The organism is Brevibacillus porteri (assembly GCF_003013475.1).
Lineage (GTDB): Bacteria > Bacillota > Bacilli > Brevibacillales > Brevibacillaceae > Brevibacillus > Brevibacillus porteri.
Genome location: NZ_PXZO01000036.1, coordinates 1 through 54,117 on the forward strand (window position 1 = coordinate 1; position 54,117 = coordinate 54,117).

The 54,117-nt window shown below is 48.4% G+C and carries 62 protein-coding genes, 1 other RNA gene, 1 pseudogene and 3 riboswitches; of the genes and pseudogenes, 12 read left to right on the forward strand and 52 right to left on the reverse strand.

Annotated features, from left to right (window positions below):
* Positions 1-45: 45 nt before the first annotated feature.
* The 7 genes from recG to C7R92_RS18125 all read right to left on the reverse strand — a co-directional run bounded on the left by recG (position 46) and on the right by C7R92_RS18125 (position 7,377).
* Positions 46-2,100: an ATP-dependent DNA helicase RecG gene (recG, locus tag C7R92_RS18095; RefSeq protein ID WP_017249445.1), complete on the reverse strand. Its 2,055-nt coding sequence runs from the start codon at positions 2,098-2,100 to the stop codon at positions 46-48.
* 1 nt (position 2,101) lies between these two features.
* Positions 2,102-2,986: an L-serine ammonia-lyase, iron-sulfur-dependent, subunit alpha gene (gene sdaAA / locus C7R92_RS18100; protein WP_106835214.1), complete on the reverse strand. Its 885-nt coding sequence runs from the start codon at positions 2,984-2,986 to the stop codon at positions 2,102-2,104.
* A 38-nt stretch (positions 2,987-3,024) separates the two neighbouring features.
* Positions 3,025-3,690 (reverse strand): L-serine ammonia-lyase, iron-sulfur-dependent subunit beta, encoded by a 666-nt coding sequence (gene sdaAB / locus C7R92_RS18105; protein ID WP_017249447.1) that lies wholly within the window; start codon positions 3,688-3,690, stop codon positions 3,025-3,027.
* A 164-nt stretch (positions 3,691-3,854) separates the two neighbouring features.
* On the reverse strand, positions 3,855-4,307 hold the full coding sequence (locus C7R92_RS18110) for a hypothetical protein (RefSeq protein ID WP_244195773.1): 453 nt from the start codon (positions 4,305-4,307) through the stop codon (positions 3,855-3,857).
* 79 nt (positions 4,308-4,386) lie between these two features.
* Entirely contained in the window at positions 4,387-5,244 is an 858-nt protein-coding gene (locus tag C7R92_RS18115) for a DegV family protein (RefSeq protein WP_069849460.1), read from the reverse strand.
* A 47-nt stretch (positions 5,245-5,291) separates the two neighbouring features.
* The gene (locus C7R92_RS18120; protein ID WP_106835216.1) at positions 5,292-6,998 is read right to left on the reverse strand and encodes a DAK2 domain-containing protein; all 1,707 of its coding nucleotides are present in this window, start codon (positions 6,996-6,998) and stop codon (positions 5,292-5,294) included.
* A gap of 13 nt (positions 6,999-7,011) precedes the next feature.
* Positions 7,012-7,377, reverse strand: coding sequence for an Asp23/Gls24 family envelope stress response protein (locus tag C7R92_RS18125; RefSeq protein WP_007728362.1), 366 nt, complete (start codon positions 7,375-7,377; stop codon positions 7,012-7,014).
* Positions 7,378-7,625: 248 nt separating this feature from the next.
* Between C7R92_RS18125 and rpmB the strand changes: the two genes are divergently transcribed.
* Positions 7,626-7,814: a 50S ribosomal protein L28 gene (gene rpmB, locus C7R92_RS18130; RefSeq protein ID WP_005831020.1), complete on the forward strand. Its 189-nt coding sequence runs from the start codon at positions 7,626-7,628 to the stop codon at positions 7,812-7,814.
* 98 nt (positions 7,815-7,912) lie between these two features.
* Here the strand turns inward: rpmB and spoVM are convergent, their stop codons facing one another.
* The 6 genes from spoVM to C7R92_RS18155 all read right to left on the reverse strand — a co-directional run bounded on the left by spoVM (position 7,913) and on the right by C7R92_RS18155 (position 11,306).
* On the reverse strand, positions 7,913-7,996 hold the full coding sequence (gene spoVM / locus C7R92_RS18135) for a stage V sporulation protein SpoVM (RefSeq protein ID WP_005831022.1): 84 nt from the start codon (positions 7,994-7,996) through the stop codon (positions 7,913-7,915).
* Between the two features lie 23 nt (positions 7,997-8,019).
* Positions 8,020-8,193 (reverse strand): hypothetical protein, encoded by a 174-nt coding sequence (locus tag C7R92_RS32370; RefSeq protein WP_007728365.1) that lies wholly within the window; start codon positions 8,191-8,193, stop codon positions 8,020-8,022.
* Positions 8,194-8,382: 189 nt separating this feature from the next.
* Positions 8,383-8,943, reverse strand: a complete 561-nt coding sequence (gene thiT, locus C7R92_RS18140; protein ID WP_017249451.1) for an energy-coupled thiamine transporter ThiT — start codon at positions 8,941-8,943, stop codon at positions 8,383-8,385.
* A 128-nt stretch (positions 8,944-9,071) separates the two neighbouring features.
* Positions 9,072-9,794: an amino acid ABC transporter ATP-binding protein gene (locus tag C7R92_RS18145; protein WP_069849464.1), complete on the reverse strand. Its 723-nt coding sequence runs from the start codon at positions 9,792-9,794 to the stop codon at positions 9,072-9,074.
* Entirely contained in the window at positions 9,787-10,446 is a 660-nt protein-coding gene (locus tag C7R92_RS18150) for an amino acid ABC transporter permease (protein ID WP_069849708.1), read from the reverse strand. The genes C7R92_RS18145 and C7R92_RS18150 overlap by 8 nt, the downstream gene beginning before the upstream one ends.
* 53 nt (positions 10,447-10,499) lie before the next feature.
* Positions 10,500-11,306 carry a transporter substrate-binding domain-containing protein gene (locus C7R92_RS18155; RefSeq protein WP_069849466.1) on the reverse strand — a complete coding sequence of 269 codons (807 nt, stop codon included), beginning with the start codon at positions 11,304-11,306 and terminating at the stop codon, positions 10,500-10,502.
* Between the two features lie 243 nt (positions 11,307-11,549).
* Between C7R92_RS18155 and C7R92_RS18160 the strand changes: the two genes are divergently transcribed.
* Together C7R92_RS18160 and C7R92_RS18165 are read left to right on the forward strand one after the other, a co-directional pair.
* A complete protein-coding gene (locus C7R92_RS18160) occupies positions 11,550-12,683 on the forward strand; it encodes a M20 family metallopeptidase (protein WP_106835217.1) in 1,134 nt (377 codons plus the stop codon).
* Between the two features lie 128 nt (positions 12,684-12,811).
* Positions 12,812-13,234 (forward strand): RDD family protein, encoded by a 423-nt coding sequence (locus tag C7R92_RS18165; RefSeq protein WP_106835218.1) that lies wholly within the window; start codon positions 12,812-12,814, stop codon positions 13,232-13,234.
* Positions 13,235-13,426: 192 nt separating this feature from the next.
* Here C7R92_RS18165 and C7R92_RS18170 read toward each other — a convergent pair whose 3' ends face one another.
* The 15 genes from C7R92_RS18170 to C7R92_RS18240 form a co-directional block, all read right to left on the reverse strand.
* Positions 13,427-13,891 carry a protease complex subunit PrcB family protein gene (locus C7R92_RS18170; RefSeq protein ID WP_106835219.1) on the reverse strand — a complete coding sequence of 155 codons (465 nt, stop codon included), beginning with the start codon at positions 13,889-13,891 and terminating at the stop codon, positions 13,427-13,429.
* A 384-nt stretch (positions 13,892-14,275) separates the two neighbouring features.
* On the reverse strand, positions 14,276-14,926 hold the full coding sequence (gene rpe / locus C7R92_RS18175; protein ID WP_106653322.1) for a ribulose-phosphate 3-epimerase: 651 nt from the start codon (positions 14,924-14,926) through the stop codon (positions 14,276-14,278).
* Positions 14,920-15,810: a ribosome small subunit-dependent GTPase A gene (gene rsgA, locus C7R92_RS18180; protein WP_069849475.1), complete on the reverse strand. Its 891-nt coding sequence runs from the start codon at positions 15,808-15,810 to the stop codon at positions 14,920-14,922. The genes rpe and rsgA overlap by 7 nt, the downstream gene beginning before the upstream one ends.
* Before the next feature lie 18 nt (positions 15,811-15,828).
* Positions 15,829-17,814 (reverse strand): Stk1 family PASTA domain-containing Ser/Thr kinase, encoded by a 1,986-nt coding sequence (gene pknB, locus C7R92_RS18185; RefSeq protein ID WP_106835220.1) that lies wholly within the window; start codon positions 17,812-17,814, stop codon positions 15,829-15,831.
* Positions 17,815-17,819: 5 nt separating this feature from the next.
* The gene (locus tag C7R92_RS18190) at positions 17,820-18,575 is read right to left on the reverse strand and encodes a Stp1/IreP family PP2C-type Ser/Thr phosphatase (protein WP_069849479.1); all 756 of its coding nucleotides are present in this window, start codon (positions 18,573-18,575) and stop codon (positions 17,820-17,822) included.
* A gap of 4 nt (positions 18,576-18,579) precedes the next feature.
* Complete coding sequence (gene rlmN, locus C7R92_RS18195; RefSeq protein WP_069849481.1) at positions 18,580-19,650, reverse strand: dual-specificity RNA methyltransferase RlmN; 1,071 nt, start codon at positions 19,648-19,650, stop codon at positions 18,580-18,582.
* 211 nt (positions 19,651-19,861) lie between these two features.
* Complete coding sequence (rsmB, locus tag C7R92_RS18200; protein ID WP_106835221.1) at positions 19,862-21,208, reverse strand: 16S rRNA (cytosine(967)-C(5))-methyltransferase RsmB; 1,347 nt, start codon at positions 21,206-21,208, stop codon at positions 19,862-19,864.
* Positions 21,209-21,211: 3 nt separating this feature from the next.
* A complete protein-coding gene (gene fmt, locus C7R92_RS18205; protein ID WP_017249464.1) occupies positions 21,212-22,162 on the reverse strand; it encodes a methionyl-tRNA formyltransferase in 951 nt (316 codons plus the stop codon).
* A gap of 4 nt (positions 22,163-22,166) precedes the next feature.
* The gene (gene def, locus C7R92_RS18210; RefSeq protein WP_007728382.1) at positions 22,167-22,643 is read right to left on the reverse strand and encodes a peptide deformylase; all 477 of its coding nucleotides are present in this window, start codon (positions 22,641-22,643) and stop codon (positions 22,167-22,169) included.
* Between the two features lie 16 nt (positions 22,644-22,659).
* Positions 22,660-25,095: a primosomal protein N' gene (gene priA / locus C7R92_RS18215; protein ID WP_106835222.1), complete on the reverse strand. Its 2,436-nt coding sequence runs from the start codon at positions 25,093-25,095 to the stop codon at positions 22,660-22,662.
* On the reverse strand, positions 25,092-26,339 hold the full coding sequence (coaBC, locus tag C7R92_RS18220; protein WP_106835223.1) for a bifunctional phosphopantothenoylcysteine decarboxylase/phosphopantothenate--cysteine ligase CoaBC: 1,248 nt from the start codon (positions 26,337-26,339) through the stop codon (positions 25,092-25,094). Before coaBC ends, priA begins: the two co-directional genes overlap by 4 nt.
* A gap of 75 nt (positions 26,340-26,414) precedes the next feature.
* Positions 26,415-26,621 (reverse strand): DNA-directed RNA polymerase subunit omega, encoded by a 207-nt coding sequence (gene rpoZ / locus C7R92_RS18225; RefSeq protein ID WP_016742004.1) that lies wholly within the window; start codon positions 26,619-26,621, stop codon positions 26,415-26,417.
* Between the two features lie 4 nt (positions 26,622-26,625).
* Entirely contained in the window at positions 26,626-27,246 is a 621-nt protein-coding gene (gmk, locus tag C7R92_RS18230; protein WP_106835224.1) for a guanylate kinase, read from the reverse strand.
* Positions 27,247-27,262: 16 nt separating this feature from the next.
* Positions 27,263-27,523, reverse strand: coding sequence for an extracellular matrix/biofilm regulator RemA (gene remA / locus C7R92_RS18235; protein ID WP_015891999.1), 261 nt, complete (start codon positions 27,521-27,523; stop codon positions 27,263-27,265).
* Positions 27,524-27,547: 24 nt separating this feature from the next.
* Positions 27,548-28,432 carry a YicC/YloC family endoribonuclease gene (locus C7R92_RS18240; RefSeq protein ID WP_069849491.1) on the reverse strand — a complete coding sequence of 295 codons (885 nt, stop codon included), beginning with the start codon at positions 28,430-28,432 and terminating at the stop codon, positions 27,548-27,550.
* Positions 28,433-28,610: 178 nt separating this feature from the next.
* On the opposite strand from C7R92_RS18240, the gene C7R92_RS18245 reads away from it, so the two are divergent.
* The 3 genes from C7R92_RS18245 to C7R92_RS18255 are packed head-to-tail and all read left to right on the forward strand — an operon-like array spanning position 28,611 to position 31,213.
* Positions 28,611-30,350: an Rqc2 family fibronectin-binding protein gene (locus C7R92_RS18245; RefSeq protein ID WP_069849492.1), complete on the forward strand. Its 1,740-nt coding sequence runs from the start codon at positions 28,611-28,613 to the stop codon at positions 30,348-30,350.
* 36 nt (positions 30,351-30,386) lie between these two features.
* A complete protein-coding gene (locus tag C7R92_RS18250; RefSeq protein WP_007728396.1) occupies positions 30,387-30,728 on the forward strand; it encodes a DUF2512 family protein in 342 nt (113 codons plus the stop codon).
* Positions 30,729-30,760: 32 nt separating this feature from the next.
* Positions 30,761-31,213, forward strand: coding sequence for a hypothetical protein (locus tag C7R92_RS18255; RefSeq protein ID WP_106835225.1), 453 nt, complete (start codon positions 30,761-30,763; stop codon positions 31,211-31,213).
* 87 nt (positions 31,214-31,300) lie between these two features.
* Here C7R92_RS18255 and ssrS read toward each other — a convergent pair.
* Positions 31,301-31,491, reverse strand: a non-coding RNA gene (gene ssrS / locus C7R92_RS18260) — 6S RNA.
* A 164-nt stretch (positions 31,492-31,655) separates the two neighbouring features.
* On the opposite strand from ssrS, the gene C7R92_RS18265 reads away from it, so the two are divergent.
* Positions 31,656-32,081, forward strand: a complete 426-nt coding sequence (locus C7R92_RS18265; RefSeq protein WP_106835226.1) for a Gmad2 immunoglobulin-like domain-containing protein — start codon at positions 31,656-31,658, stop codon at positions 32,079-32,081.
* Between the two features lie 7 nt (positions 32,082-32,088).
* On the opposite strand, the gene C7R92_RS18270 is transcribed toward C7R92_RS18265, so the two are convergent.
* The 5 genes from C7R92_RS18270 to C7R92_RS18290 form a co-directional block, all read right to left on the reverse strand.
* Positions 32,089-32,859: an enoyl-CoA hydratase/isomerase family protein gene (locus tag C7R92_RS18270; protein ID WP_106835227.1), complete on the reverse strand. Its 771-nt coding sequence runs from the start codon at positions 32,857-32,859 to the stop codon at positions 32,089-32,091.
* A gap of 18 nt (positions 32,860-32,877) precedes the next feature.
* Entirely contained in the window at positions 32,878-34,053 is a 1,176-nt protein-coding gene (locus C7R92_RS18275; protein ID WP_106835228.1) for a CaiB/BaiF CoA transferase family protein, read from the reverse strand.
* Positions 34,054-34,184: 131 nt separating this feature from the next.
* Positions 34,185-34,535 carry a DUF4870 domain-containing protein gene (locus C7R92_RS18280; protein ID WP_017249475.1) on the reverse strand — a complete coding sequence of 117 codons (351 nt, stop codon included), beginning with the start codon at positions 34,533-34,535 and terminating at the stop codon, positions 34,185-34,187.
* Positions 34,536-34,631: 96 nt separating this feature from the next.
* Positions 34,632-34,895, reverse strand: a complete 264-nt coding sequence (locus C7R92_RS18285; RefSeq protein ID WP_106835229.1) for a hypothetical protein — start codon at positions 34,893-34,895, stop codon at positions 34,632-34,634.
* A gap of 127 nt (positions 34,896-35,022) precedes the next feature.
* Positions 35,023-35,955: a GntR family transcriptional regulator gene (locus C7R92_RS18290; protein WP_106835230.1), complete on the reverse strand. Its 933-nt coding sequence runs from the start codon at positions 35,953-35,955 to the stop codon at positions 35,023-35,025.
* A gap of 136 nt (positions 35,956-36,091) precedes the next feature.
* Between C7R92_RS18290 and C7R92_RS18295 the strand changes: the two genes are divergently transcribed.
* Positions 36,092-36,262, forward strand: coding sequence for a YjzC family protein (locus C7R92_RS18295; RefSeq protein ID WP_017249478.1), 171 nt, complete (start codon positions 36,092-36,094; stop codon positions 36,260-36,262).
* A gap of 51 nt (positions 36,263-36,313) precedes the next feature.
* Here the strand turns inward: C7R92_RS18295 and C7R92_RS18300 are convergent, their stop codons facing one another.
* Entirely contained in the window at positions 36,314-36,559 is a 246-nt protein-coding gene (locus C7R92_RS18300) for a hypothetical protein (RefSeq protein WP_106835231.1), read from the reverse strand.
* A gap of 91 nt (positions 36,560-36,650) precedes the next feature.
* On the opposite strand from C7R92_RS18300, the gene C7R92_RS18305 reads away from it, so the two are divergent.
* Positions 36,651-37,184 carry a DUF309 domain-containing protein gene (locus tag C7R92_RS18305; protein ID WP_106835232.1) on the forward strand — a complete coding sequence of 178 codons (534 nt, stop codon included), beginning with the start codon at positions 36,651-36,653 and terminating at the stop codon, positions 37,182-37,184.
* Here C7R92_RS18305 and C7R92_RS18310 read toward each other — a convergent pair.
* Positions 37,181-37,732 carry an RNA 2'-phosphotransferase gene (locus C7R92_RS18310; RefSeq protein ID WP_069849506.1) on the reverse strand — a complete coding sequence of 184 codons (552 nt, stop codon included), beginning with the start codon at positions 37,730-37,732 and terminating at the stop codon, positions 37,181-37,183. The two genes, C7R92_RS18305 and C7R92_RS18310, sit on opposite strands and share 4 nt — an antisense overlap.
* A gap of 21 nt (positions 37,733-37,753) precedes the next feature.
* On the reverse strand, positions 37,754-38,434 hold the full coding sequence (locus C7R92_RS18315; protein ID WP_069849508.1) for a CPBP family intramembrane glutamic endopeptidase: 681 nt from the start codon (positions 38,432-38,434) through the stop codon (positions 37,754-37,756).
* A 194-nt stretch (positions 38,435-38,628) separates the two neighbouring features.
* Between C7R92_RS18315 and C7R92_RS18320 the strand changes: the two genes are divergently transcribed.
* Positions 38,629-39,828, forward strand: coding sequence for an MFS transporter (locus C7R92_RS18320; RefSeq protein ID WP_106835233.1), 1,200 nt, complete (start codon positions 38,629-38,631; stop codon positions 39,826-39,828).
* A 96-nt stretch (positions 39,829-39,924) separates the two neighbouring features.
* Positions 39,925-40,404, forward strand: a complete 480-nt coding sequence (locus C7R92_RS18325; RefSeq protein ID WP_106835234.1) for a CcdC family protein — start codon at positions 39,925-39,927, stop codon at positions 40,402-40,404.
* Between the two features lie 114 nt (positions 40,405-40,518).
* Here C7R92_RS18325 and C7R92_RS18330 read toward each other — a convergent pair whose 3' ends face one another.
* Positions 40,519-41,334 (reverse strand): VOC family protein, encoded by an 816-nt coding sequence (locus C7R92_RS18330; RefSeq protein WP_106835235.1) that lies wholly within the window; start codon positions 41,332-41,334, stop codon positions 40,519-40,521.
* A gap of 77 nt (positions 41,335-41,411) precedes the next feature.
* Here C7R92_RS18330 and C7R92_RS18335 point away from each other — a divergent pair, with 77 nt between their 5' ends.
* A complete protein-coding gene (locus C7R92_RS18335; protein WP_106835236.1) occupies positions 41,412-42,581 on the forward strand; it encodes a CapA family protein in 1,170 nt (389 codons plus the stop codon).
* Between the two features lie 62 nt (positions 42,582-42,643).
* Here C7R92_RS18335 and C7R92_RS18340 read toward each other — a convergent pair whose 3' ends face one another.
* The 14 genes and pseudogenes from C7R92_RS18340 to C7R92_RS18400 all read right to left on the reverse strand — a co-directional run.
* The gene (locus C7R92_RS18340; protein WP_106835237.1) at positions 42,644-43,909 is read right to left on the reverse strand and encodes a homoserine dehydrogenase; all 1,266 of its coding nucleotides are present in this window, start codon (positions 43,907-43,909) and stop codon (positions 42,644-42,646) included.
* Positions 43,910-43,995: 86 nt separating this feature from the next.
* Positions 43,996-44,107, reverse strand: a riboswitch (SAM riboswitch).
* A gap of 65 nt (positions 44,108-44,172) precedes the next feature.
* Positions 44,173-44,279, reverse strand: a riboswitch (SAM riboswitch).
* A 94-nt stretch (positions 44,280-44,373) separates the two neighbouring features.
* A complete protein-coding gene (locus C7R92_RS33165) occupies positions 44,374-44,508 on the reverse strand; it encodes a hypothetical protein (RefSeq protein ID WP_017249489.1) in 135 nt (44 codons plus the stop codon).
* Positions 44,509-44,667: 159 nt separating this feature from the next.
* A riboswitch (cobalamin riboswitch) is annotated at positions 44,668-44,872 on the reverse strand.
* A gap of 33 nt (positions 44,873-44,905) precedes the next feature.
* Positions 44,906-45,395 (reverse strand): annotated as a pseudogene (locus C7R92_RS18345) (methylated-DNA--[protein]-cysteine S-methyltransferase).
* Between the two features lie 7 nt (positions 45,396-45,402).
* Complete coding sequence (locus C7R92_RS18350) at positions 45,403-45,918, reverse strand: DinB family protein (RefSeq protein WP_106835238.1); 516 nt, start codon at positions 45,916-45,918, stop codon at positions 45,403-45,405.
* A gap of 44 nt (positions 45,919-45,962) precedes the next feature.
* Positions 45,963-46,586, reverse strand: coding sequence for a cyclase family protein (locus C7R92_RS18355; RefSeq protein WP_106835239.1), 624 nt, complete (start codon positions 46,584-46,586; stop codon positions 45,963-45,965).
* A gap of 21 nt (positions 46,587-46,607) precedes the next feature.
* Positions 46,608-47,597 (reverse strand): Gfo/Idh/MocA family protein, encoded by a 990-nt coding sequence (locus C7R92_RS18360; protein WP_017249494.1) that lies wholly within the window; start codon positions 47,595-47,597, stop codon positions 46,608-46,610.
* A gap of 25 nt (positions 47,598-47,622) precedes the next feature.
* Positions 47,623-49,122, reverse strand: coding sequence for a glucose-6-phosphate dehydrogenase (gene zwf / locus C7R92_RS18365; protein ID WP_106835240.1), 1,500 nt, complete (start codon positions 49,120-49,122; stop codon positions 47,623-47,625).
* A gap of 97 nt (positions 49,123-49,219) precedes the next feature.
* Positions 49,220-49,840, reverse strand: coding sequence for an arylformamidase (gene kynB, locus C7R92_RS18370; protein ID WP_106835241.1), 621 nt, complete (start codon positions 49,838-49,840; stop codon positions 49,220-49,222).
* A 139-nt stretch (positions 49,841-49,979) separates the two neighbouring features.
* Complete coding sequence (locus C7R92_RS18375; RefSeq protein ID WP_069849532.1) at positions 49,980-51,155, reverse strand: ATP-binding protein; 1,176 nt, start codon at positions 51,153-51,155, stop codon at positions 49,980-49,982.
* Positions 51,156-51,344: 189 nt separating this feature from the next.
* The gene (locus C7R92_RS18380) at positions 51,345-51,869 is read right to left on the reverse strand and encodes a phage tail protein (RefSeq protein ID WP_106835242.1); all 525 of its coding nucleotides are present in this window, start codon (positions 51,867-51,869) and stop codon (positions 51,345-51,347) included.
* Between the two features lie 15 nt (positions 51,870-51,884).
* Positions 51,885-52,394 carry a phage tail protein gene (locus C7R92_RS18385; protein WP_069849536.1) on the reverse strand — a complete coding sequence of 170 codons (510 nt, stop codon included), beginning with the start codon at positions 52,392-52,394 and terminating at the stop codon, positions 51,885-51,887.
* 27 nt (positions 52,395-52,421) lie between these two features.
* Positions 52,422-52,937, reverse strand: coding sequence for a phage tail protein (locus C7R92_RS18390; protein WP_106835243.1), 516 nt, complete (start codon positions 52,935-52,937; stop codon positions 52,422-52,424).
* A gap of 54 nt (positions 52,938-52,991) precedes the next feature.
* Positions 52,992-53,468: a GNAT family N-acetyltransferase gene (locus tag C7R92_RS18395; protein WP_106835244.1), complete on the reverse strand. Its 477-nt coding sequence runs from the start codon at positions 53,466-53,468 to the stop codon at positions 52,992-52,994.
* A 271-nt stretch (positions 53,469-53,739) separates the two neighbouring features.
* Positions 53,740-54,117: hypothetical protein (locus C7R92_RS18400; protein WP_208636218.1), on the reverse strand; the 378-nt coding region annotated here is incomplete at its 5' end.

Here is a 54,117-nt window from a genome sequence, read left to right on the forward strand (position 1 = left end):
TATTCTAAGGGGTGCACTTCACTTGAAGTGGGAAGGCTTCCTTTCCTAATCGAAGACGACACCGTCCAGCACGCCCTCATTCTTTAAATAGTCACGCAGCCAATGATACTTTTCGTCGCGCCAGAAAGAGTCCTCTGCTACCAGCTTGACAGTCTCCTGTCTAGCTACCTCCAGCGCTTTGTAATCACTTAATAAATCAGCGACTTTAAACTCCGGCAAGCCGCTCTGCTTTGTCCCGAAAAAATCACCCGGTCCGCGCAATTCTAAATCGCGCTGCGATAGCTCAAATCCATCCGTCGTCTCGCACATGACACGCATCCGCTCTTTTCCAATCTCGGATTTCGGATCGGCGATCAACACACAATACGACTGTTCAGAGCCACGTCCTACCCGCCCACGCAACTGGTGAAGCTGAGCAAGACCAAACCGCTCCGCATCATAAATGACCATATAGGTGGCATTCGGCACATTCACACCGACCTCTACGACCGTTGTACTGACCAGGACAGCATGCTCTGCCGCCAGAAAGGCTTGCATGACTGCATCCTTTTCCTTCGCTGGCAGTCGCCCATGCATCAGACCTACGCCGAATTCTGGGAAAATGTGTGTGAGCTGAGCATGTACATCAATCGCATTTTGCACATCGAGCTTTTCCGACTCCTCAATGAGCGGACAAATCACATACGCTTGTCGTCCTTTGCGCAGTTCATCCCGCATTTGCTCCAACACAGCCGGAAACTGATCGTGCTTTTTCCATGTCGTCTCAATCGGTTTGCGCCCCGCAGGCATTTGATCAATCGTCGAGACGTCCATGTCGCCAAATGCCGTAATTGCTAGTGTTCTCGGAATTGGTGTTGCAGTCATAAACAAGACATCAGGTGACAAGCCTTTATTCCGTAAAATTCGCCGTTGCTCCACGCCGAATCGGTGCTGCTCGTCCGTAATCACGAGACCTAGACGGGAGAAAAAGACATCCTCTTGAATGAGCGCATGGGTACCAACCACGACATCGATTAACCCCATTTGCAGAGAGCCGATGACTTCACGTCTACGTTTCGCCGTCAGCGAGCCAGACAAGAGCGCGACCTGAATGCCATAATCGGACAAAAGCTTCGTCAACGACTGCACATGCTGCTCGGCGAGAATCTCCGTCGGTACCATCAGCGCTCCCTGATAACCTGCTTTCACCGCAGCAATCAGCGCGATAGCAGCTACGACCGTTTTTCCCGAGCCTACGTCCCCTTGCAGCAGCCGATTCATCGCATGAGGTGCCCGCATGTCGTCCAATATTTCTTTTACCACTCTTTTCTGCGCATCCGTCAGCGGGAACGGTAGACCTTTGACAAATTCCCGTACCTCTTCCATCGGAATCGTCAAAGCAACGCCTTCCGTTTGCTGTCGATTAATCTTGCGCAGTGTTTGCATCTTCAGCTGGAATAAGAAAAGCTCCTCGAACATAATCCGTCGCCGCGCTTGACGACCATCTTCCGCATTTTCCGGAAAATGAATCGAATGAAAGGCATGCATCCGCGGCATCAGTCGGTAGCGCTCCACAATATCCGCAGGTAGGATCTCAGGAATCTCCTTGCCGTATTGACGCAACGCCAGTTGAATGGTTTTGCGCAGCAGTGTATGCGTCACATCGCCACCAAGTGGATAGACAGGGGCGAGCTCGCCTCGTTTTGTCGCACGTTCGGAGTCTACTTCTGTCATTTCGCTCACAGTGATTTGTAGCTTGTGCTTGTCCCATTTTCCTGTGACGAGTATTTCCTTGCCGGGCGACAGCCTGCTTTTGACAAACGTCTGATTGAACCAGACAGCCGTCACCACGACACGATCCATGACAACCTTGACCGAAAGTCGTGATTTTCTTTTTCCATAAAAACGAACAGAGGGTTCGCCGTACACCGTACCTGCCAGCGTGACCCTCTCTCCGTCTTTTACTTCTGTCAAATCGCGCACACGGTAATCTTCATAGCGAGACGGGAAATACTCCAGCAAATCACCAATGCTGTTGATTCCCAGTCCTGCAAATGCCTTCGCCCGCTCTTCCCCTACCCCGTGCAAAAGGGAGACGGGCGATTGATATCCACCAGCCATCTTACTTCTCCATCCGTACGCCGAACACTTTGGCTTCGATCATGCGGCCCGTTTGCGTGGCAGCAAGACCACCCTGTGCCGTTTCCTTCAGAGTAGTCGGCATGGCGCAACCGATTCGGTACATGGCATCGATGACTTCATCTGTCGGGATTACGCTCTTGATGCCTGCCATTGCCATATCTGCGGCTACCGTGGCAATCGCTGCTCCCATCGCATTTCGTTTGACACATGGTACTTCAACCAGTCCGGCTACGGGGTCACAGACCAGACCGAGCATATTTTTCAATGCGATCGCCACTGCTTGGGCAGATTCCTCAGGCGTACCGCCAGCCATTTCTACAATCGCCGCAGCAGCCATAGCCGTTGCAGAGCCCACCTCTGCCTGGCAACCACCTGCAGCACCCGAAATGAATGCGTTATTGGCAATGCAATACCCGATAGCGCCTGCTGTGAACAAATAATTGACCATATCCTCACGGGTCGGCTGCAGCTTGTCAGATACGGCAAACAACGTCCCTGGTACAATGCCGCATGCTCCTGCTGTCGGTGTTGCGACAATCGTACCCATTGCAGCATTTACTTCGTTAACCGCCACAGACATCGAAACGGCATTCAAAAGTGTGGGTCCAGACAAAAACGTCTTGGTCTCCATATATGTTTGCAGCTTCTTCGCATCGCCGCCCGTCAACCCGCTATGCGAGCGAATATCTTCAGTAAGCCCGCGACGCACTGCTTTTTCCATCACATCGAGGTTGGCGTACATATCTTGCATAATGGCATCCCGACTACGCTGGGAAACTTCCATTTCTGCTTCAATCATCACCTCGGAGATCTTCTTCCCCTGGGATTCGGCCAACTCAACTAGTTCAGCCACATTACGAAACATCTGGTTGTTCACTCCTCTAATCCTGCTCGTCCTTTTGCTTAGTTCAATGCGAGCAGGGATACGTCAAAGATATGGGGGATTTGACGGATTTCCTCTAGGACTTCCGGGGAGATCGTCGAATCCGTTTCGATTGCCATCAAAGCACGCGAACCGCGTGTGTGTCGAGACACTTCCATGAGCCCCACATTAATGTTGTGCTGGGTCAGCACCTTTGCCACAGCCGCAATCATCCCAAAGCGATCCTCATGCAAGACCAAGAGCGTCGGTGTATCGAAGCCCAACTGAAAGGAAAACCCGTTCACTTCCAACACTTCGATCTTTCCGCCACCAATGGAAACACCAACGATTTCAATCTGTTGCTCATCATCAGACAGCTTGATCCGCGCGGTGTTCGGGTGCTCTGTCAAAACGTCAGAAGTGGTCAACTCCACTTCCATGCCAGCTTTTTCTGCAATCACCAACGAATTTTTCAGACGCAAATCCGACGTGTCAAAGTCAAGAATTCCTGCAACGGTCGCCACATCAGAACCATGTCCTTGATACGTTTTTGCAAATGAGCCGTAAAAAACAATTTCTGCTCGCAAAGGCATTCTGCCAAACAGCTTGCGAGCCACACGACCGATACGGGCTGCACCCGCCGTATGGGAGCTAGATGGCCCAACCATGATTGGACCGATAATATCAAATACGCTTTTGTACTTCAACCGGTTCTCCTCCTGAATCACAAGGGGTGGGGCAAGATTCACTTTCATTGTATCCTACAGCCTTTGAAAGCGCTACAGAGGAAACTGTACGTAAAGCAATCATAACCGATTTATGTTGACAACATGCGGTCAAATCAGGCTATATGAAAAAACTCCCTCTGAAATTATTTCTTTGGAAGTGAAATTAGGAATACCTTTACGGGATCTAGTTCTCGATCGAAATCTGCAAATCCATCATGATACGAAAAATGAAGAAACTCGTTAATGATTAGTTCAAGCTGATCAATGATTTCAATCTTTCCGCTAAAGGGGAGTCTTTCATGAACCTGAGAGATAAGATTAAATTTTAGTCGCGAAGCCTGCCAATCGAACCAAACATATAACAGCATTCCATGATCACTATTTGATTTTAAAATTTGCTGTTTTCTATTCTCTATTACTTTATGGAAAAAGTTCATAAAATCAGAAACTGTGAATTGACTAGCTAACTGCTTACTTAAAGAAATAGACCACATATTAGCAGAAATTTCTTTATTCAAATCATCTTTATGACCGCCAATAAATAGAGAGTCATACACAATATCCTCCAACTCGATAAGGAAATCATCCTTATTCACCAGAACCTCCCCCTTGTTTTTCACGTATAAAAAAGAAGCCCCCTACCTCAGGGAAGCTCCTCTCCATATCATATATGCCTTACTTATCTTTTACCATGACGATCCCAAGTAGACCTGGACCTGTATGCGTACCGATCACGGGACCAATCTGTTCCAACCAAGAGTCCGTTACCGAAAACTCTTGCTTGAGTCGCTCCAAGAGCTCAGCCGCTTGATCTGGAACACTGCTGTGCAGCACAGCGATTTTCACAGGCTCGCCTTTCGCATACTCTTGCAAAGCTTCAAATACGCGATTCAGAGCTTTCTTCGTCCCTCGTACCTTGTCAAAAGCAGACACGTACCCAGCAGTATCCAGTGTCAAAATCGGCTTGATATTCAAGAGCGAACCGATGACAGCAGATGCTCTGCCAATCCGACCGCCTTTTTGCAGGAACTCCAGTGTATCCACAATAAAGTATACCTGCACCTCATCCAAATAACGATCAATCTGATCCAGAATTTGCTCTTTGTTGTTGCCTGCTTGTGCGGCTTTGGCAGCCTCCACGCAGATCATTCCATGAACAAACGAAGCTTTGCGAGAATCGATCACCGTAATGTCTATATTTTCATCCAACATCGACTTGGCGATCATCGCTGATTGATACGTACCCGATAAGGAACCCGATAAGAGTATGGCAATGATTTGCACGTCCTTGCCATAGTTCTCATAGATCGCTTTGTATGCTTCGGCAAATTCAAGCGGAGACGGCTGCGAGGTCGTCGGCATCACGCTCGATTGCTTCAGCTTATCGAAAAACTCCGAAGACGAGATAGTGACTGCGTCCACATACGTTTCCGCCCCAAACATGATTTTCAACGGGACGGCCACGATCCCCAATGACTGCCTCACAGACGCATCGATATCAGACGCGCTGTCGGTAAGAATCACAATTGGCATTCTCGATCGCTCCTCTCCCTATTCATTCGTGTTCAAAAGGTTGGCTTTTACTCGACAGAAAAAATGAATGGATACAACGGTTGACCGCCTGCCTGGATCTCTACTTCCACATCCGCGTACGCATCAGACAAAGCTTTTTCTAAAGCATGAGCCTGATCTTCTGTCGCATCTTCTCCTAAGAATATCGTAATGATTTCGGAGTCTTCATCCACCATTCCCAAGAGCAGCGTCGTTGCGCAAGCTAGCAAGTCGGGGCCTGCTGTGACGATTTCTTTCTCAGCCATGCCGATAAAATCGCCTTCTTTGATTTGTACCTCACCCATTTGCGTGTCGCGAACCGCGTGCGTCACCATACCTGTTTTCACCTGGGCAATTGCCTTGGTCATCGCTTGCACGTTCGTTTCCGATTCAACATCTGTACGGAAGCTGACCAGTGCTGCTAATCCCTGCGGAATGCTCTTCGTCGGTATGACAGATACAGGAACTTCAGCAAGCTCGGATGCCTGCTGTGCTGCCATGATGATATTGCTGTTGTTTGGCAGGATGATGATGTGCTGGGCATTCAGTCCTGCGATAGCCTTCATGAAGTCCTCTGTGCTCGGGTTCATCGTTTGACCGCCCTCTACTACCACATGCACACCCATACTGCGCAAAATTGTAGCGATTCCCTCACCAGCAGCTACCGCGATCAATCCGTATGGAAGCAACTCTGTAGCAGGTTTAGCAACTGTTTCTGGCTTCGCCTGTCCTTTGTTCTCTTCCGCTTTTAGAATGTTCGCATGCTGCTCGCGCATGTTTTCTATCTTCAGTCGATGCAGGCTGCCGAATTGCTGAGCGTATTGCAATACGCTGCCCGGATGCTCTGCATGAATATGTACCTTGACGACTTCATCATCAGAGACGACCAGTAGTGAATCGCCCATCGTATCCAGATGGTTGCGGAACAGCGCTTCTGAGAACGACTTTTTGTTCGGCTCGGTGCTATGCGCGACATGAACCATAAACTCCGTACAGTACCCGTACGTGATGTCTTCTGTTTTCATGTGGATTTGTGCATTATGCTGCTCAGAAATGAGCTTGTCCAGCTCTTCCTGACCGATTCTAAGTACCGAACGCTCACGATCGGCGGATAGCTCTTCCCCGCGCAATGCTCGCAAAAACCCTTCATAAATAAACAAGAGACCTTGTCCACCAGAGTCGACTACGCCCACTTCTTTTAGAACAGGTAGCATTTCCGGCGTACGCAACAGCGTAGATTGCGCCTGCTCGTATGTTTTTTCCATGACAGAGATAATATCATCTGACGTGCGCGCTGCACGCACAGCCATCTCCGCCGCTTCACGGGCAACAGTCAAAATCGTGCCTTCTACCGGCTTCATCACTGCCTGATACGCAGAGTCAACACCAGCTTTCAAGGCATCGGCAAACTGACGGGCGTTAACCTCATCTTTTCCATTGACTGATTTGCTGAAGCCGCGGAATAACTGGGACAAAATCACGCCGGAGTTACCGCGCGCGCCCATTAACAGACCTTTTGCCAAAGCAGTTGCCGATTCAGTAATTCGGGGGGATTCTTTTCGAGTCAGCTCCTCCACACCGGAAGAGAAAGTCAAATTCATGTTTGTCCCCGTATCGCCATCCGGCACAGGAAAGACGTTTAATCCATCCACTACTCTGACGTTGTCGGATAAAAGGTTCGCCCCCAGGTAAACCATCCGGCTAAACAGCACGCCATCTAGACGCGTATGTACCAACTGATGTTCCTCCTTACATATCCCTGTCTGTACGAACTCCCTGCACAAAAATATTAACAGCAGTCACATCAATGCCTACTGTTTGCTCCAAGGTATATCGAACACGGCGTTGAACGTTGCCTGCCACCTCAGAAATTTTTACGCCATAGCTGACGATAATGTGCATGTCCAATACTACTTCGCCATTTGTGTTATGAACGACGACACCTTTGCTCAGGTTGTCTCTTCCTAACAGTTCAGCGATTCCATCTTTCAACGCTTTGCGAGAAGCCATGCCCACAAGTCCAAAAACTTCCATGGCCGCGCCGCCAGCGATCCGTGCGATCACGTCTTCTGTAACATCGATCTTTCCTAGCGATGTATTCATTTCCACTGTCATGCAAGGACTCCTCCTCTGTTAAACAGCTTGACCGTCATAGGTAAGCGTAACCATGCTTCCTTACAATTCTACACTAACACAAAAGAGAAATGAAGCGTTTTGTCGATCCTATCAGCCCTACGAGAAAGACTAGGTAAATCATGTTGTCAAGTATTGCAATTGACAGCAATGTTGTGCTAATATAGTCGAGTATTTGTATTTCCCACAAAGGAAATCCCGTTTATATGTAACAAGGGAGGTGGATTGTAATGGCACGTCGTTGCTTTGTAACAGGTAAATCTGCTAAAGCTGGAAACGCTCGCTCCCACTCCATGCGCGCAACTCGCCGCACTTGGGGTGTCAACGTACAAAAAGTGCGCATTCTCGTAAATGGAAAACCGAAGCGCGTTTATGTAAGTACTCGAGCACTGAAATCCGGTCTCGTAACTCGCGTATAGTTGATCTCAGCTATGCGAAAAAAAGCACCCTCGAGGTGCTTTTTTGCATTTCTCCCGTTTCTCCACTCTTCTCCCTAAGGAGGCTCGGGGCCGAAAGTTCATTTTTTCTTGTTGAACGCCTCGATGATGCCCCGAATCATGCCACCCAGGAACTTCGGCAACTTGATGGTGTAAAACCGCATGCTACCCCTCCTCACCGAAATTACTACACACGATACAAATACACGCCGGCCCCTATGAGTGCTAATGCCAATAGGCTATACCAAACCCACGGAGGTGCCCAATACAGGAAAATGGTGATTCCCCCGACAGCCAACGCAACCCCGAGAACACGTCGCAAGGCGCCCCCCTGTCGCAGGCGATAGGAGCGCAATCCCATTTCGCGTAAGCACCTCCTTTAGGTGTTCTCAAAAACGTGCATATTACATCATATTCTGCTGTCGGATAAACATGTATCCTGCCACCTGAAAAAAGTATATGTCTAAGAAGTAAAAAATCAGGCAACGGAACTCGCTGCCTGATTACATTATGTGGATAGTTTGTACTTGATACCGATTTTTCCTGTTTCTTATGCGACTCGATCGCGTGCGGGGAACAGCAGCTGCGATGCGCTGCTAAGCACAACTGTCAAGACGACTCCCGCGATAATCATTTCTGGCAGCAGATACGTGATGTTATAAATGAGGGAATATTGCCAGACTGGTACACCTTCTGGCGCGTAGCTGCCAAACCAAATAATACCCGATAGAAAATGGCAGACAAATCGTCCAATCACGCCAATGAACAAGCCGCTCCACAGTACCATGATTCGTTGCTTCGTTCCTTCGTAGCCAGACAGGCGAACAAACCCAGCGAGACCCAGCGCTCCAAAAGCAAGCGGATAATCCAGCAACAGCTGAACTGGATGGACAACTGTGCTGCCCAAGAGCAATTGAAGAAATCCGACAACAAGCCCTGTAATGACACCAGCAGCAAGTCCACGGCGAACAGCGATCAATGCGATTGGCACCATCACCAAAGATACAGAGCCGCCCTGTGGCATTTCGAAAACCTTGATCTGACTAAACACAATTGCAAGAGCCGCCATCATCGCCATTTCCAACAAAATGACCAACCGTTGACGATCCAAAATAGTCACTCCTCAAAATAGAATAAACAAAAAATTTTTTACACTGATAATGTTTCTGATTCTAGCCCAAGTCTATGCGCGTGTCAAAGAAAAAAGCCGCTGCCTCATCGGCACTGCGGCTAGTTGTATTACCGAACCTTCTCCAAAAACTGCTGGGCGCGTTCACTTCTTGGCTTTTGGAAAAACTCTTCTGGTGGCGTATCCTCCAAGAGACGACCATCATCGAGGAACAAAATACGATCTGACACCTCTTCGGCAAAGCGCATTTCATGCGTAACGATTGCCATGGTCATTCCGCTATCAGCCAGCCCTTTCATAACCTCCAAAACCTCCTTGACCATCTCTGGGTCAAGGGCAGAGGTCGGCTCGTCAAACAGCATGATTTGTGGCTCCATCACAAGCGAACGGGCAATGGCTACACGCTGCTTCTGACCGCCTGACAAGCGTGATGGAAAGACATCCGCTTTGTCCGCCAGCCCTACACGCGCCAATAGCTCTCTCGCCTTTTTTTCCGCCTCAGCCGCAGACATGCCTTTTACTTTCATCGGAGCATAGGTCAAGTTTTTCAATACCGTCATATGCGGAAACAGGTGAAAATGTTGGAAAACCATCCCGATTTGCTGACGAATACCCATCACGTCAGCTTTTGGAGCCGTGATTTCCTGCCCGTTGATCGTAATTGTACCCGTCGTTGGTGTCTCCATCAGGTTGATGCAACGCAGTAGTGTTGACTTCCCCGATCCAGATGGACCGATGATGGCGACAACCTCCCCTTTACCGATATTCGTCGTGATGCCCTTCAATACATTCAGTTGTCCAAATGACTTCGTAATGTTATCGATCTTAATCACTGAGTCTCATCCTCCGTTCCAGTACGCGAGCTACCCAAGTCAGGATCATAACCATGACATAGTACAGGATACCGGCGATCATGTATGGCTCAAAATAGCGGAAGATGGTGCCTTTGACCACATTCGCGTTCTGCATGATGTCTGCAAGACCAATCGTGGAAACGAGTGCAGATTCCTTCAAGAGCGCAATCGTTTCATTGACGAGTGCAGGCAAGATATTTTTGACAGCCTGCGGCAAAATAATATCTAGCATCATCCGGTGATAAGGTACACCAAGCGCTTTGGCCGCTTCCCACTGCCCTTTATCCACCGCCAATATTCCACCGCGAATCGTCTCAGAAATGTATGCACCTGAGTTTAGTGTAAATGTTAGCACTGCTGCTTCCAGTTGCGAAATGTTGTAGCCAGTAAGCTGTGGCGTTGCAAAATAAACAAAGGTAAGCTGCAAAATCAAAGGTGTCCCGCGGAAAACAGAAGTATAAACAACCGCGAGCCAGTTTAGCACTTTCACATTCGAAATTTTAATAAGTGCGAGGATGGAGCCCCAGAAAAATCCCAATACAACCGAAATCAAAGTAACAAGTAGCGTGCCCTTTATCCCTTCCAATATGAAAGGAATATAGGGCACGATTTGTGCAAAATCCAAATTCATGCCCATTATCCCCTCTTGCTGCTTATACAGTTATTCTTCGTTGCCTGGAGAGATTATTGACCGAACCATTTTTGAATCAGCTTGTCCATTTCTCCGTTGTCTTGCATCTTTTTAATGACTTCATTAAATTTCTCTACGTGCGGCGAGCCTTTTGGGAACGCAACAGCGGAGCCATTCTGTTCATTTTCTTCCAATGTGGTGAATTGCAGAGAGTCATTGTTTTCCACGAAGCCTTTCGCTACCGTGTCCTCGATAATGGCAGCATCTACGCGGCCCGCTTTTACTTCTTCAACAATCTCAGGCAGCTTGTTCAGTGAAGTGATCTGCAATCCAGAAACAGTCTTTGCAATCTCCTTTGCTGCCCCTTCCTGAATAGAACCGAGCTGTACCGCTACTTTTTTGCCAGCCAATTGCTCAGGCTTGGTCAAATTGCTGTCTTTCTTTGCTACGATGGTATTTTTCGCATCGTAATAGATGGTGGAGAAATCAGCGTTCTTCTCACGCTCAGGCGTTGCTGTCATGCCAGCCATAACGAAGTCCGCGCGATTCGTTTGCAGTGCCGGAATAAGCCCGTCAAAGTTCATGTCATTGATTTGCAGTTCGTAGCCAAGCTCTTTTGCAATGTATTTCGCGATATCGATGTCAAAGCCTACAATTTCATCTTTTCCGCTGCTCAGATCGTGATATTCATACGGCTTATAGTCAGCCGAAGTAGCCATGACCAATGTTTTCTTGTCGCCAGCAGAAGGCGCAGGTGCTTGTCCTGTTGCTGTTTGATTGCCTGTACCGCATCCAGCGATCACGACTGCCGCAAGCATTGAAGTAAGTGCCAGAGAAATAAATGATTTTGTTTTCTTCATGATGAACCCCCGTTGTTATGATTTTTACGCATAAAGCAGTCTATTCGTAGCATTAATTTGCATGAAAACTTATATTTATGCATCACAATGATTATTTTACTCATAATCTAAACAATTTCAATCATTTTTTACTTACATTTTAAATGCGGAATATACAGAATTTTATGCGCAAATCTTTATTTTAGTGGCAGAAAAGCAAACAAGGCTTTATAGTGCTAGTAAAAGGAATTACAGGAGGCTGACATGGAGAAAAATTGGACGTCCTATTTTCGGCAGCAGCTCCCAGAAATTATCGAGGAACTGCGTACATATGTAGAGATGGAAACACCCACCCATAACAAGCAAGCTGTCGATCAATTAGGCAGCCTGATTGCAGAGCGCTTTCGCCAATTGGGGTGTCGGGTAGAGAGCTTGCCACAAGAGCAATACGGAAATCAGCTGCGAATGGAGTATGGAGATGGCGACGAACAAATCCTCATTCTCGGTCACTTCGATACCGTAAAAGAAATTGGTACATTAGCCGTTGAGCCTTGTCGCGAGGAAAATGGCCGACTCTATGGACCTGGTACATACGACATGAAAGCGGGGATCGTTTTTAGCTATTTTGCCCTGCGCGCCATGATGAAACACAATCTTTTGCCCAAAAATAAGCTCGTCTTTTTTTGGAACACCGACGAAGAGATTGGCAGTGTTTCCTCCGAAATGCTTATTAGAGAGGAAGCAAAAAGAAGTAAATATGCATTGGTACTGGAGCCTGCCGCTGGAGATGGCTCTTTGAAAACAAGCCGCAAAGGCGGCGGAGACTTCCTTTTAAAAGTCACAGGCCGTGCTGCACATGCAGGCAATGATCACGCCAAGGGGATCAATGCGATCGCTGAACTGGCACACCACGTCCTCGATATTCAATCGTTTACGAATTATGAGGCGGGCACTACCTTGTCTGTCGGTACCATTACAGGTGGAAGTGCATCGAACGTCGTACCTGACTTTGCCATGACAGAAATTGATGTACGTATCCAAAGCCGCGAGGAAAGCGAGCGTATTACCCGATTGATGAGTGAACTGACCCCTGTCCATCCGGAAGCCAAGCTGTTCGTGGAAGGCGGAATCACCAAGCCTCCTATGGAACGAACTGCCGGTACAGAGCAACTGTTCTTGCATGCGCAGGAACAAGCGCGTCTGGAAGGTTTTGAATTGACGGAGCAAGGTGTTGGCGGAACAAGCGATGGAAACTTCGCCGCTGATGCAGGCACACCAACGCTTGACGGTTTGGGACCTGTTGGTGATGGAGCCCACGCCTCCCACGAGCATATCGTCATTGATGCCATTCCTGGCAGGATTGCCGTAATTCTTCGGATGTTTTTAACCTTGTCATAATAAATTTACAGGTGTATAATCTTATGGAAAATTAAGGCTCCGTCTCGTTAACGACGGAGCCTTATCTGCACTATTTTCGAATGGGCAGTCATATATATTCCTATTCGAATAACAAGGAGAGGGAAAACATGGAATCAATCACCACATCGCCAAGCAATCCCGTAGGATTTTGGCGCCGGCTCGGTGCCGGACTGCTAGATGCAATCATTATCGGACTACCGCTACTACTGATCACCTATATCATTACAGGCAGTACAGAAGACAATATTGTTACCAATCTCATCTCCTCGCTGTACAGCCTCCTCGTGCCTGTATTTTGGCATGGCTATACGGTGGGCAAACGAATTGCCGGGATTCGCATCGCCCGAATCGATGGAGAGCCTGTAGGAATCGGAACCATGCTGTTACGCAACCTCGTCGGAGGAATCGTGTATGTCATTACACTCGGTCTTGGTATAATCGTCAGCGCCATCATGGTTGGTGTTCGTCAGGATAAACGCTCGATCCATGATTTGATCTCCGGTACGTATGTAACATCGAATCAGCCTTAATTTTCCACTCATCCGAAATAGAATAGCAACTCTGCGACGAGCCCTTAGAATCGTCATTGGAAAAACCACCCGGTTTCCCGATGAAATCTAAGGGGGCATTTTTATAAGATTGGCACCCAAAACAGCATGTCTCGACTAAAAAAGGCCGGATGATTATATCCGGCCTTTTTCCATTTCTATCTATCAAGCAGTTTATCGGAACAATACCTTATCTGTCGTTGCATCCATAAACACCATTGTTGTGTATGGCGGCAGGCTTGCCCGCACAATGATATAAGGGGTGTGCACCGCTGGCATTGTAATATCTTCTGGAGTAGGATTGGTCAGCTCTACATAAACCGTGAGCATTTCCCATCCTTGCTGAGTTCCAACAACCTTCAAGCTATAACCAGAGGTAGGCATTTCACCACGGGAGACCACATACAGGTCGCCTTGACGATGTACACCCTTTTTCGATTTTACTTTTCCTACGAATGCTCGTTCAGCCGCTGACAATCTACCTTCTTTTTCAATAGACAATTTTTTCGTTTGCACGTCTACTTGAGAAGTAGAGATCGGCCCCGAATGCTTTTGTTCAGCATGCACGGCAGTTTGTGAAAATGGCAGAATGGAGAGAATGCTTAGAACCGCTACACTGTTTTTCCATAACGATTTCATACATGATCAACTCCTGATTTTTTTAGAGGGCAAGAAACACTTCTTGATACTGGCCAGTATCTCTCAGATAGGAAATTTTTACCACTATCTGGATAATTTGATTTAATCATTATATTTATTAAAAAGCAATATTTTCCAAAATATTTTATTTTTGTTAATTAACCTTTACCAGTTATCACCTATAATCCTTATAGTAGTAAGAACAATTCGATTTTATTCTATTTGTAGTATGAACTATAATTATACTTTTATTTTTATTATTAATTGATTTATCATGTAATTAGTTACAATATTCAGATGATTACAAACCACATAAACAAGAGAAAACAAAAAAAAGCTGACGCCGATTGCCTATCGTCGTCAGCTTACAGCTACATGTTATTCTTACTGTCCACGAATCGCAGCGATCGCTTGACCGCGATCTGCCTGATTGAATACCGCGCTGCCTGCAACGAGGACAGTCGCTCCTGCTTCCTCGCACAAACGCGCTGTTTGTGCATTGACACCACCATCGATTTCGATTTCCACATGCCCCAAGCCACGCTCGTTCAGCATTTGACGCAACTGGGCAACCTTTGGTACAACGCTGTGAATGAATTTTTGTCCACCAAAACCAGGGTTCACCGTCATGAGGAGAACCATATCCAAATCAGCAAGGACTGGCTCGATCGTGGAAATCGGTGTAGCCGGGTTCAATACCACTCCTGCTTTTACACCTTGCTCCTTGATCAAGTGCAGCGTGCGATGCAAATGACGGCATGCTTCCTGATGAACAGTAATCCAGTCTGCTCCACTTTTCGCGAATTGCGGAATGTAGCGATCTGGTTCCTCAATCATCAAGTGCACATCGAGAGGCAGCTTGGTCACTGGGCGAATCGCCTCCACAATCAGAGGGCCGATCGTAATGTTTGGAACGAAGTGTCCATCCATTACATCCACGTGAATCCAGTCCGCTCCTCCCTTCTCGACATCGAGAATTTCTTCACCCAGACGGGCAAAATCAGCAGATAGGATAGAAGGTGCGATTTTTACCATGGTTTGTTCCTCCGTTGGTATTCTTTTAGCTCTTCGCGGAATTGTTTGTAGTGTTCGTAGCGCTGTTTACTGATCTCACCAGCCTCCAATGCGGCCTGCACGGCACAAGCTGGCTCGCTTACGTGAAGACAGCCACGGAACTTGCATTCCGAGCTGCGATCGGCAAAGTCCCGGAAGGATTCCGCCAGATCTAGCTCAGAGAAATCGATAAATTCCAGTGAACTGAAGCCCGGTGTGTCTGCCACATAGCCGCCGCCCGCAAGTGGAATCAGCTCGACATGACGCGTTGTATGCTTTCCGCGTCCGAGCTTTTGGCTGACATCCCCTGTCTGCAGGCTGACACCCGGAAACAGCATGTTGATCAGGGAGGATTTGCCTACACCTGACTGACCTGCAAAAACCGAAATACGGTCCCGCAAAACCTCAAGCACGTCCTCCACACCGCGTTCATCCGCTGTTGAGGTCGGAATCACGCGATACCCGATCGCTTCATACTTCTCCACGATTTCGGTTACCTCTTCTTCCGACACTTGATCGGCTTTGGATAGCACAATCACAGAATCAATCCCTGCACGCTCCGTGTGCGTCAGGAACTTGTCCAACAGCAACGGACTGAACATCGGCTTGTACATCGAAAAGACGAGTACCGCCTGATCCACATTGGAAACGGGCGGACGAACCAACTCATTCGTCCGTTCGCCCACCTCCATGATATAGCCTTCTTCCTCATTGATCGCATCGTAGACGACCCAATCCCCAACCAGTGGATTTACTTTTGCATCTTTTTTCTTGAAGAGCCCTCGTGCACGGCAACTGTAGATTCGCCCTTCGTCGGCTACATAATAGAAACCGCTGAGCGCTTTCACAATCCGTCCTTCTGGCATTCATGTCCCTCCACTACACTATGGCAAGCTGTTATACGAAACTGGAATTGTCTGGTATTCATTGAAGCCTTGATCAGTCGATCGTTTCACAAAGACCTTGACTACCGAGTCCTTCTGTGGCGCCAAGACAATTGGTACATCGTACTCTTTACTTTCGGTGATCGTTTCCGTGAGCGGAGCTTTTGCCTCTCCACGAGCATCTGTCACTTCAATCTTCACTTCCAGTGTTTCACCAGGCACAACCTCTACATAAACCGGAACGTTTGCCAGCTTGGCGTCCTGCGGATATTGGCCATTGCTGACCTCAAGCGGAACCGCTACATCCTTTTGCACATCCATTCCCGGATCGTAAGGGTGAGTGCTGAGAACAATACCTCGTTTGTCCGTCGTATAAGTAGGCACTTCGGTGATTTTCCCAACAGTCAGTCCTCTCTTGTACAATTCTACTTGTGCAGCTTCTACTGATATATTCCGCACATCCGGCATTTTCACGAAGGCTTTTCCTTTACTGATCGTGACCGTCACATTCGTTTTAGTAGGGAACACTTTTTCATTTGCGGCTGGAGACTGCTTGATAACCGTCCCTACCTCAGCCTTGTCGTCCTCTTCCTCTACGAAAGTGACATTCTCCAGTTTAAAACCATTGCTTTTCAATGCTTCTTCTGCGGTTGCTCGCGGTAGCGTAACCAGATTTGGCATGTTAATCTCTTGTTGTCCTTTGCTTACATACAAGGTTACAACGGAATTTTCCTTTAACCGCATGGGAGGTGCAGGGTCTTGGCGTATCACCATTCCCTTTTCTATCGTATCATTGGCTTCTTCCACGATACGGGCAACCAGTTTGGCATCCTGAATCTTCTTCTCAGCGAGCGTTACTTCGATCCCTTCCACATGAGGTACCTGTGCCTCTGGAACGGACGGGAACAGATTCAACAGTAAGTTAAATCCGAAGAATGCCAGTACGAAAAACAGACCGATACCGCCTACCCACAACAGAGCTTTGACCCACCATTGTTTCTTGGCTGGTTTGGCATCCTCTTCTTCCGTACGCTGCTCATAGCGGCTACGCCCCGCTCCTCCGGTTTTGCCATTGGTATGGCCTTCGAGCATGTCAGGTGTGATGATAGGCACCACACGCGTCATCTCTTCATCCACCGGGAACGTCAGCTTTTCTTCGTTTAATCGCTCTGGGAACAGGCAGGTCTCCAAATCTTCTAGCATTTCACTCGCGGACGCGTATCTGAGAAATGGATCCTTTACCAGCGCCTTCAAAATGACATTTTCTACACTCTGCGGGATAGCCGGATTGACTTGGCGCGGCTCTGGAAGCGGCTCCTGCAAATGCTTGAGCGCCACTGATATAGGCGAATCACCGGAAAACGGCAGTTCACCCGTCACCATTTCGTACAAGACGATCCCCAGCGAGTAAATATCGGATTTTTCCCCGGTAATCCCGCCGCGCGCCTGCTCTGGCGAAAAATAATGGACAGAGCCAAGCATCGCATTCGTATGCGTAATCGTTGCTGAAGTAACGGCTCTCGCAATCCCGAAGTCCGTAACCTTCACCCGACCATTTTTTCCAATCATAATGTTATGCGGCTTGATATCTCGATGAATGATCTGGTTTTGATGCGCATGATCGAGTGCATCGCAAATTTGCTCGGCGATCCGCACTGCCTCTTCTACCGGCAGCGCACCACGTTGAATGATGACCTCTTTCAACGTGTAGCCTTCTATGTACTCCATCACCATGTAATAGGTATCGCCTTCCTGACCGACATCATACACCCCAACCACATTGGGGTGAGATAAGCTCGCCACCGCCTGCGCTTCACGTCGGAAACGATTGACGAAATCTTCGTCCGTACCAAACTGTGAACGCAGCACTTTAACTGCCACTGGACGATTCAATATTAAATCTTTGGCCTTGTATACAATGGCCATACCGCCCCCACCGACGCGGGACTCTATTTGGTATCGTCCTCCCAGTCGTTGACCTTCCATCTCTCTCACCCCTCTTCCTGACCGGCATCAAGCGTATTTCGTACGGCAACCAGCGTTATGTTGTCTTCCCCACCAGCATCCAGTGCTTCTTGCACCAAACCGTCCACCTTCGCTTGTAACGATATCTGTTTCTGCAAATTTTCTTCTAAGGAAGGATGACTGACCTTGTTGCTCAGTCCATCTGAGCAAATCAAGACGATATCACCCTCTGACCATTCAAACTGCCCAAGATCAATGAGCACATCCGGTTCAGTCCCGACCGAACGCATAATGACGTTGCGATGAGGGTGGACAGACGCCTCCTCGGCTGTAATCTGTCCACTTTTCAACAGCTCATTTACAAGGGAATGGTCTTCTGTCTTCATGACCAGACCGTCTTGGTTGTAAAAATACAGACGGCTGTCGCCAATATGCGCAGTAATCACGGAGGATTGGTCGAACAAAGCAGCAACCACGGTTGTACCCATGCCACTGCACTCCGGATGTTCAATCGCATATTCATAGACTTCTTTATTCGCAAGCAGGATGGCGTTCATCAATTGCTCACGCACATCCTCTGCTTCGAGGTCCCCTTCTAGGTGACGCAGTTCTTTTACTATTCGCTCAACAGCAAGGCGACTGGCGATATCACCAGCCTGATGGCCACCCATACCATCTGCTACAATGGCGAGCACGCGTCCGTTTAAATCGGTCACACAGGCATAATAGTCCTCGTTAACCTGACGAACGCGGCCAACATGGGATTTCATCGCGATTTCCATGGCATCACCCCACGGTTTCTTTAGCGTGTTGTGCCCTCAATTGTCCGCATGCAGCAGCAATGTCACTGCCTTGCTCGCGTCTGATGGTCACATTGATTCCTTTTTCCTCTAAAATGCGTTTGAACTGAAAAATCTCATTGCGTGGCGTGCGCACATAATCACGCTCTGGTACGTAGTTCACCGGGATCAGATTCACGTGGCAAAGCATGTCGCCAATGAGTTCGGCCAGCTCCTCTGCATGCTCAGGCTGATCATTTTTCCCGCCGAACAGACCATACTCAAAACTGATACGACGCCCTGTCTTGTTAATGTAATGGTGGCATGCTTCCATCAGCGTAGCAAGCGGGAAGCCGCGGTTGATCGGCATCAGCTGGCTTCTCAACTCCGTGTTTGGAGCGTGCAGGGAAATCGCTAGGTTCACTTGTCCGCCTTGTTCAGCAAACTCGTAAATCTTCGGCACAATTCCACTGGTGGAAACTGTAATGTGACGAGCACCGATATTCAGTCCACGGTTATCGTTGATTACAGACAAGAACGCCATCAAGCTCTCGAAGTTCTCGAAAGGCTCCCCGATCCCCATGACGACAACGTGACTGACACGCTCACCTTCCGCATCCAATCTGCGTTGTGCCGTCAATACTTGAGAGACGATTTCACCTGCATCCAGGTTACGCTTTAGTCCACCTAATGTAGATGCACAAAACGTACATCCGATACGGCAGCCCACCTGTGTCGTAACACAAATGCTGTTTCCGTAGTTATGACGCATAATCACCGTCTCAATCGCATGTCCATCGACAAGCTGGAACAAAAACTTGATCGTTCCATCCTGCGATTCTTGATGCGTGATTTCCTTGAGCGGACCTATGCGGAATGTATCAGCCAGCTTTTCGCGCAGCTCCTTGGACAAATTGCTCATCTCTTCAAAAGAAGTGACACGCTTTACATATAGCCAGTCAAAAATTTGTTGCGCACGAAATGCTTTGTCGCCGGCACTAACCAGCCATTCCTTCATTTCGTCTTGCGTCAAACTGTAAATAAGCGGCTTTGCGCCAGTAAATGTCGTTAACGGCATTCTATCTCCACATCCTCAAAATCATTGCTTGCCTAAATCCATTCTATCATTGTACCTCGTGGGGCGTCTCGCTTCAAACGGTTTTGACATCCAGATTCATAAATGCATCGCTTTTCCTAGTGTAAACCAATCTGAGCACTCGCAAACAAAGGCAAAGGAGTGGCATTTTCCACCTGTTGGTGCGCCACCCCTTGTTTGTACGTCCGTTCCCTTATCCTCTTCGTTTCAATCGTGCGATAAAGAATCCATCACTCTCGAAATGGTGAGGCAAAATTTGTACGCAGGCTCCGGTTTCATCGACATGCCCTCTGACAACCTCAGGCAGGTCTTGTGCCAGTGTATCATCGAATACGAAATCAGGGTGTTCTTCGACAAAGCGGCGAACAATCTCCTGGTTTTCTGCTGGCTCGATCGTACATGTGCTGTAAACCATGACACCACCCTGAGCAAGCATCGGTGCCAACGTCTTGAGCAGTTCGTACTGTAGCTGAGCAATCGCACGGACATCTTCAGGCGTTTTGTTCCATTTCAGATCTGGCTTGCGACGAATCACGCCAAATCCGGTACACGGCGCATCCAGCAGGATTCGATCGAAAGTTCCCAGCGCTTTTTCAGGTAGGTCCAGCGCATCACTAACGATTGGCTCGATGATTGTAATCCCGAGTCTTTTCGCTGCACTCGCAATCAGATCGCGTTTGTGCGGATGCACATCACTTGCAATGATTTGCCCGCTGTTTTCCATCATTTCTGCTATGTGCGTTGTTTTTCCACCAGGAGCCGCGCAAGCATCCAGTACACGCATGCCTGGTTGGGCAGCAAGAGCTGGTGCTACGAGCATGGAGCTCTCATCCTGGATCGTGAAGTAGCCTTCCTTGAACAAGCGAGAACCTGCTGCATGTCCGCCTTCCATCAAAATAGCATGAGGACTGACAGACGATCTTTGGCCTTCCAGCCCTTCTTCCGCCAGCTTGTCCAGCACTTGATCCTTCGTCGTTTTCCATGCATTGACCCGGATAGAGCTATGCGGCGTTCTGTTGTTTGCTTCGCAAATCGCAATCGTCGTCTCTTCTCCATAGACAGTAAGCCACTGACGTACAAGCCATTCTGGATGAGAATAGGCTACGGCGATTTGCAAAGCACGGTCGCCTTTTGGCTGACGCTCCCACACATCAGGCTGGCGCAATACATTGCGCAAAACACCGTTGACCATCGAAGCAATCCCTTGGTGACCGCGTTTCTTGGCGATTTCAACCGCCTGGTGTACGGCAGCGCGCTCAGGAATACGGTCCAAAAAGTGAATTTGATATAAGCTGAGACGCAACAAATTACGAACCCAGGTCTGTACCTTTTTATTCCCGACAAAATGGGACAGGACATGATCCAGCGTCATCTTGCGCTGAATGGTACCGTACACAAGCTCCGTCACCAGCCCTGCATCTGCTGCACTGAGATTTTCACGATCTAAGACATTGCGCAGCTCAAGATTACTGTAGGACTTATGTTCTTCTACCCTGTTCAAAACATCGAGGGCGATATCGCGAGCTCCCTTTTTTGCCACGGACTATTCTCCTACCTTTGTGCCGATTTCAATGTTGCTGCCCGCTCCACGCAAAAAGTCGAGTGCACTCATACGTTTTTTGCCTTCTGGCTGCAATTCGGTTATTTTCACTGCACCGCTACCGCAAGCGACCACGATACCGTCTTCCTCACGGGCGATGATCGTTCCCGGCTCTTTGCCTTCGCCCGACGCAAGCATTTTTTCTACCCACCACAACTTCCAAATCTTGCCTTCACATGTAGTAAATGCGACCGGCCACGGATTCAAGCCGCGGACTTGGTTGTAAATCTGTTCCGCAGAACGGCTCCAGTCAATTTTTTCGTCAGTACGCTTAATATTCGGGGCAAAAGTCGCTGCCGAATGATCCTGTTGCTCTGCTACGAGCTCACCAGCCAACAGGCGTGGAACGGTAGCCAGCAACAGTTCAGAGCCTGCCGCAGCCAATTTGTCAAACATGGTCCCCACGGTATCGCGCTCCTCAATCGGAACGACTACCTTGGACAGCATATCCCCTGCATCGAGAGCTTCCACCATATACATGATAGTCACGCCTGTTTCCGCTTCTCCCTCGACAATTGATTTATGAATCGGGGCACCCCCACGATATTTCGGCAAAAGAGAAGCGTGCACATTGATGCAGCCATATTTCGGTGCATCGAGCAATTTCTTCGGCAAGATCTGTCCATACGCCGCGGTGATGATCAGATCAGGCTCGAGCGCTAACACTTCATCCAAGGCTTCTTCTGCCTTGATTTTCTCCGGTTGCAATACCAAAAGTCCATGACGCAAAGCCGCCTCCTTCACGGGGGGCGGCGTCAATACTTGCTTGCGTCCAACGGGACGATCGGATTTTGTTACCACTCCAACCACGTTGTAGCCTGCTTCGAGTACAGCCGTAAGACTCGATACAGCAAAGTCAGGCGTTCCCATAAACAGGATGCGAGCATCTTTCAAATGGTTATTCCCCTTCCTGGTTCGGGTTTACTTTGTACACCTTGTCAGCCACATCAATAAAGAGGACACCGTTCAAATGATCGATCTCGTGTTGAGCGCAACGGGACAACAGGTCGTCTGCCTCGAGCTCAACCACATTCCCGTTACGATCATGACCGCGCAGCTTGATCCACTTGTGACGACGAACGTCTCCTTGCAGGCCAGGAATGCTCAGGCAGCCTTCTGGATAATCGTATTGCTCTCCTTCATGCTCAACGATTTCTGGATTGATCATTTCAATCAGTCCATCACCGCAATCCATTACGATGACACGCTTGGAGATGCCCACTTGTGGAGCAGCCAAACCTACACCGTCTGCATCGTACATCGTATCTGCCATATCATCAAGCAGCTTGTGCAAGTTGGAATTAAATTTGGTTACGACCATTGCCTTTTCACGCAAAATCGGATCTGGATGTTTTACAATTGTGCGAATCGCCATGTGTTTCATATCCTCCCTAAAGCAGTACGTAAGGATCGACGTCAATCGTCATCAATACTTTCTGCTGTTTGTTCCATTCTTCAAACGCAGCCGTCGCCTGAGCGAGCAAGTCCGACAGTTGCGGTTCATCACGATATTTTAGCATGATCTGAAAACGAAATCTATCCTTCACCCTCGCAATGGGCGAAGCAACTGGGCCCAAGAGGACCGTTGTCTGTGCCAAACGCTGCCGTAAATAGTCAGCCATTGTATGCGCACCGCGGATAACAACAGGTACATCCTCGTGGCTGAACGTAATTAATACGAGCCGGAAATACGGCGGGTAGCCTGTTCGTCTGCGCTGCAACATTTCATCCTGATAAAATGCGGGATAATCATGCTTGGTCGCATGGACAATGCTGTAGTGTTCTGGCGTATACGTCTGAATCAAGACTTCTCCGTCCAGTTCATGCCGTCCTGCCCGTCCACCTACCTGCGTCAAGAGCTGAAATGTCTTTTCCGCTGCACGGAAGTCAGGCAGATGCAAGGAAGTATCCGCTGCAATGATTCCCGCTAGCGTCACTCGTGGAAAATCAAGGCCCTTGGCAATCATCTGGGTACCGAGTAGAACGTCGCCTTGACCCGCGCGGAATTTGTTTAGCAGCTCTTCGTGAGAGCCTTTACGCGAGGTCGTATCCACGTCCATTCGGATGACCCGGATTCCAGGGAAAAGTTTGGCCAGCTCCGCTTCCACCTTTTGTGTTCCGGTACCAAAAAAGCGTATATGCTCACTCTGACACTCCGGACAATGCTTAGGCTGTGCGATGGTATATCCACAGTAATGGCAACGCGCCGTATGATTCGTTTTGTGATAAGTAAGCGAGATGTCGCAATGAATGCAGCGCATCGTATAGCCACAGGAGCGGCACATGACAAAGGTAGAGAAGCCTCTTCGGTTAAGGAAAATGACCATCTGCTCTTCTTTTGCCAATCGATCTGCAATCATCTCATGCAGCTTCCGGCTGAACATCGAACGATTCTGGGACTGAAGCTCCTCTCGCATATCCACGACATGTACCTGCGGCATCGGACGGTTCCCGACACGCTCTGGCATGCGCAACAGCTCGTAGCGGCCTCGGGTAGCCAGTGCATACGTCTCCAAGGCAGGAGTCGCGCTTCCCATGACGAGTACACCCTGATTCTCTTTCGCTCGCCACAGGGCTACTTCCCGTGCATGATAGCGAGGGGTCTCTTCTTGCTTATACGAGCTCTCATGCTCTTCATCAATCACAATCAAACCAACATTCCGAAACGGAGCAAAGATGGCAGATCGTGCACCTACCACTACTTTGACCTGTTTACGAATGATCTTGCGCCACTCGTCATAGCGCTCTCCTTGTGACAACGCACTGTGCAAAACAGCTACGTCTGCACCAAAACGGGCCTTGAAGCGCTCCACCATTTGCGGAGTCAGTGAAATTTCCGGAACGAGAAAGATCGCCTCGCGCCCTTTTTCCAACGTACGTTCGATCGCTTCGAGATACACTTCTGTCTTCCCGCTTCCGGTAACACCGTGCAGTAAGTAAGAAGCATACGTCCCCGAATCAATCGATTGCAAGATAGGTGTCAGTGCCGCTTCCTGTACCGAGGTAAAGACAGGCTTTTGCTTTTCCTGGAAACGTCGATTGGCGTACGGGTCCCGGTAAACCTCTACTTGCTCGATCGCGATCCAGCCTTTTGATTCCAGGCTTTTTAGCGGAGAACGCGTTATTCCGTATTCATCCCGCAGCATTTGTACAGATAAGGACTGCTCCTTGTGCATGAGCATCAGTTGAAGGACACGGCGCATCTGCTCCGCCCGCGCTGGCAACGAACTTATCGCTTCCTCCAGCTTACCCTCATCCAATAAACTCCGGACAAATGATTGCTGCTTGCGGGTAATTTTGTCCCTTACTTGATATTCGGTAGCAAGCAGACCACTCTGTATCCAACCCGGAACGAGCAAATACTCCTCCGCAAATTGTTTCTCTACTTCTGCTAGCGGTAGTTGCCGTTTGCGGAACAATTCCCACAGAAGCCCCGATCTCCCGCATGCCTCTTCGTCCAATGCGTCTGTCGCCGTCAGCCACTTCTCCGACTTCCCTTTGAGCACAGCCGGAAGCATCGCCTGTACAGCCGTTACCCACGGACACAAGTATTGCTTGGACATCCATTCGCTCATCTTTAGCAGCTCTGGCGTAAGAGGAGGAGTGTCGTCTTGTACCTGCACGACATCTTTTAGTCGCGAACGATCTGGTATGGCTTCGCCGTCCTCGACGATCCCGATGACATAGCCTTGCAGTTGACGGGGACCAAATGGGACAACCACACGGCTGCCAATGCGAATCAGTGGACGCAACCAAGGCGGAACATGGTAATCAAAAGGTCGATTCGTCCGATTGACCGGAACGTCCACGATAATTTGAGCAATCATGACAGGTCTCGGAGCGGCTTATGTTCTTGTACTGCAAGGACAGCATCAAACAGCCTGTCTGCCACAGCCCGCTTGCTCAACTTATCCAATGCCAGTTGCTCTCCGCCACGGGTTAGCAAGGTGACGATATTCGTATCGCTCCCCATACCTGCTCCCTCGAGCAATACGTTATTGGCTACGATCATATCGAGATTTTTTCGCTCCAGCTTGGACTGGGCATGCTGCAACACATTTTGGGTTTCTGCTGCAAAGCCCACGACGAATTGCTTCGTTTTCCGATCACCAATGGTCTTTAAAATATCGGGTGCTTTCTCCAGCGCAAGGTCGAGTGGACCATCACCCTTTTTCATCTTATGTTCAGATACATGCTTCGGTCGATAATCGGACACTGCTGCTGATTTGACGACGATGTCACAGTGAGGCAACTGCTCCATGACGGCATCAAACATTTCTTGTACCGATTCCACCGCAATGAATTCCACTCCATCAGGACGTGCCAAGGAAGTAGGCCCACTGATCAGTGTGACCTTCGCCCCTCTGTCTCGTGCCGCTTCCGCGATAGCGTAGCCCATTTTTCCTGAAGCATGATTGGTTATGTAACGAACTGGATCAATTTTTTCACGGGTCGGTCCAGCTGTGATCAGTACATGCTTGTCCTGCAAATCTTTTTCTCGGATCATTTGTCTAGTCTCATCGGAAGCAAACCATTGACGAACAGCTTCGACGATTTCCTCTGGCTCCGCCAAACGTCCTTTGCCAATCCATCCACATGCCAAGAGCCCGACACCCGGTTCAACAAACCGATAACCATAGGCCGTCAGCTTATCCATATTTGCGATAACTGCAGGGTGATTGTACATATTGACATTCATGGCAGGCGCGACCATGACAGGCGCTTTCGTAGCCAGTACAGTCGTCGTCAGCATATCATCCGCTATGCCATTCGCCATTTTGCCAATCACGTTTGCCGTTGCTGGCGCGATCAATACGAGATCAGCTCGATCAGCCAGTTCAATATGGCTAATCACATGCGGGTCTGGCTCTGTAAATGTATCCGTATAAACAGGCAGGTGAGACAAGGCTTGAAACGTCAAAGGCTGAATAAACTGTAAGGCACCCTCTGTCAAAATGACATGCACCAATGCACCTGCCTGTGTCAGCTTGCTGGTCAATGCAGCAGCCTTGTAAGCAGCGATGCCGCCCGATACCCCAAGAACAATTCGTTTTCCTGCAAGCGAATGCATCTGCACTCTCTCCCTTCTCCCCTATCCGAAATCCGAAAAAAACAACCTCGTGAGGTTGTTTTTAAAGGTGACTGCTTATTTGCGACCGTCCAAAAACTCGTGAACGAGCTCGTCGGAGATGAACTCTTCCAGTGCCAAACCTACAAACTTTTTGGATTTTGGTCTCACCACTTGAATTTCGCTGTTTTCGCGAAGCTGACGCGCACGCTTGGATGCTACTGTCACCAGGATGTACTTGCTCTCTGCTTTTTCGGTCAATTCGTCAATAGATGGATACAACATAATTCTATTCAACCTCCTGTAACCATTTGCGATATTTGTGAACCTGACGATCTTTTTTCAGATGCTCCGCTGTAATAATCGCTTGAATTCGATCGCAAGCCGATTCGATGACGTCATTGACGACTACATAATCGTAGTGGTCCATGAGCTCGATTTCAGCACGCGCCACTTCCATGCGCTTGCGAATAATCTCTTGTGATTCTGTCCCGCGTCCCACGATCCGGTTTTCCAGTTCGTTTAAATCAGGAGGAGCCAGGAACAGGAATGTACCTTGCGGGAAGCTCTCTTTCACTTGAAGCGCACCCTGAACTTCGATCTCAAGAATAACATCGCGCCCATCATTCAGCATATCGTCCACGAACTGACGAGGTGTTCCGTAGTAATTTCCTACGTATTCTGCCCATTCCAGAAGAGCATCTTCTTCAATCATCCGCTTGAACTCTTCCTGGCTTTTAAAAAAGTAATTAACTCCTTCCACCTCTCCAGGACGCGGCTGGCGTGTGGTAGCGGAAACAGAATACACCAGATCAGGCATCACTTCACGAAGTGCCTTGCATACTGTTCCTTTTCCCACACCAGCTGGTCCGGAAAGAACCAAAAGGAGACCACGATCAACCATACTCATTGTTTACACTCCTACTTTATTCGTCCGATTCGTCATCCTTCGTAGTCAAGCGCTGTGCCACTGTTTCTGGCTGTACCGCTGACAAAATCACGTGATCGCTGTCTGTAATAATGACCGCACGTGTACGTCTCCCATAAGTAGCGTCCACAAGCATGTTGCGATCGCGCGCTTCCTGGATGATCCGTTTGATAGGAGCGGACTCCGGACTTACAATTGAAATAATGCGGTTGGCATTGACAATGTTGCCAAAACCGATATTGATTAGCTTGATTGCCATGACGGCCCAGCCCATCCTTTCATGCTACTCAACATTCTGTATTTGCTCCCGCATCTTCTCCAGTTCTGTCTTGATCTCGACAGCCAGATGCTGAATGCGCAAATGATTCGCTTTGGAAGCAATCGTATTGGCTTCCCTATTCATTTCTTGGAGCAGAAAATCCAGTTTTCGACCAATTGCTTCTTCTTTGCCTAATTGAATGGCAAACTGTTGGCAATGACTATCTAAACGGGTCAACTCTTCACTAATATCACTTTTATCAGCGAAAAAGGCAACCTCTTGCGCTACACGAGCAGGGTCCAATTCAAAAGGTGTCAAACCGGCCCACTCACTTACGCGCTGCTCAAGTCGGCCCTTGTAATCTTCCCTACATAGAGGGGCCAACTGGGAGATCTCCCGCGTCCATGTGTTGACGGCAGTCAGGCGACTGGCTAGATCAGCGTGCAGCAGATTACCCTCCGTCTCTTTCATCGAAACGAGATCCATTGCCGCGCCCCTGACCAGGTCTTGGAGCCACTCTGTCAGCTCCTCCACATTGTCCTCTGACTCTTTGGTATGTATCACGCCAGGAAAGTGTAGCAGATCCTTGACGGTTAAAGGCGTCTCTAGCGAAAAACGCTGAGTCATCTCGCGGGAAATGGAGACTAGCTGTTCAGCCACATCCCAGTCAATGTCCATGACCGTAGCAGAAGAATTTTTCCCTTCCACTGAGACAGTGACATCGACACGCCCTCTTCTGACAAACTGCGCGACCAGCTTACGAATCGAATCCTCAAGCATATTCCATGCTTTGGGCAGGCGCACGACAATCTCAGAAAAGCGGTGATTCACTGCACGAATCTCGACTGTTGCTCGAATGGAGCCTTTGCTATCTTCTTTTCTACCGTAACCAGTCATGCTTCGAATCATAAGTTTTCACTTCCATAGACGCAAAATCGTTAATTTATTATAGGAGACAACTCTTGGCAGTGTCAACCGAAGCAACCCCACCACGATGAGATTCCTCCTTGCCCTGACTTATGCTACACTGTGACTGGCAGCTCTCTATCTATTATTCTAGCCATTTTTTTGATCTGAGGTGACTTTTGTGGCATTTGATGGCGTAGTAACCCGCTCCGTTACGCGGGAATTACATAAACTGGTAGGAGGACGCATCTCGAAGATCCACCAGCCCCACCATAGCGATATTGTTATGCAAGTACGGACACAAGGAGAAACGGTAAAGTTCCTCCTGTCTGCAAACCCGACTTATCCGAGACTTCATATCACGACAGAAGAATTCACGAATCCGCTGGAAGCTCCGATGTTTTGCATGCTATTGCGCAAGCATTGTGAGGGCGGCGTAATTGAATCTGTCCAGCAAATCGGGATGGAGCGAATCATTCACATCGACGTACGCACGCGGGACGAGCTGGGTGACACGGCTGTCCGCCGAATTATTGTCGAGATCATGGGCAAGCACAGTAACATCATCCTCATCGATCCTGCAACCGGAATGATTTTGGATAGCGCCATGCATGTGACGCTCGCCATTAGCCAGTATAGACAAGTTACGCCTGGCAGACCTTATGTTTCTCCTCCGAGCCAAGATAAGCGCGACCCTCTTACTGTAACCGAGCAAGCGTTTATTTCTTCCCTCGACTGGAACGGCGGTCGTTTGGACAAGCAAATCGTAGAAGGCTATACCGGGATCAGTCCGTTATTGGCAAAAGAAATTTTGCACAGAGCCGGCCTTGCGAATCGTGAAACACTGTGGGCTGCCTTTTCACAGGTGATGAAGGCAATCAACGCTCATGAGTATGTTCCATCCATTGTAGAGGCAAACGGCAAAGCGTATTTTCACGTCGTCGAGCTAACTCATCTCTCAAACGGGGTTACCACCCCCTATCCTTCCATTCAAGAATGCTTGCAGGCATTTTACGAAGGAAAGGCGCTCCGTGACACTGTCAAGCAGCGTGCGCACGATTTAATTCGTTTTGTCACTTCTGAGCGCAATAAAAATGAAAAGAAAATCGAGAAGCTCGAACAAACATTGCAAGATGCGCATGAAGCAGATCAGTTCCGCCTGTACGGTGAATTGATCACCGCCAATATGCACCAAATGAAGCGAGGGGATCGCGAGCTCGTCACAGTTAACTGGTATGATGAAGCGGGAGGTACCATCACGATTCCGCTCGATCCGTTGAAGACCCCTTCGGAAAATTTACAGTCGTATTACAAGCGGTATAACAAGGCCAAAAACAGCCTTTCCATCGTGAGTGAGCAGATTGAGCAAGCGCATGCTGAACTCTTGTATTTGGACGGCGTATTGGTTCAACTGGAACATGCCACCTTAAAAGATGCAGAAGAAATTCGCGAGGAGCTCGTTGAGCAAAGCTACATGCGAGATCGTAAAAAACGCGGTCCGCGAAAGAAAAAAGAGACCAGACCAGAGCTGGATACGTACCTTTCTTCGGACGGTATTGAAATTTTGGTCGGTAAAAACAATAAACAAAATGAATACTTGACCAACAAGCTCGCATCGTCGCAAGAAACATGGCTACACACCAAGGATATACCTGGCTCCCATGTCGTCATTCGCGCTCGGGAATTTTCAGATGAAACGTTGCTTGAGGCAGCGAATCTGGCAGCTTATTTCAGTCGTGCCAAAGAAGGAAGTCAAATTCCCGTAGACTACACGCTCATCAAGCATGTAAAAAAACCGAGCGGGGCCAAGCCTGGCTATGTGATCTACGAGCAGCAACGAACGCTGTATGTGACACCAGATGAAGCACTGATCCGCCGTTTGAAATCAAACACCTCTTCTACGAATAGTGCGACTACCTAAGTTCATACTAAGGGCATGAAAGGTGGTGTTCGCTCTTTGAACATCGTTCTCAAGCTCTTGTTTAACGGAATCATTGCCATTCCAGGGCTTTGGTGGTCGGGGACGTCCCTTATGTTTGCAGTGCTCGCAAGCGTGATTGTCAGTTTACTGGGTTATGTACTTGATTTGACAATCCTCCCGCGTACGAACAATACGTTTGCGAGCTCCGCTGATTTCTTGTTCGTGTTTGCCTCCTTGTGGCTTGGCTGTTACTTGTTTGGTCAGACCATATCCTTATCTGGTTTATTGTTGACGGCATTTGCCATTACGGTGGTCGAATACTTTTTCCATGGATACCTGCAACGGCACGGTGTCCATCATTCCAAACATCCGGGCTGAGGCATCATTTCTATTTTGGAAGGAGGATCAGGATGAACGTCATTGGTATCATCCAGACCGATCTTAACGAATTCAACGTGCTGTTTGAGCAGCAAGGCGGGCAAGGCGGAAACGGACAAGGACAAGGACAGCAATCGCAAAACAGCGGACAAAACAACCAACAAGACCAAGACAGCGACTCGATGTTTCTCAGCTTTCTTGATGAGCAGCCGAGTTCCAATGAAAACAGCGGTCAAGGGAACAGCCAAGGTGGGCAACAGCAAAATGGTGGCCCGCAAGAGCTGACGGTTCGCATTAAAGGAATTCCTGAGGGGCAAAAAGCAAACTTCCTGCAAATGTATCAAATTCTTCAAGACGCCCAAGACTCCCAAACACTTGAAAAGGACCTGACCATTGTCGATCATGGGGATCAAGACCAAGGCTCCCAAAAACAAGGGCAGGGCCAGGGCCACGGCTCGGGCAAACAAAACAAAACCACCCATTAATCAACGTATAGAAAAACAAAAACCACCTGGAAGCAGATTCCAAGTGGTTTTTTGTGCTATCGGCAATTCATTGCATTCATAAACGGCCAAGTCCCCGCTCTGCCGTTGACCTCATGTTTCTATAACCTGCGCTCACACAGGTGGGCGACCCTTCTGCACTTCAGCCTTCCCATGCATCCCAGAAGGAGGTGGGCCTGACATCCATCACAGTTTCCGTCTCCCAAAAAACACGTATAAGGTTAGAAACATTTACGGCCTATCGAACATCGCAGGATCTTGATGTCCCTACTTTATCACAGAATGGCCCTTTGCTCAACGGATAAAGTTCCCTTTGGACTTTTATCTCATCCATTTTCACGGAGTTGTCATACAATCCCGAGAATAGTTCTATACCAATTTCGCCAACCTAGAGAGGAAAACGAATGAAAGGAAGAAGGAAAACATGCAATTTCGAACAAACATGCTGACAACCTGCTTACTCGCCATGAGCCTGACGGCTGTATCATTTCCCAGCATCATTCCGCCCGCAGCCGCTAGCACACATTCTCATCCTGTTGGCGAGGACAAGGGGCAATACGAGAATGAATCGTTTCGGAATATTACGATCACCAAAACAGGCGAAGGACAATATACGATTAAGGGTGAAGCACGCGTGAACGAAGCCAACGTACGATTCGTCGTGACAGACGGAGACAAGACATTGGCCAATAGCTTTGTGACAGCAAGCACGGGTGCCCCCGAGTGGGGGAGCTTTTCCATCGATCTCAAGCTGGACCCGAGCGCAAAATCACCTGCGCTCTCTTTGTTCGAGGAAAGTGCAGCGACAGGACAGCGCATTCATGAACTAAACATCCCACTGCCAAAATAAATCAGCGCTACGTCCGCTTCAGCTTCGCTTGTACGAGCATCTGAAATTCAGGGCGTGCGATCAGGGACGGCTGCTGTTGCTTTTCCCAGGCCAGTGCATATTCTAGGCCGTTTGCCTGGCAGCGTCCCAACCCTTCTTTTGTGACGGCATACGCTTGCTTCGGCAGGCGCCGTACCGCAGCAACCAATTTTTCAACCTCACTTTCGACTTGATTGGCTTCTACCGCTTGATAGATCAAGCCGATTTCCCCCGCTTTTTTCCCTGTAATCTTTTCTCCCAGCAGTGCGAGACGCTTCGCCCACGCCGTACCAACAAGCCTTGGCATAAGGTATGTCCCGCCAAAATCTGTTGTCAGACCAATCTGGACAAAAGGCTCCTGCAACAGGGCGTCTTCCGTCGCAATGACAAAATCAGCATGCAACGCGAGATTGAGTCCCGCTCCGACGGCTACTCCCTCGATGACTGCAATCACAGGCTTTGGCATTTGATGCAAGTTGGTGATGAAATCATTAATGATCGTCAATGATTGATCAGCGTCACTCTTATCCGTCAGCGCAGTCAACACGCCCAAATCAGCACCCGAGCAAAAGTTCCCCCCCGCTCCCCGCAAAATAAGCACATCGACCTCCTCATCTGCTGAAGCTTTTGAGATCGCGTCCTGCAAAAGGGAAAACATTTCAAGCGTCATCGCATTGAGGACGTGTGGCCTGTTGAGCGTAATCGTGCAGATTCCATCAACTTTTGTTACGATCAGTTGCGTATGATGATCCTGTTCCATCATTTTTCTCACCCTTTCCTATAAAGAAGCGGCAGGAATAACCCCCTGCCTTTGCAGCCTGCTCAAATCCTCCTCTGTGAGGTTCAGCTTGCGTTTGAGCAGCTCGTACGTGTAATCGGTGTGCCACGGGGGTGACAACCGCTCCGCCCTGTAACGATGCGCGAGACTCTCCTCATGATCGGGCGACTTTTTTTCCAAATAAGGCAGCGTATACGCTATCTCCCTGTTCGCAACGTATGGATTATCTACCCAGTTTTCCCAATCTTCAACGGCGGTCAGACAGCAATCCACTTCACTGCCCAGTTCACTCCACTCGGCTTGGGTTCTGGACAGAAACAGTGCTTTCATATCGTCAAACACCTCTGGATGCAGAGAAACGCTAGCTCGGTGGCATAGCTCCCAGTCTGCTCTTCCTACCGCGCGGCAAAAATTGAGCCAGAACTTTTCTTCCAACGCAGCAAGTGCGACATACTGGCCGTCTGCTGTCTCATACACCTGATACGCCAGCAAACTCCCTCTCCCGGTCTCCCGTCCAATCGAGGAGTTGTATGACATAAACAGTGCATGAAGGCCTGTCCAAGAACTAAACAAGTCAGCCGACGAAACATCCAAATATGCTCCTCGTCCTGTCCGCGCACGTTGAACAAGCGCCGCGCATATTTGTTCACTGGCATACAACCCGAGCGCATAATCAGAAAGCGGAATATCTGCAACGACAGGCTTGCCTTCCAGATCGCGAACCAGTGAGAGAAATCCGCTTACTGCCTGGACATTCAAGTCATGCCCCCCTATTTGGTATAGCTCGCCGCTTTGGCCATAGCCCGTTACGGAGCAATAAATGACAGCAGGGTGCATCTCGAACAGGCGATCGTAATCCAGTCCCAAATGACGCATCACCCCTGGTCGATAGCTCTCCACCACGACATCAGCCTGTCTGGCCAGAGCAAACGCGAGCGCTTTTCCCTCATTCGTCCGCAAATTCAATGAAATACTTTTATGATTGCGATGTGAACGCAGGTAAAACGCTCCCGTCTCTCTAGCTTCAGGATGAGAAGGCCTGATTAACGGTGAGTGAGTTTTGTCGTGAAACGGTTCCACCTCGATGACCTCTGCCCCCAAATCAGCCAGGCGCATTGTACAAATCGGACCTGGAAGATGGCGAGAAAAATCAACTATCGTCACTCCCGTCAACATGATTTGACTCCCCCTTCACCGACTACACTCATTTGTAATTCGAGATGAACGAATGTTCACCCTCTTTTTAAATAGAAAATTCAAACAAATATAAAAAGCCGTCCCAAGTGGAACGACTTTTCTAAGAACGGTTATTTAATAAACCGGAGAGTGAGCGGGTAACGGAATTCTTTTCCCTCATTCGCTTTCACCGCAGCGATAATAACGAAAATCGCCCAAAAAATAAAGAGGGCTCCTAATAATAGTGCGCCGATAAAAATGATGATCAACAAGCTTGAAATGGCCGCATAAATCGTTACCGAGATGCTAAAATTCAGGGCCTCTTTTCCATGCTGATAAAAAAAGGCTCCCTCTTCACGCTTGATCAACCATACAATTAAAGGTCCTAGTACATTGCCGAACGGAACGATAAAACCAAGGAAGGCAGATAGATGTACGATCATCGCCCACATTCGTTCCTCTTTCCCATTCAGGAATTGCATACCCATACCTCCATTAATCCTTTTCCTCTATTGTACGACAAATTGCGCAAAACTTGCGAAAAAACGAAAAAAGCGCCACCACGGCGCCTTTCTCTATTAATACTTGCTCTCGTGACTTCCACCGTACATGCCGCCGTAACCGCCGCCGTACCCTCCACCATGAGAGGAGCCGTAACCATCGAAACCGCCGTAACCGCCGCCAAAGTGGCCATAACCGCCACAATGTCCGTGTCCCCCACTACGACCGTATGGTTTACAATGGGTTTTGTAGTGTGGCTTGTAGAAGCAATGCTTTCTGTACACTTTCTTTTCGCAGCATTTAAAGCATCTGCGACGAGATCTTCTGCATCCGCAACTCATTAACCTCACCCCTTCCTGTTCGTTACATCTACAAGGTATGTAGGTGAAGGCATATCGGCATGGACATCAGTCTATACACTAGTCAAAATCAGCGGATGTCTCGTAGGCTATTCAGTAGTAGGAGTTGTCAATGGGTAACGAGCTTGCGCAGTTCATTAATACCGTGGTGGTCAGGAATTTCTTGAAATTCCTTTACTTTTGGCAGCGTAAGCAAATGTGGTTTCACCATATAGCCAGGCTTGGAAATATACACGACGTCACAGGATGCAATCAAATCAAACACTTCCGCATGGTTCGCTTCTATCGTCCGAATATCCAAGTGCGTAATGCCTGCATTGTAGAGATCATTGATCATACCCGCACCACCTCGTATGGTCGCACAGATCAATCCGATTTTCGTATTTCGTGGGTAGGCCTCCATGGCAGGGATCACCGTCGTAGGGTCCGGGATAAAATCAAGGCTAACGATCGGAGGCGCATCCTTCGGGAGTTTCAGGTTAACGGAAGGTGGGATAACGATGGCTTTGTATTGCTGCAAAAAATTTGCATCGCATTCTACCTGCTGGGAAAAATCCTCGACGGTTCTCCCTTCAACCATCACACTCGGAAGATGGTACTGTACCAAACGCATATATTCAGTGACCTCCAGTTCTGTGAACCGCAAAAAAAGAACCGGAAACTGATTGATTTCTTGCAAAACAGAGGACAGAACGCGCGAGAATTCATCCATGGTATAGCCCATTGCTTTCAGTTTATGAATGGTTTCTTTGGCGAGTAAAGCAAGATGGATCGGGTTACGTGACAAGAGCGTGTCATTTGCACTATTGGTTACAATCGTCCCCCTCCCTTGCCGACAATCAACCAGCCCTTCTTGCTGGAGACGCAAATACACGCTGCGAACGGTGTTGTAATTGACTTTCAACTGTGCCGCCAACTCCCTTACCGTTGGCAGCTGCTCTTGGGAAGGAAGCTCACCGCTTCGAATCGAGGATGAAAATTGTTGATATAATTGCTCGTGATAAGATATATTGGATTCCTTTTTCAAGGTCAAAGGTAGCATGTATTCACCTCTCCAAAAGTAATTGAAATGATCGTAAAGGAATTCAAAATCTATCGTCAATAGAAGGGAAAGCATGAAGCCAGTGTACCGGGTCATACTAATTCAGATGACAATTCCTTAGGAAGAAGGTGCCTTCGTGGGAGAACACAGCCGTTTTCGTGAAGGAGAAAAGTCTCCGAAAAATGCCGTATACATGGAGATTGGTGAGTCTGGTGCAAGTGTGCAGAACCCGATGATCATCGAGCTTTCCAGAGGGGAAAAGTTCCCCGCTACACGAAATAAAAATCGCGTATGGACGCAAAAGTAAGGAATACAAAAACCAACCTGGCACCATGCACAAGGTTGGTTCTCTTTTTTACTAATTGTCGTCTTCGTCGTCCTCTTCCTCTTCGTCTTCTTCATCGCCACTCAAGTAAATAATGGTGACACCCAGGCTCTCCAATAACGAAAGGACTTCTTTGTTCAACTCCTGATCCATGAGCAATCCCAGGCTTTCCACGAGCTCGAGCTCTTCCAGTTCTCCCTGTTCAGCATCCTCGATCAGTTCTATGATTTCGGTCATTCGCTTTTTTTCCAATACGGCTACGAGTTCATCTCTTGTCATAAATGGTTTTACACCTCATTTTCTACTCTCTATGCTTTATAATAGTACATAAACGATCCCTTGAAAACCAAGCAGTGAGGTGAAGATCACCATGTATCCGCAACCGTATCTGGATTATTTGATCCAATTTCATGTAGAACGCGATTATTTTGAGTGTCATGAGATTCTCGAGGAGTATTGGAAAAGCGCTCCTCCACATGAGCGACAGCAAGTGTGGGTTGGTTTGATTCAAATCTCCGTCGCTCTGTATCACCAGAGACGCGGGAATCAGTCAGGTGCAATCAAAATGCTCACAAGCGCCATATCCCTTGTCAAAAAGTATCAGCTTGACGTCCAAAAGCTTGGGTTGGATAGTGACAGTCTGGCTAACCTGCTTGAAGAACGCCTGACAGAAATCCAAAATGGTCAGCCCTATCGAAGCCTGTCCCTGCCCATGTCCGATGCTTTGAAACAGGCGTATCAAGAGGCTTGTACGATGCAAAATCACCCTGAACATCGGGATAGCGATATGCAAGACGCCTACTTGCTGAATAAGCATACCTTGAGGGATCGAAGCGATGTTTTGGCAGAACGCAAGCACCAGCTGCAAATGCGCGAAGCACGTCGAAACAACGAGTCAAACTAGTCTGCGTACAGCTGCAAATAACTGGCCGGGACAGCATCGCTCAAACAATAGCGCTCACCCACTCGGTAAAAGCAAATGCCGGCTTCATGGGCCCCCTTTGCATTCACAGTGACGAGGCGCAATGTGTCTGTCGGTTCTCCAATATGCTCCGGTCTTTCCGCAAGCTGCACATACTCACTGGCAATCGGCAACAGGCCGCCAGTGAGTGCTTGTTTCAATAACTTTCGATGTGTCCCGTAATAAAGAACGTCAGGTGGTACCATCTCGATGAGCTTGCTTTTTGCAATCGTGGGCAAAAATCCGTAAGTAGCTCGAATGAGTGCTCCACCGTCCCATTCGATACTCCGCTCCGGATCGAATTCCACGACTTGATGAAGATCTTGCCTAGCTATGTATGAGCACCCTTTCAGCGTATGAAGATAGTCCAGCAACGGCTCAATCGGGGTATAACCATACGTGTCATAGTAGAGTTGAAATGCTTCACTGTTTTGCCGAAGTATACTGAGCAATCGCTTGCGCAGTCTCGTTTCTTCATGAATCGCCAGCATCCGTTTCGCCCTCCTATCCGGTCAATAAATCCAGAGAACCACAGCTAGTGCGAGACCCAAATCCGCGAACAAATGACTAATCCAGTTTGGGTAAATCGAAGGAAACATTCCTTTCATCCATCCCCAAATCAGCCCTGCTCCAAAAACCATCGACGTAATGAACAAGCCGTTTCGAAAACCAAAGAGGATCGAAGAGATAATCAGGTGATATAAGGAATAAAAAAAGCTGGAAAGAAAAATGGACATCAAGCGGGATAAGGATGCGCGCAACCGCTGCAATACGAAGCCTCGCCAGAACAACTCTTCCAGCAGCGAGTTAATGAAAACGAGGTAGAACGAAAAACCCCAAATCCAGCGGCGTTCAATCCCCCATGTCTCCATACCTGTTCGAACGGCTTCAGGTCTTCCCGGTTCCTGCAGGAGCAACCAAAGCCCTGCCAGCACTCCTGTCAACATAAGAGCGCCAAATGCCAGTCCGTATAAAGTACCCTGCCATTCAAAACTTCCCCACGCTAAACGCCAGTGCCTTCGCAAATCTCCTTCCCACCATCCGTGAATGACGGGGATACAGATGCAAACGAGCACATGAAAAGAAAAGAACGTGACAATGACGCTATGCTTTTCCACCAATCCGTAAAAGATCGTGAGTGTCGCAGCAAATCCATACACGATCAACAGTAGCAACGTTCGTTTTCGCGCCATTTACGAATAGCTCCTTTTGGGCGTAATGGCCGCAGTATTGTGTTAGTTTGTCCGTTATGAATACGAAGAATACCCACAAAGACAATAAATATACAAGCGTTTGCATGAATGCTATACTTGAGAAATCGCTTTTTATCAAATGAATGGATCGGTTCAAATTTTTACCTATCTAACAAATGTTTGGAGTGGCTCTCATGTTATGGCGTAATCGTACCTTTCTGCTTTTAATGAGCGGAGAGATCGTCGCGGGAGCGGGCATGTGGATTTCGATTATTGCCAATCTTGCGTTCATGCAGAAACTCGTTCCTTCTGATACGGTGAAGGGCTTGATTCTGATGTGTGGGTTGGTGGTAAGCATCCTCCTCGCCCCTAAAGCGGGTGTGGTAATTGACATGTACGACAAAGGCAAGATCATGCTGTTTGCCAGCCTGGTCCGAACACTCAGCCCCGTCTTCATGTTCCCGGCTCTTGCAAACGATTCTCTTCTGTGGATGATCGTATCTTTGATCGTGATGCAATGCTCTGCTGCATTTTATTTTCCGACCGTGCAGGCTTCCTTGCCAGCCATCCTTTCCCAGGACGAGTTACTCAAGGCGAACAGCGCATATCTGAATATCTCTACCCTCTCGCGCATTGGAGGAACAGCAATCGGCGGTATACTCGTTGCCTCCATGGACCTGTCCATGCTGTATGTGTGCTCCATCATCGCGTACGCTGTACTCGCTGTCGTCACACTCTTTCTCCGCATTCCGCAAGTGACTTCTCGGAAAATTCAGGAAAAAGTAGAGTTTCGCGAAGTACTGACGATCTCGCGACAGGACCCGGCCTTGTTTGTCGGCTTGATTAATAACGGGTTGATCACCTTGTTCCTTGGCGGTCTGAACCTGATGATCTTGAACTTTAGCGAGCTACAACAGGAACCTCAGCTCATGGGATGGATCTATGCAGCAGAAGGAATCAGCATTTTGATTGGGGGACTCTTGGCAAAACGTTGGATTGGCAGCAGAAACCTCGTGGCAGCGTCCACCATCATGCTCTTTTTCTTCGCGCTGTCCCAGTTTGGCATGTCATTCGCCGATAACAAATTCATGGTGCTCGCTTCCTTCTCCATGTTCGGCTTTGTCGTTGCTTTCTTCTTCCCGGTCACCGCAACGATTTTCCAGAAGCGTCTACCTCCACACCAGCAAGGGCGATTCTTTTCTTTTAAAAGCATGCTGGATCGTGGATTCTTCTTGTTGGCTCTCGCGATTACAGGAGTTGGGCTGGACCTTCTCGGCATTAGCGGCTACCTCCTCTTCATCGGCTCGGTGACAGTGCTCTTTGGCTTATTGACTTTCTTCTACAGTAAAAAGCATAAGCTGGATGTACGCTCCCACGATGAAGCAGCTGCCTAGAATCGGAATGTAACGGACATGACAAACGCTTTCCCACTGACCATGCTTTGGTGTACACTAGTGAAAGTATGTTGAACCTTATGGAGGCGTTTTTCCATGCAGATACTTTCCTCTCCCGTTTTGGGAATCCTGCTGCCTCTCGTGATGGCTATTGCAGTGATCTTTGTGAGAATGCGTCGGCAAAAAAAGCCGGCTTCTGCAAAAAGCATTATTTTGCCACCTTTCTTTATGGCGACAGGGTTTGCAATGTTTTTGTTCCCGGAGGCGCAATTACCGCCCAAGTTTGATATTGCAGCCTTTGTGGTTGGGCTTATCTTTTCGATTCCGTTGATTATGACGTCACGCTTCGAAATCATTGGGCAAGATGTGTATTTGAAACGGTCCCGTGCGTTTTTCTTCATTTTGTCCGGACTGTTGGTCATCCGACTGATTATTAAACTGATGATCAATGATAGCTTTACACCGATTCAGACGGGTGGGCTGTTCTTCTTGCTCGCATTCGGTATGCTCGTACCTTGGCGTATCGCGATGCTGGTGATGTACCGGAATTTAACTAAAAAGACGTTTGGCACCTAGTAAAAAAACCACCTCCAATCGAGGTGGTTTTTTTCTCAAAACGCTACATAAAACGGATGCTCTTCTTCTCGTAAACACAACTCAATCCGTTTGCAGAGGCTCTCTTCTAAACGACTATTCCAGCGCTACTAGAAAGTAAGATCCTCCATCAATCTTATACTCGCTATTCTTGCTTGCTCCTTCCAGCCTCGCAAAAAACGGTCGTTGCCCGCGATTTTTCCATGCAGTCTGCGCCAATCCCTCTTCCGTCGGTTGGCAAAGCACTACATTTCCACCCGGAAGTTCAAATGCTTGGCAGATGGCCCCCAGTTCTTTATCGTGAAATTTTTCGCTCTTCTTCCATCCAAACCAGCTTTGCCAACGTGCTGTTGCTTCATCCAGATCGTTTACTGCATAGCCTACTGACTGGAGATGCGCTGCACCGTTCGGATGTGCGCCAATGATGCCACGATTTGTCAAATCTTCAATTCTCTCCTCATCCGTTTGCGACCATTCAATGAGAAATGGCGGTAGAAGAGCACTATCTGCATCTTCGAGGAACAGCATCCGCCACTGAAGCGTCGTGCCATCATCACGCGTACGACTTCCCGCAACTGGTCCAGTAACCTGCAAACCTTGGCCTCGCAGGCGCTCTGCCCACGCATCCATCTCGTTGGTCCGAAGCGCAATTTGACCAAATCCTTCTCCCTTCGCTTCATCCTCGATACATTGACGTACGAGCGGATTATCTGATTGTCGAGCAAGCTCCTTGTGTTCAACCGCCAAAAATTCAACATAAGAAAGCCCGAAATAACTAAGGCTATTCCATGTCCCCCAAGACGCGTGACGCCCTCCAGCTACCGCATGAAAACCCGCTTGGCAAAATTGTTCCGATGCTTCCTGTGGAGTTCGCTGTACAAAATGAACCAAATGATCAAAAGTTAATCGCACCTTTTTTCGCCTCTTTTCGTAATACTTATAGGATATCAAAATTCATTTATGTAAGGATAGAAGGACAAGGGGGAAAAATGAACGAGACCAGATCAAGCCGGGTAAAAGCTCGGCGCAAGAAATCACGTAAAACATGGGTACGTGTTGGAAAGAACACGCTCCTATTTAGCGTATTGGCCATCTTCGTCGTCGGAACCTACTACTTATTCCAAACTGCCATGGATGGAAAACATGCCAACCCGAACGAGCAGCCTGCTCCTGACAATACTGTGAACCAAAAGACCTCTGTGCAGCTCACCTTTGTCGGTGACATCATGATGTCAGGGAATGTAGAGAAAACCTTACTCGCAAACAGCTATGACTACCCATTCAAGCATGTAAGCTCACTCTTTTTGCAAGATGATATCACGATTGCCAATTTGGAGACGCCGATCACCGCCACAGGTGTTGCCGCACAGAACAAGGCGTATGTCTACAAGTCGTCGCCACTTGCTGTTCCTGCCATGAAAAACGCAGGGATTGATGTGGTGAATCTCGCCAATAATCACTCCATGGATCAAGGAGTTCCGGGATTGCTCGATACTTTTGACGCTTTGGACAAGAACCAGATTGAATACGTCGGCGCTGGAAAGGATGCCAAACGTGCCTATTCCCCTGTATTCATAGAAAAGAACGGCATCAAGATCGCGATTCTCGGCTTCAGCAGGGTCATTCCCGAAACAAGCTGGTTTGCAGGGGATTCCCAGCCAGGTATGGCCGCTTCCTATGATCCTACGCAAGCAGTGAAAGCGATCCAAGATGCGAACCACCAAGCGGATCTCGTCGTGGTGATTGCACACTGGGGCAAGGAACGCTTCGATTATCCTGTCGATCATCAAGAAGAGTTGTCTCGTGCCTACATCGATGCTGGTGCAGATTTGATTGTCGGCGGTCATCCACACGTACTTCAAGGCTTTGAACGATACAACGACAAATGGATTGCGTATAGTCTAGGCAATTTCATTTTCACACGATCAAGCGAACCCAAGACTTGGGAAACGATGGTTCTGCAAGCAAACTGTACGAAAAGCGGTGATTGTGAGCTGACGATGCTTCCGTTTCACGCAGAATTGGGACAAGCTGTACCCATGAATGAAAGCAACGGCGCTGCCCTGCTAAAACGTATTGAATCCATTTCTGAGAGTGTCGACATACAAAGTGACGGGCGTGTACAGCCGCGCGCAAAAGCGGTGGAGACTGCCCCCTGACAAAAGAAGCCGTGTTTCCAGGTAACTAGAAATACGGCTTTTCTTCTTATTTTTCCTCTTACTTACGCAGATTCGATAATGGGGAAGCAACGCACTTCTAAGCCAAAATCATTTTTCAATAGGGACTCGTGCTCTTTACTGATTCCTGTCACGATCAAACCTGCACGCAATACGCCCCCCAAGTCGAATTGGACTTTTAGTTTATGCACGTTGACTCCTGCCTGCTGAAGGAAATGCAAGACACGATCTGGCGTAGCAGTATGACATGAGCCCTCTAGATAACACAGGACGCGTTCCTCCGAGTCCACCGTGACTCCTGCTTTGTCAGCCGTTTTTTCTTTCCAAGTAGGATGCGGTGTGAATGGCTGTGTCAATAAATAGGCCAAATCCTCTACGACTGCACTTGCTGTAGGGAGCTCTCCTGCCCCTCTTCCTGTAAACAACAAGTCTCCCACGATGTTGCCCGATAGCTGCACAGCATTAAACGCGTCGTGGATTTGCGCCAACGGATGACTCAGCTGAAGCATGGTTGGTTCAACAGATAGGCGAATTCCTTGTTCAGCTTGATAGGCCTGCGCGATGAGCTTGATCCGGTACCCCAGCTCACTCGCAATCCGAATGTGACCCGCTGATAAATCTGAAATCCCTTTACGAACAACATCTGCTAGCGGCAGCGATTCTCCATAAACAAGCTGTGCCAGGATGTACAACTTGTACATAGCGTCAAAGCCTTCTACATCCGAACGAGGGTCTGCTTCCGCATAGCCCAACTCCTGCGCTTGCTTGAGCACCTCCTGATAAGAGAGTTGTTCTGCCTCCATCTTCGTCAAAATGAAGTTCGTTGTTCCGTTGAGAATACCGCGAACACCTTGGATATCGTTCGTGCGAAGGAACTGCCGGAGCACGCTCAAGATCGGGATGCCCCCTGCCACACTCGCTTCATAGGCCAGATGAACTTGATGCTGATTTGCCAAATCGACTAGCTCCGTTCCTTTTTTCGCCAGTAGCTCTTTGTTGGCAGTTACTACATGGCAGCCCTTTTCGATCAAAGCACGTACGTAGTCATAGGTAGGTTCTACACCGCCCATGACCTCCACTACGATATCCACATCGCTTCTCAATACTTCCTCAAAGTCAGTTGTCAGTAAAGCCGGGTCGACGTGAACCGCCCGCTCTTTTTCCGAGTCACGCACCAAGGCCTTGACGATCTCAATTCGTTTTCCCAGACGAGAAGCCAGCTTCTCCTGTTGCGAACGGATCGTTTTGATTACGCCTCCACCGACTGTTCCCAATCCCAATAATCCCACGCGTACCACTTCTGCACTCATCCTGACCACCCCATACCCCGAATTTTAGATAAAAAGAAAAGCCATCTTCGATAAGAAGAAGGCTTGTTAGCAGCTAATGCTCCCCCTCCTTATCTCCCAGGACGTATATGTCCTGCAGGAATTGGCACCTTGTCACAAAATATACGTGACGGTTGCCGGGCTTCATCGGGCCAGTCCCTCCACCTCTCTGGATAAAGAAAATATGAAATTAAAAAAACCTTCTTCGCTAAGAAGAAGGTTCATCTACTAATAGAGTAACCCGCTTCTTATCTTTCGAGACGAAACGTCTCGCAGGAATTGGCACCTTGTCGCAATATGCAACGGTTGCCGGGCTTCATAGGGCCAGACCCTCCACCTCTCTGGATAAGAACCATTTATGCTGTTGAGCTTTATTCTAAGAAATTCCAAGGCAAGCGTCAACAAAATTCTTTCTTTTCTGATTGTAAGCTGATTTGGCAAGGCTTTCAGTTGGGAGTGAACAGGCTTTCTACCTCTTCCATACTGCAGCAAGTGCAATGAAACACACCCTCCTGGCCTTCCTCAGGCAGCTCTTTTTCCTCGACATATCCGCACCATTGGCAAATGAAAAGTTGAATCATCGCACGCCCTCCTCTTCTTTTATCCTGCCCAAAATAAAAAGAACATTTTCCGCTCGACCGTGACGATCGTTAGAAAATGCCAGAAAAAGAGGGACGCACTTGTCCACGCGCTGTTTTTCGCAAGCCATCTCTAACACCTCCCTATCTCCCGTAGGTCTATCAGTGTTGTCGAAACAGGCAGGTCTCCTGACTATGGGTTCATCGTCTAGCGTCGCCTTCCCCGTCTATTTTGATAGACCAGTGGCTTGTTGGACGCTGACTCCCCTCTTACAGTGGCGGGACCGTGTCGGATTTGCACCGAGCTTCCCTATTATCCTTGTGGCGAATTGTTACGCCCGAAGGAACCTGTTTCCACCTATGAAATTGTCTTTTCTCACTACTCTCCTCAAATTCTACCTTATTCTTCCTTGTTTTGCGAACATTGTTCGTGGGTCAGTAGCCATTCCTTTCGCCACAAGCCACCCGAATAGCCTGTTAGACTCCCGTTTGATCCTATAATTCTATGGCATGGCACAATGGTTCAGCCGATTTTTTCCGTTGGCATTCCCGACAGCCCTCACCGCATTTTCCTTCCCAATCAACGCGGCTAGCTCCGTATACGTAATCTTGTGCGCATAGGGAATGGTGGTCAATGTGTGCCAGACTGATTTCTGAAAGTCTGTCCCTTTCATCCACAGGGGAACAGAAAAGGACTGTCTCTTGCCGGAAAAATATTCGTCCAGCTGTTGCCGGCAAACGAGGAGAGGCTCGTGGCAATTGTCTTCTTGTTCAAGCAAAATGGGTTCGTCCCGATCTGTGAATAGGATAGAACATACCTCGTCTTCTGTCCCACTGATTTCCAAGACGCCGAGTGGCGATGCATAATCGATTGTCTGTATCCTTTCCATACGAGACCTACCCTAAATACCGCTCTCTCAAAATGGTACTGTGGTGAGCTTCATGTCCTGCAATCACATAAGCCAACGTCCTTGCAGATAGCTTGTTTCCGTTGGCAATTCCTGTACGCAACCACGCTTCTGGAGAGATTCCTCGGACTAGCGCGATGGTCGAAGCACGTACAGCCTTATACTCTTCCAATAAATCAGAGAGGTTTCTTAGCCGAAAACACCCGTGTTCGACAAAAGTATTCTCATCAAAACCGATGAGGGGTGTCTGGTCTCCTCTCGCGATTCTCAGTAAGCGATAGCTCATGATGCGTTCTGTATCGACGAGATGACCCAAAACCTCTATTACCGTCCATTTGCCTGGTGCATACCGATAATCAATTTGCTCAGGCGCAAGTGACGAAAATAGCGCGACTTGCCTCTCTCCTTGTTGCGTAAGGATCGTTAGCGGCTCCCCTTCCGGTACAAGCCCAATATAATAGTCAAAATAAGCGGCGTATTCATCGCGCTCTGGTCGTCTGAGCATGTATTTCCCTCCCCTTCATTTTGGATAGACAAATGATGTCTCCATTATTCGTTATGTAATCCTTCAAACAATAGGACCCTTGCCGGGGCTGCATCCGTGCCGATCAGCTTGAGTGGTGCAGCTACCAAAAAATAATCGCCTGGGGGGACCTCCGCTAGCCGCAAGCCTTCCACGACAATGACGCCCGCTGCAAACAGTTTTTTATGGGTGGGGTGCCCTTCCTGACTGCGTTCGATTCCAAGTGCATCGGTACCAATGCCCCGTACCCCCAGCTCACTTACATATTCTGCACCTTCCTCTGACAGAAAGATGAATTCAAAAGAGAACGCCTCTTCAAAAGAGTTTTTCGTTTTAAATAGGACAAAATCTCCTCGCTCAAGATCGAAGCTCTCTAAGTCGGAGCGATTGATCCTGTCCTCTACCGCTGTGAGATCGAGAACCTTGCAACTGCCCACTAGCTTCTCCAATGAAATACTCTCCAATGTATCGCCAGCATTCACCATGTGCAGGGGAGCATCTACATGGGTACCAGAATGAAGGTCCATATCGATTCTTGATTCTGTTACATAGCCATTGGTAGCGGTACGTATTTTCGGCTGCTTTTCCTGCTTGTTTTTATACACCGTCATTCCTTCGTACACGTTGGCGGTTACATCATACATTTTCATCCCAAATGCCCTCCCCTTTACTTACCGTTTTTTATGATCCGCAGGAAAAACGATTCCCATCTGTCTTCTTACTTCATCCATGACCTGCATGGTCGTTTTGGAGACATCATGCGAATTCGTTGTAGATTGTCTTGCCCCTATCCTTGCCAAGTGTAGGAACTCCCTAATTTCATAATGCATGGTCTTCGGGGTCTGCGGCCTTGTCACTTGCTCGATTCGTCCGTCTCTATAACGAATGTCCACTTCTTTGAGATGGTTGATTCGATCGATCACCATCGTGGCGTCCTCCCCTTGGATTTCTGCTGGCTGATAGGAGGTCGTAATTTTCGAAAAGCTAATGATTGCATCCATCTCTCGATACTTCAAAAGAATGCTGCCTTCCCCGTCCACTCCAGAATCAAGCACAATTCCTTCTGCCTTGATGTCGTCTGGTCTGCCAAAAAGGATGAGTAACGGATAAAGACAATAGATTCCGATGTCCATCAAGGCTCCGTTTGAAAAAGCAGGATCAAAAGCACGTAAAACCTTCCCTTCGCGATAGGCGTCATAGCGCGAAGAATATTGGCAATTGCTAGCAATATAGCGTCGTACTTTTCCCAGCTTGTGCAGGTTGTCTTGTATCGCAAAAAAATTGGGCAACAGCGTAGATTTGACAGCCTCCATGAGCAGCACGTCATTTCTTTTCGCTGCTTCGATCATTTCTTCTACCTCAATCGCATTGGAAGCCAGTGGCTTTTCACACAATACGTGTAGCCCCGCGTCCATGCACTGGATCGCTTGTTCCGCGTGGCAGGAGTTGGGGCTCGCGATATAGACCGCGTCCATATTTTTGCTTGCAGCCATTTCTTCTAGGCTGTTATAGGCGAATGGTGCATGGTACTTGTCAGCGAATTCCTTGGCGCGTTCGATGGTACGTGAATAAACAGCCTGAAGAGAAAATCCTTCTACTTCTTGACCAGCCTGGATAAATTCCTCGGTGATCCAGTTCGTTCCGATTACGCCAAATCGCATCTCATCCGCTCCCTTTTCTTTTGGTCTATCTCGTTGCAGTGACTGGCACTCGTTCTTCGACCTTATCCAGCCACCACACGAATCCGTCCGCAGCAAGCAATTGCTCTGCGGCCTTCGGTCCGAATGAGCCAGCTTCGTACGTAAAGAGCGGCACCAAATTCTCAGCGAAAGCTTCCAGAATCGGTGTCACCCACTCCCACGACAGACGGACCTCATCCCAATGCGCAAAGTAGGTGGAATCTCCTCGGAGTGCATCGAACAAGAGCAGCTCGTACGCTTCCGGCACGTCTTTTGTCCCTGCACTGAAATCTACCGTCACCGGCTCAATCTTACCGCTATTTGTCGGATTCTTACTATTTACCTGCAAGGCAATACCTTCGTTCGGATTCACGCTAATGATCAACAAATTTGGCGATGTCGTTTCATTTTGCTCCTGATATAGCTTTTCATGCGGATTTTTGAACTCAATGACGATCCTGGTTGATTTCTCTTGCAGTCTTTTTCCCGTACGAATATAAAAAGGTACCCCTTGCCAAAACGGGTCATCAATCCAGACACGAGTGGCAATATACGTTTCTGTCATCGAAACTGGATCGACACCAGGCTCGTCCCTGTAGCCAGCCACAGGTGTTCCTTGAATATGTCCTGCGCTATACTGACCGCGAATCACGTGGGTGCGGACTTCTTCTTTCTTCATCGGACGCACGGCGGCCATCACCTTGCGCTTTTCTTCGCGGATATGGGCGGAAGTGATTCGCTTCGGAAGCTGCATGGCGATAATCATGAGCATTTGCAGCATGTGATTTTGGAGCATGTCACGCAGTGCTCCGGCTGGCTCGTAATATCCAGCCCGATCCTCGACGCCGACCGTTTCATTCGCCGTAATTTGCACGTTGGCGATGTACTGGTTGTTCCAAAGAGCCTGGAAGACCGGATTCGCAAATTCGAGAGCCTCAAGGTTTTGAACCATCGGTTTTCCCAAGTAATGGTCAATGCGATATATTTCTTCTTCCAAAAATGCTTTCCCCAGCTTTTCATTCAATTCTTCGGCAGATTGCAAATCATGTCCAAACGGTTTTTCAATGATCAGACGCTTCCAGCCTGTCGTTGAACCCAGTCCACTGGCCTTAACATTGGTTGCAATTCCCTCGAAATATTGCGGGGCTACTGACAAGTAAAACATCCGGTTTTGCGGGATCTGCAGCTCTTGCTCTCTTTGGAGGACCAGATCATGTAACGTTTCATAAGCACGCGGCTCCATGACATCTACTTCCGCATAGCGACAAGCAGACAAGAAAGCGTCTAGTTCGTGGGAAGCAATCTGAGCTCGACGGGAAAACTCATGGACAGACTGGCGAACAGATTCCTGAAATTCGTCACCAGACCAGGCCCTTCTCCCTACACCGATAATCGAAAAGGCAGCAGGCAACTTTTGATCTACATATAAGTTAAAGAGCGCAGGGAAAATTTTGCGTTTTGCTAAATCTCCTGTTGCGCCAAAAAGGACAAAGGTCATCGCTTCCATCTACTTTTTCATTCCCTTCATACGTACGCCGTGATGATGGTATTTGTAGTTACCCTATTATTATTCGAGAAAATCACTGCTTTATCAATATGCAGCCTCACGAACGACGCAAGATTGCACGTACCGGACTCCCATCTGCTTCCATCAAAAGCAGCGGCAGTGCGATCAGTTCATAATCACCCGGTTCGACATGATCGAGCAGAAGCCCCTCCAAAATATGAATGTCATGCTGATGAAGCCCATGATGAGCAGCCAGTTCCTTGCTGTCCAATGGATCGACAGACGGGACATCTACTCCAATCAGCCGAATGCCTTTTTGGGCGAGGAACGCTGGTAAGTCCGCTCGTAGATGACAGATGGTTGACGGAAACTGATTGGGGTCGCTCCATGATAAGGTTTTGAGCAGCAAGCGTTCCACCCCGTCCAGATCTACCTGGGCAAAATCTTCTGGACCAATGCTGGAACGTCCCGTAAGCTCTACCACTCTTGCCTCTCCAATATACAAGTCCAAAGGCAATTCAGCTATTTTTCGGCCACCGTCATCGAAATGGAACGGAGCATCCACATGGGTACCTGTGTGAATACTCATGGTTACTTTGCCGACATTGACTGAGCCACTCTCCGCTTTGGGCCAGTTTACGACATAGTGAAAGGGAGTGTCCCCTGGCCAGGTTGGCATACCTGCCATAAGCGGACGGGATATCTCTATTATTTTCATCACGTATCCTCCACCTTCCAGCAACTGTTCGTGCCTATACTCAGCGTACAAAAAAGACTATATTGAGTCAATATTCTAACATTTACATCATGAAAAAAGACCGCAGCTTGATAGCGAGCCGACGGTCTTTTCGTTGATGTTAGATTCTGCTGTGAAGAGACAGGTAATCCCACACCTCATCATAGATTCCGTTGTAATCCACTTGTTTCAAATGTTCTTTCAAAGTCCGCAACCACTCAATGGTTGTTGGATAGGTAGCTGCAATGGCCTCCCGTAGATCGCTCATTTGAATCGGGCGATCGACCCCTTTTGTTACGATATCATGCCAGACCTGCTCCGTTGCGAGCTCCACTACATACTCGATGTCTGCCCCCGAATAAAACTCTGTCCATCCTGCTAATTGCTCATAATCGAGCATCTCAGAAGGACGGCCCTCCAGCTTTAAGCGAAAAATATCCTCCCGTGCTTGCCGATCTGGCGGTCCGACAAAAATCCAGTGATCAAAACCAGCTGCTCGGAGCATGGAAGGCTCCAATTCCCATGGAACGTTGGTTGAACCCATCAGGACGAATCGTTCGTCGTATTCGCCTGCCTCCGCTATCTGCTGAAGCCATTTGGAATCGATCCCCTGTCTAGGATAGGAGTTCGGATGCTCTTCGTAATGGCTGGAAGCGTCAAGTTCATCTAAAAAGAACAGAAACGGTTTATTGGCAGGGACTGTTGCCAGTAAGTCCTGGATGTTGAACTGCCTGTTCGACGGCGCATACATACTTCGACCGCCTGTAATCGCCATGGAGAAAAAATGAGCCTGACATTCTTCTGCGGTTGCTTTTGCTAGCAAAGATTTTCCGCACCCCGATGGTCCGTAGAGTAAAATGGTACTTTTCTTTTGAGGCAACCGTTGCGAAATAGGATGTAGGAGTCTTTGAAAAATTGCCTCTTTTACTCGTCCAAGCCCGCCGACCATTCCAAAACCCGCCGTTTTCTCAACGAGTTGAACCGATTTCGCGGTGGTCTTCCCTTTGCCCCCTTCGATGACGCGTATCTTAGGTGGAAACATCGTATATGTAGAGGAATCCTTCTGATTGATCCCTTTTAACGTCCGCGAATATGGGGATTCCTTTTGTAGCTTGTTGAGTTCGATCACAATTTTTTCCTTCATCGCTTCATTTCCATAGGCAAGGGCCTGCGTAAACGCTTGTAAAGCCTCCGTACGATCCCCGTGCTCAGCATGCTCTAACCCTAATAACAGCCATACTGGGGCATTGCGTTGATCGCTCGTCAACATGCTTTTCAGTATTTCTATCTTCGTCATCTGCTTCATCCTCTGCGATCGTTCTGCTTCAAGCGATCGTTTAATATCACGGACATATCCATTATAATGCATACGTCTCGCAAGAAGAATACGAAAAGTAGGAAAAGATGGAAGAAGGGCTGTGACCGTCATCGTCATTCGAAAAAGACGCCTTCAGCTACACAGCTTCGGGCGTCCAAGATACAGTTCCTATTCTCTCGGTGGAAAAGCTCCACCTTCCACACAAATGATGAACGAGAGTCCAAGATAAGGCTGCATATTATTATGAGGTTGAGTACCGCCTGTGGTGCCGATTGTTTGCGGGCTAAGCTGTGTCCCATCACTCGTTTTGGAGTAAGGAATGACACTTCCCCGACCAACAGTCGATGACCATTTCGCGCCTGTTGGTGAATCGACTGTTGGCGTTGAGCACACATTCGGAACATGAGTATGCGCCGGAATATCATTTTCCAGCAGAGTGATTTTGGCATCGCCACCTGTCTCTCCCACCGAACGCGGTGTCAAGCCAGGTCCTGCCCCCTGGCTCATCGGGGCTGTACCTCTTAAATTAGGAAGCGCAAATGTGGTCTTTCCATCTCCACCATACTTCGTGCCCAATATCGAATACAAGACAGGATTGGAAGAGATCGGGATCAATTGTCCATCACAAAAAGCCCAGTCCCTCGGTGCGAAATTGCCACCGAAGATACGAATTTCTCCAATATACGGATCCATATGATAGTGCCTCCTCTAGTTTCTTGACGGGTAAACCCCTTGAATTGCGATGCAAAAATTCCCGACCAAATACGGCTGCATATTAATATGAGGTGCACTATTCCCTACCATTTGCAGCGCACTCTCGCTCATCGTCGTATCCGGGGTTGTCCCATAGGTTGTGGTGGAAGCTTGTGCCCAGTAGTTCCCCGCGCAGACTTTTTCATTGGCAGCTGCATTTGAGCCGGTTGCCGTATGGGTATGGGCGGGTATCTCGTTTGTCGTTAATACATGTGTTTCTTCGCCAGCTGACATACCAAGCGGTACGATTGGACGATCCTGTAGATTGTTTTTATGAACGGGGACACGCCCTCTTAAATCGGGTAAAGCAAACGTGGTTTTCCCGTTCCCCCCATAAGTAGTTCCTAACAAGGAATACAGTGCCTGGTTTACGTTGATAGGCAGCACGGCACCATTACACAAAGCCCAACCCTTTGGCGCAAATGGAAATGGAAAAAATCGAATTTCTCCAAGAAATGGTTCCATGTAAAATCCTCCTGTTCGATTTGGATGTTAATTTTGTGAAGGATAGATTCCGTACAGGGCGATGATGAAATTAATAACCGTAAACGGCATCAGGTTACTGTGTGGTTGATTCCCACCCACACTGCTCAAGCTGGACGGGTTCATTAATCCATCAGGTACATTCGCTGAATATTGCTGCGCATTTTTTGCCCATACAGCATTGGCAGGGCTGTTCTGCGTTCCTGGCTGCGATGATGCATGGACCGTATGCGAATGCGCAGGCAATTGTGAGACGGTTAAGGTGACTGATTCTACACCATTTTTCCCACCAATCACGTAGGTAGTTCCTGTACTCGGATTGGTCCCTTGATGGAGCGGGATGCGTCCCCGTAAATCAGGCAACGCAAAAGTCATTTGTCCATCCCCGCCATATGTGGTTCCAATCAAACTATACAGCGTGTCGTATTCAGAAATAGATAAGATCTGTCCATTGCATAATGCCCATCCTTGTGGTGCATAATCTCCTCCAAACATCCTGATTTCTCCAAGAAATGGCTCTGCCATGTTGCTTCCTCCTTATGTAAAGTGGTTATTTCCGTTGTCGAACGAACAGATTGGTCATTTTTGCAGAAGTGGCTGCCATTCCATTTGGATATACAGCCCCGTTGAGTCAGTTACGATGAAATGAAGTCGTTCATATAATCGAAAGGCGGGATTCCCTTGTACAACATGTAAACGGATTGGTAATTGGAAAACTTGAGCCTCTTTTTGCAGATCGCCAATCATACCAGAACCAACACCCTGTCCCCGATAAGCAGGCAGCAAAGAAATATCTACGAGGTGCAGTGCATCTCCGCTCGCATCCGTGATCATCCGACCGATAGGCTGCTCGGATCGAAGAATGATTTGATGCTTCTGAGCGGGAAACTGCATTTGGTAAGACTTCTGCTGCATGATAAACTGCGACTGTAAAAAAGCAAGCTTGTCCGCCTCACTCCAACCCCAAAGAGCCATTTCTTCGGTTCTCGTAGAACCGTACAATTCCCAAATAAATGCTTCGTCTTGCTCATATTCAAAAGGTCTGGTATGTACCATAATCCTCCTTGCATGCAATCGTTGTACTTTTCTGTCATTTGATCAGTTACCTGCTTGCATTCTTTCAGGCTGGATATGCTGACTTGTCTTTCCTATGTGTATCGCTCTTCCTCCTTCGAACTTTTTCTGATATCCCGGCTGATTAAATAGCAATCACCAATCATGATATCATTAGCTAAATTCCTTCTAACACTAACTAAAGTTAGCTCTTTTACATGAAAAACGCTTCGTCCCCATAAAAGAGGCGAAGCGTTTTATCTCCTGTGTACAGTTAGTCTTTTCCAGTACCTTCGTTATCCTCATTGTTCTTACCGTTGCCGCCTCCATTGCCATTGCTGCCACCGTTGCCGTTACCACCACCGTTGCCATTGCTGCCACCGTTGCCGTTACCACCACCGTTGCCGTTGCCGCCACCATTGCCTTTTCCACCACCGTTGCCGGTTCCGCCGCCGTTGCCTTTTCCACCGCCGTTGCCTTTACCTTGGCCTTCACCCGTTCCACCGCCGTAGCCTTTGCCTCGGCCCTCACCTGTTCCGCCACCGTAGCCTTTACCTTGGCCTTCACCTGTTCCACCGCCGTAGCCTTTACCTTGGCCTTCACCTGTTCCACCGCCGTAGCCTTTACCTTGGCCTTGACCTGCTCCGCCGCC

What these genes read in the sequence shown, in the direction of transcription:
- C7R92_RS33165 (WP_017249489.1), bottom strand. Translation starts at nt 44,508, where the DNA reads ATGATTCAACTTTTCATTTGCCAATGGTGCGGATATGTCGAGGAAAAA.
- C7R92_RS18115 (WP_069849460.1), bottom strand. Translation starts at nt 5,244, where the DNA reads ATGCCAATTGTGATTCTTACCGACAGCGCGTCTGATATCGATGCGTCT.
- C7R92_RS18170 (WP_106835219.1), bottom strand. Translation starts at nt 13,891, where the DNA reads ATGAAATCGTTATGGAAAAACAGTGTAGCGGTTCTAAGCATTCTCTCC.
- C7R92_RS18190 (WP_069849479.1), bottom strand. Translation starts at nt 18,575, where the DNA reads ATGGAAATCGCGATGAAATCCCATGTTGGCCGCGTTCGTCAGGTTAAC.
- C7R92_RS18280 (WP_017249475.1), bottom strand. Translation starts at nt 34,535, where the DNA reads ATGCAATTCCTGAATGGGAAAGAGGAACGAATGTGGGCGATGATCGTA.
- recG (WP_017249445.1), bottom strand. Translation starts at nt 2,100, where the DNA reads ATGGCTGGTGGATATCAATCGCCCGTCTCCCTTTTGCACGGGGTAGGG.
- C7R92_RS18315 (WP_069849508.1), bottom strand. Translation starts at nt 38,434, where the DNA reads ATGGCGCGAAAACGAACGTTGCTACTGTTGATCGTGTATGGATTTGCT.
- C7R92_RS18155 (WP_069849466.1), bottom strand. Translation starts at nt 11,306, where the DNA reads ATGAAGAAAACAAAATCATTTATTTCTCTGGCACTTACTTCAATGCTT.
- C7R92_RS18240 (WP_069849491.1), bottom strand. Translation starts at nt 28,432, where the DNA reads ATGATTCGAAGCATGACTGGTTACGGTAGAAAAGAAGATAGCAAAGGC.
- coaBC (WP_106835223.1), bottom strand. Translation starts at nt 26,339, where the DNA reads ATGCATTCGCTTGCAGGAAAACGAATTGTTCTTGGGGTATCGGGCGGC.
- C7R92_RS18340 (WP_106835237.1), bottom strand. Translation starts at nt 43,909, where the DNA reads ATGAGTGCAGAAGTGGTACGCGTGGGATTATTGGGATTGGGAACAGTC.
- C7R92_RS18390 (WP_106835243.1), bottom strand. Translation starts at nt 52,937, where the DNA reads ATGGCAGAGCCATTTCTTGGAGAAATCAGGATGTTTGGAGGAGATTAT.
- C7R92_RS18355 (WP_106835239.1), bottom strand. Translation starts at nt 46,586, where the DNA reads ATGAAAATGTATGATGTAACCGCCAACGTGTACGAAGGAATGACGGTG.
- kynB (WP_106835241.1), bottom strand. Translation starts at nt 49,840, where the DNA reads ATGAAAATAATAGAGATATCCCGTCCGCTTATGGCAGGTATGCCAACC.
- C7R92_RS18165 (WP_106835218.1), top strand. Translation starts at nt 12,812, where the DNA reads ATGGAATCAATCACCACATCGCCAAGCAATCCCGTAGGATTTTGGCGC.
- C7R92_RS18310 (WP_069849506.1), bottom strand. Translation starts at nt 37,732, where the DNA reads ATGCTGGCGATTCATGAAGAAACGAGACTGCGCAAGCGATTGCTCAGT.
- C7R92_RS18270 (WP_106835227.1), bottom strand. Translation starts at nt 32,859, where the DNA reads ATGGAACAGGATCATCATACGCAACTGATCGTAACAAAAGTTGATGGA.
- rpe (WP_106653322.1), bottom strand. Translation starts at nt 14,926, where the DNA reads ATGGTAAAAATCGCACCTTCTATCCTATCTGCTGATTTTGCCCGTCTG.
- def (WP_007728382.1), bottom strand. Translation starts at nt 22,643, where the DNA reads ATGGCGATTCGCACAATTGTAAAACATCCAGATCCGATTTTGCGTGAA.
- C7R92_RS18375 (WP_069849532.1), bottom strand. Translation starts at nt 51,155, where the DNA reads ATGACGAAGATAGAAATACTGAAAAGCATGTTGACGAGCGATCAACGC.
- remA (WP_015891999.1), bottom strand. Translation starts at nt 27,523, where the DNA reads ATGGCAATCAAGCTAATCAATATCGGTTTTGGCAACATTGTCAATGCC.
- zwf (WP_106835240.1), bottom strand. Translation starts at nt 49,122, where the DNA reads ATGGAAGCGATGACCTTTGTCCTTTTTGGCGCAACAGGAGATTTAGCA.
- priA (WP_106835222.1), bottom strand. Translation starts at nt 25,095, where the DNA reads ATGATTGCTCAAATTATCGTGGACGTTCCGGTCAATCGGACGAATCGA.
- C7R92_RS18380 (WP_106835242.1), bottom strand. Translation starts at nt 51,869, where the DNA reads ATGGATCCGTATATTGGAGAAATTCGTATCTTCGGTGGCAATTTCGCA.
- C7R92_RS18350 (WP_106835238.1), bottom strand. Translation starts at nt 45,918, where the DNA reads ATGCTCAGACGACCAGAGCGCGATGAATACGCCGCTTATTTTGACTAT.
- rsgA (WP_069849475.1), bottom strand. Translation starts at nt 15,810, where the DNA reads ATGCCAGAAGGACGGATTGTGAAAGCGCTCAGCGGTTTCTATTATGTA.
- C7R92_RS18290 (WP_106835230.1), bottom strand. Translation starts at nt 35,955, where the DNA reads ATGCTACCTTTGACCTTGAAAAAGGAATCCAATATATCTTATCACGAG.
- pknB (WP_106835220.1), bottom strand. Translation starts at nt 17,814, where the DNA reads ATGGAAGGTCAACGACTGGGAGGACGATACCAAATAGAGTCCCGCGTC.
- spoVM (WP_005831022.1), bottom strand. Translation starts at nt 7,996, where the DNA reads ATGCGGTTTTACACCATCAAGTTGCCGAAGTTCCTGGGTGGCATGATT.
- C7R92_RS18160 (WP_106835217.1), top strand. Translation starts at nt 11,550, where the DNA reads ATGGAGAAAAATTGGACGTCCTATTTTCGGCAGCAGCTCCCAGAAATT.
- rlmN (WP_069849481.1), bottom strand. Translation starts at nt 19,650, where the DNA reads ATGCCGTTAACGACATTTACTGGCGCAAAGCCGCTTATTTACAGTTTG.
- C7R92_RS18305 (WP_106835232.1), top strand. Translation starts at nt 36,651, where the DNA reads ATGTATCCGCAACCGTATCTGGATTATTTGATCCAATTTCATGTAGAA.
- C7R92_RS18395 (WP_106835244.1), bottom strand. Translation starts at nt 53,468, where the DNA reads ATGGTACATACCAGACCTTTTGAATATGAGCAAGACGAAGCATTTATT.
- C7R92_RS18300 (WP_106835231.1), bottom strand. Translation starts at nt 36,559, where the DNA reads ATGACAAGAGATGAACTCGTAGCCGTATTGGAAAAAAAGCGAATGACC.
- rpmB (WP_005831020.1), top strand. Translation starts at nt 7,626, where the DNA reads ATGGCACGTCGTTGCTTTGTAACAGGTAAATCTGCTAAAGCTGGAAAC.
- C7R92_RS18320 (WP_106835233.1), top strand. Translation starts at nt 38,629, where the DNA reads ATGTTATGGCGTAATCGTACCTTTCTGCTTTTAATGAGCGGAGAGATC.
- C7R92_RS18125 (WP_007728362.1), bottom strand. Translation starts at nt 7,377, where the DNA reads ATGACAGTGGAAATGAATACATCGCTAGGAAAGATCGATGTTACAGAA.
- C7R92_RS18150 (WP_069849708.1), bottom strand. Translation starts at nt 10,446, where the DNA reads ATGAATTTGGATTTTGCACAAATCGTGCCCTATATTCCTTTCATATTG.
- C7R92_RS18335 (WP_106835236.1), top strand. Translation starts at nt 41,412, where the DNA reads ATGAACGAGACCAGATCAAGCCGGGTAAAAGCTCGGCGCAAGAAATCA.
- gmk (WP_106835224.1), bottom strand. Translation starts at nt 27,246, where the DNA reads ATGAGTATGGTTGATCGTGGTCTCCTTTTGGTTCTTTCCGGACCAGCT.
- sdaAA (WP_106835214.1), bottom strand. Translation starts at nt 2,986, where the DNA reads ATGTTTCGTAATGTGGCTGAACTAGTTGAGTTGGCCGAATCCCAGGGG.
- rpoZ (WP_016742004.1), bottom strand. Translation starts at nt 26,621, where the DNA reads ATGTTGTATCCATCTATTGACGAATTGACCGAAAAAGCAGAGAGCAAG.
- C7R92_RS18265 (WP_106835226.1), top strand. Translation starts at nt 31,656, where the DNA reads ATGCAATTTCGAACAAACATGCTGACAACCTGCTTACTCGCCATGAGC.
- C7R92_RS18275 (WP_106835228.1), bottom strand. Translation starts at nt 34,053, where the DNA reads ATGTTGACGGGAGTGACGATAGTTGATTTTTCTCGCCATCTTCCAGGT.
- C7R92_RS18255 (WP_106835225.1), top strand. Translation starts at nt 30,761, where the DNA reads ATGAACGTCATTGGTATCATCCAGACCGATCTTAACGAATTCAACGTG.
- C7R92_RS18360 (WP_017249494.1), bottom strand. Translation starts at nt 47,597, where the DNA reads ATGCGATTTGGCGTAATCGGAACGAACTGGATCACCGAGGAATTTATC.
- C7R92_RS18285 (WP_106835229.1), bottom strand. Translation starts at nt 34,895, where the DNA reads ATGAGTTGCGGATGCAGAAGATCTCGTCGCAGATGCTTTAAATGCTGC.
- C7R92_RS18385 (WP_069849536.1), bottom strand. Translation starts at nt 52,394, where the DNA reads ATGGAACCATTTCTTGGAGAAATTCGATTTTTTCCATTTCCATTTGCG.
- C7R92_RS32370 (WP_007728365.1), bottom strand. Translation starts at nt 8,193, where the DNA reads ATGGGATTGCGCTCCTATCGCCTGCGACAGGGGGGCGCCTTGCGACGT.
- C7R92_RS18325 (WP_106835234.1), top strand. Translation starts at nt 39,925, where the DNA reads ATGCAGATACTTTCCTCTCCCGTTTTGGGAATCCTGCTGCCTCTCGTG.